The sequence below is a fragment of the Amycolatopsis sp. NPDC043889 genome, from assembly GCF_056435645.1.
Genome location: NZ_JBWKEC010000005.1, coordinates 113626 through 168357, shown reverse-complemented (window position 1 = coordinate 168357; position 54732 = coordinate 113626). Strand labels below are relative to the sequence as shown.

The 54732-nt window shown below is 69.5% G+C and carries 60 protein-coding genes (1 of these 60 only partly in view); 41 read left to right on the top strand and 19 right to left on the bottom strand.

Annotation, left to right across the window (positions count from 1 at the left end):
- The 3 genes in view from AC0685_RS13010 to AC0685_RS13000 are tightly spaced (each overlapping or abutting the next) and all read left to right on the top strand, a layout consistent with a single transcriptional unit that may run on beyond the window.
- Window positions 1-432: the 3' portion of a sugar ABC transporter substrate-binding protein gene (locus AC0685_RS13010; RefSeq protein ID WP_478225858.1), read on the top strand. The gene continues 594 nt to the left of window position 1, outside the view; only the last 432 of its 1026 coding nucleotides appear in the window; its start codon lies off the left edge, out of view; its stop codon occupies window positions 430-432.
- Complete coding sequence (locus AC0685_RS13005) at window positions 429-1949, top strand: sugar ABC transporter ATP-binding protein (protein ID WP_478225689.1); 1521 nt, start codon at window positions 429-431, stop codon at window positions 1947-1949. Before AC0685_RS13010 ends, AC0685_RS13005 begins: the two co-directional genes overlap by 4 nt.
- Window positions 1946-2962: an ABC transporter permease gene (locus tag AC0685_RS13000; RefSeq protein ID WP_016336350.1), complete on the top strand. Its 1017-nt coding sequence runs from the start codon at window positions 1946-1948 to the stop codon at window positions 2960-2962. The genes AC0685_RS13005 and AC0685_RS13000 overlap by 4 nt, the downstream gene beginning before the upstream one ends.
- An 85-nt stretch (window positions 2963-3047) precedes the next feature.
- Here the strand turns inward: AC0685_RS13000 and AC0685_RS12995 are convergent, their stop codons facing one another.
- Window positions 3048-3758: a FadR/GntR family transcriptional regulator gene (locus tag AC0685_RS12995; RefSeq protein ID WP_034321224.1), complete on the bottom strand. Its 711-nt coding sequence runs from the start codon at window positions 3756-3758 to the stop codon at window positions 3048-3050.
- A 106-nt stretch (window positions 3759-3864) separates the two neighbouring features.
- On the opposite strand from AC0685_RS12995, the gene AC0685_RS12990 reads away from it, so the two are divergent.
- The 4 genes from AC0685_RS12990 to AC0685_RS12975 are packed head-to-tail and all read left to right on the top strand — an operon-like array spanning window position 3865 to window position 6129.
- The gene (locus AC0685_RS12990; RefSeq protein ID WP_425342042.1) at window positions 3865-4167 is read left to right on the top strand and encodes an L-rhamnose mutarotase; all 303 of its coding nucleotides are present in this window, start codon (window positions 3865-3867) and stop codon (window positions 4165-4167) included.
- A complete protein-coding gene (locus AC0685_RS12985; RefSeq protein WP_478225688.1) occupies window positions 4164-5135 on the top strand; it encodes an aldo/keto reductase in 972 nt (323 codons plus the stop codon). Before AC0685_RS12990 ends, AC0685_RS12985 begins: the two co-directional genes overlap by 4 nt.
- Entirely contained in the window at window positions 5132-5977 is an 846-nt protein-coding gene (locus AC0685_RS12980; protein WP_478225687.1) for an amidohydrolase family protein, read from the top strand. The genes AC0685_RS12985 and AC0685_RS12980 overlap by 4 nt, the downstream gene beginning before the upstream one ends.
- Complete coding sequence (locus tag AC0685_RS12975) at window positions 5974-6129, top strand: hypothetical protein (protein ID WP_340687244.1); 156 nt, start codon at window positions 5974-5976, stop codon at window positions 6127-6129. Before AC0685_RS12980 ends, AC0685_RS12975 begins: the two co-directional genes overlap by 4 nt.
- 361 nt (window positions 6130-6490) lie before the next feature.
- Here AC0685_RS12975 and shbA read toward each other — a convergent pair whose 3' ends face one another.
- The 4 genes from shbA to AC0685_RS12955 all read right to left on the bottom strand — a co-directional run bounded on the left by shbA (window position 6491) and on the right by AC0685_RS12955 (window position 8513).
- Window positions 6491-7147 carry an RNA polymerase sigma factor ShbA gene (shbA, locus tag AC0685_RS12970; RefSeq protein WP_233621370.1) on the bottom strand — a complete coding sequence of 219 codons (657 nt, stop codon included), beginning with the start codon at window positions 7145-7147 and terminating at the stop codon, window positions 6491-6493.
- Between the two features lie 250 nt (window positions 7148-7397).
- Window positions 7398-7700, bottom strand: a complete 303-nt coding sequence (locus tag AC0685_RS12965; protein ID WP_340687246.1) for a DUF202 domain-containing protein — start codon at window positions 7698-7700, stop codon at window positions 7398-7400.
- Window positions 7697-8047, bottom strand: coding sequence for a YidH family protein (locus AC0685_RS12960; RefSeq protein WP_340687247.1), 351 nt, complete (start codon window positions 8045-8047; stop codon window positions 7697-7699). Before AC0685_RS12960 ends, AC0685_RS12965 begins: the two co-directional genes overlap by 4 nt.
- 10 nt (window positions 8048-8057) lie before the next feature.
- Entirely contained in the window at window positions 8058-8513 is a 456-nt protein-coding gene (locus AC0685_RS12955) for a GtrA family protein (RefSeq protein ID WP_478225686.1), read from the bottom strand.
- 172 nt (window positions 8514-8685) lie between these two features.
- On the opposite strand from AC0685_RS12955, the gene AC0685_RS12950 reads away from it, so the two are divergent.
- Together AC0685_RS12950 and AC0685_RS12945 are read left to right on the top strand one after the other, a co-directional pair.
- Entirely contained in the window at window positions 8686-8901 is a 216-nt protein-coding gene (locus AC0685_RS12950; protein WP_125673288.1) for a hypothetical protein, read from the top strand.
- A gap of 81 nt (window positions 8902-8982) precedes the next feature.
- Window positions 8983-9294 carry a hypothetical protein gene (locus tag AC0685_RS12945; protein ID WP_005153325.1) on the top strand — a complete coding sequence of 104 codons (312 nt, stop codon included), beginning with the start codon at window positions 8983-8985 and terminating at the stop codon, window positions 9292-9294.
- Between the two features lie 12 nt (window positions 9295-9306).
- Here the strand turns inward: AC0685_RS12945 and AC0685_RS12940 are convergent, their stop codons facing one another.
- Entirely contained in the window at window positions 9307-10431 is a 1125-nt protein-coding gene (locus tag AC0685_RS12940; RefSeq protein ID WP_478225685.1) for a glycerate kinase, read from the bottom strand.
- A complete protein-coding gene (locus AC0685_RS12935) occupies window positions 10428-11393 on the bottom strand; it encodes a 2-hydroxyacid dehydrogenase (RefSeq protein WP_478225683.1) in 966 nt (321 codons plus the stop codon). The genes AC0685_RS12940 and AC0685_RS12935 overlap by 4 nt, the downstream gene beginning before the upstream one ends.
- 156 nt (window positions 11394-11549) lie before the next feature.
- Here AC0685_RS12935 and AC0685_RS12930 point away from each other — a divergent pair, with 156 nt between their 5' ends.
- The 12 genes from AC0685_RS12930 to AC0685_RS12875 all read left to right on the top strand — a co-directional run bounded on the left by AC0685_RS12930 (window position 11550) and on the right by AC0685_RS12875 (window position 19817).
- Complete coding sequence (locus AC0685_RS12930) at window positions 11550-11723, top strand: hypothetical protein (protein WP_478225682.1); 174 nt, start codon at window positions 11550-11552, stop codon at window positions 11721-11723.
- Window positions 11720-12073: a hypothetical protein gene (locus AC0685_RS12925; protein ID WP_478225681.1), complete on the top strand. Its 354-nt coding sequence runs from the start codon at window positions 11720-11722 to the stop codon at window positions 12071-12073. The genes AC0685_RS12930 and AC0685_RS12925 overlap by 4 nt, the downstream gene beginning before the upstream one ends.
- A gap of 79 nt (window positions 12074-12152) precedes the next feature.
- Complete coding sequence (locus AC0685_RS12920; RefSeq protein ID WP_478225680.1) at window positions 12153-12962, top strand: CoA transferase subunit A; 810 nt, start codon at window positions 12153-12155, stop codon at window positions 12960-12962.
- Complete coding sequence (locus AC0685_RS12915) at window positions 12959-13714, top strand: CoA-transferase subunit beta (RefSeq protein ID WP_340687253.1); 756 nt, start codon at window positions 12959-12961, stop codon at window positions 13712-13714. The genes AC0685_RS12920 and AC0685_RS12915 overlap by 4 nt, the downstream gene beginning before the upstream one ends.
- Entirely contained in the window at window positions 13711-14889 is a 1179-nt protein-coding gene (locus AC0685_RS12910; RefSeq protein WP_478225679.1) for a thiolase family protein, read from the top strand. The genes AC0685_RS12915 and AC0685_RS12910 overlap by 4 nt, the downstream gene beginning before the upstream one ends.
- A 28-nt stretch (window positions 14890-14917) precedes the next feature.
- Complete coding sequence (gene pcaH, locus AC0685_RS12905; RefSeq protein ID WP_478225678.1) at window positions 14918-15652, top strand: protocatechuate 3,4-dioxygenase subunit beta; 735 nt, start codon at window positions 14918-14920, stop codon at window positions 15650-15652.
- Window positions 15652-16200, top strand: coding sequence for a protocatechuate 3,4-dioxygenase subunit alpha (pcaG, locus tag AC0685_RS12900; RefSeq protein WP_478225677.1), 549 nt, complete (start codon window positions 15652-15654; stop codon window positions 16198-16200). Before pcaH ends, pcaG begins: the two co-directional genes overlap by 1 nt.
- The gene (gene pcaD, locus AC0685_RS12895; RefSeq protein ID WP_478225676.1) at window positions 16193-16972 is read left to right on the top strand and encodes a 3-oxoadipate enol-lactonase; all 780 of its coding nucleotides are present in this window, start codon (window positions 16193-16195) and stop codon (window positions 16970-16972) included. Before pcaG ends, pcaD begins: the two co-directional genes overlap by 8 nt.
- Window positions 16969-17373 (top strand): 4-carboxymuconolactone decarboxylase, encoded by a 405-nt coding sequence (pcaC, locus tag AC0685_RS12890; protein WP_340687258.1) that lies wholly within the window; start codon window positions 16969-16971, stop codon window positions 17371-17373. The genes pcaD and pcaC overlap by 4 nt, the downstream gene beginning before the upstream one ends.
- A 171-nt stretch (window positions 17374-17544) precedes the next feature.
- Window positions 17545-18351 carry an IclR family transcriptional regulator domain-containing protein gene (locus tag AC0685_RS12885; RefSeq protein ID WP_478225675.1) on the top strand — a complete coding sequence of 269 codons (807 nt, stop codon included), beginning with the start codon at window positions 17545-17547 and terminating at the stop codon, window positions 18349-18351.
- Window positions 18344-18913 (top strand): nucleotidyltransferase family protein, encoded by a 570-nt coding sequence (locus tag AC0685_RS12880; RefSeq protein WP_478225674.1) that lies wholly within the window; start codon window positions 18344-18346, stop codon window positions 18911-18913. Before AC0685_RS12885 ends, AC0685_RS12880 begins: the two co-directional genes overlap by 8 nt.
- 31 nt (window positions 18914-18944) lie before the next feature.
- Window positions 18945-19817: an AAA family ATPase gene (locus tag AC0685_RS12875; protein ID WP_478225673.1), complete on the top strand. Its 873-nt coding sequence runs from the start codon at window positions 18945-18947 to the stop codon at window positions 19815-19817.
- A gap of 3 nt (window positions 19818-19820) precedes the next feature.
- On the opposite strand, the gene AC0685_RS12870 is transcribed toward AC0685_RS12875, so the two are convergent.
- Window positions 19821-20840, bottom strand: coding sequence for an aldo/keto reductase (locus AC0685_RS12870; protein WP_478225857.1), 1020 nt, complete (start codon window positions 20838-20840; stop codon window positions 19821-19823).
- Between the two features lie 101 nt (window positions 20841-20941).
- Here AC0685_RS12870 and AC0685_RS12865 point away from each other — a divergent pair, with 101 nt between their 5' ends.
- The 4 genes from AC0685_RS12865 (at window position 20942) to AC0685_RS12850 (ending at window position 25064) form a co-directional block, all read left to right on the top strand.
- Window positions 20942-21508: a TetR/AcrR family transcriptional regulator gene (locus tag AC0685_RS12865; RefSeq protein WP_478225672.1), complete on the top strand. Its 567-nt coding sequence runs from the start codon at window positions 20942-20944 to the stop codon at window positions 21506-21508.
- Between the two features lie 57 nt (window positions 21509-21565).
- Window positions 21566-22777 (top strand): FAD-dependent oxidoreductase, encoded by a 1212-nt coding sequence (locus AC0685_RS12860; protein ID WP_478225671.1) that lies wholly within the window; start codon window positions 21566-21568, stop codon window positions 22775-22777.
- Window positions 22778-22858: 81 nt separating this feature from the next.
- Window positions 22859-23959 carry a vWA domain-containing protein gene (locus tag AC0685_RS12855; RefSeq protein ID WP_478225670.1) on the top strand — a complete coding sequence of 367 codons (1101 nt, stop codon included), beginning with the start codon at window positions 22859-22861 and terminating at the stop codon, window positions 23957-23959.
- Entirely contained in the window at window positions 23952-25064 is a 1113-nt protein-coding gene (locus AC0685_RS12850) for an XdhC family protein (protein WP_478225669.1), read from the top strand. Before AC0685_RS12855 ends, AC0685_RS12850 begins: the two co-directional genes overlap by 8 nt.
- Here AC0685_RS12850 and AC0685_RS12845 read toward each other — a convergent pair.
- Complete coding sequence (locus AC0685_RS12845) at window positions 25042-25521, bottom strand: Lrp/AsnC family transcriptional regulator (RefSeq protein ID WP_478225668.1); 480 nt, start codon at window positions 25519-25521, stop codon at window positions 25042-25044. The genes AC0685_RS12850 and AC0685_RS12845 overlap by 23 nt on opposite strands.
- Window positions 25522-25591: 70 nt before the next feature.
- On the opposite strand from AC0685_RS12845, the gene AC0685_RS12840 reads away from it, so the two are divergent.
- The 6 genes from AC0685_RS12840 (at window position 25592) to AC0685_RS12815 (ending at window position 32358) form a co-directional block, all read left to right on the top strand.
- Window positions 25592-26518, top strand: a complete 927-nt coding sequence (locus tag AC0685_RS12840) for a threonine ammonia-lyase (RefSeq protein WP_478225667.1) — start codon at window positions 25592-25594, stop codon at window positions 26516-26518.
- A 276-nt stretch (window positions 26519-26794) separates the two neighbouring features.
- Window positions 26795-27325 carry a (2Fe-2S)-binding protein gene (locus tag AC0685_RS12835; protein ID WP_478225666.1) on the top strand — a complete coding sequence of 177 codons (531 nt, stop codon included), beginning with the start codon at window positions 26795-26797 and terminating at the stop codon, window positions 27323-27325.
- On the top strand, window positions 27325-29763 hold the full coding sequence (locus tag AC0685_RS12830; protein WP_478225665.1) for a xanthine dehydrogenase family protein molybdopterin-binding subunit: 2439 nt from the start codon (window positions 27325-27327) through the stop codon (window positions 29761-29763). The genes AC0685_RS12835 and AC0685_RS12830 overlap by 1 nt, the downstream gene beginning before the upstream one ends.
- Window positions 29760-30614, top strand: a complete 855-nt coding sequence (locus AC0685_RS12825; RefSeq protein WP_478225664.1) for an FAD binding domain-containing protein — start codon at window positions 29760-29762, stop codon at window positions 30612-30614. The genes AC0685_RS12830 and AC0685_RS12825 overlap by 4 nt, the downstream gene beginning before the upstream one ends.
- Window positions 30615-30636: 22 nt before the next feature.
- A complete protein-coding gene (locus AC0685_RS12820) occupies window positions 30637-31272 on the top strand; it encodes an SRPBCC family protein (protein ID WP_478225663.1) in 636 nt (211 codons plus the stop codon).
- A 27-nt stretch (window positions 31273-31299) separates the two neighbouring features.
- On the top strand, window positions 31300-32358 hold the full coding sequence (locus tag AC0685_RS12815; RefSeq protein WP_478225662.1) for an NAD(P)-binding domain-containing protein: 1059 nt from the start codon (window positions 31300-31302) through the stop codon (window positions 32356-32358).
- On the opposite strand, the gene AC0685_RS12810 is transcribed toward AC0685_RS12815, so the two are convergent.
- Entirely contained in the window at window positions 32327-32977 is a 651-nt protein-coding gene (locus AC0685_RS12810; RefSeq protein WP_478225661.1) for an alpha/beta hydrolase, read from the bottom strand. The genes AC0685_RS12815 and AC0685_RS12810 overlap by 32 nt on opposite strands.
- Here AC0685_RS12810 and AC0685_RS12805 point away from each other — a divergent pair.
- Entirely contained in the window at window positions 32892-33569 is a 678-nt protein-coding gene (locus tag AC0685_RS12805; protein WP_478225660.1) for an NAD(P)-dependent oxidoreductase, read from the top strand. The two genes, AC0685_RS12810 and AC0685_RS12805, sit on opposite strands and share 86 nt — an antisense overlap.
- Window positions 33570-33573: 4 nt before the next feature.
- Here AC0685_RS12805 and iolD read toward each other — a convergent pair whose 3' ends face one another.
- From iolD to AC0685_RS12770, 7 genes are read right to left on the bottom strand one after another with little or no spacing between them, the layout of a single operon-like run.
- Complete coding sequence (gene iolD / locus AC0685_RS12800; protein WP_478225659.1) at window positions 33574-35418, bottom strand: 3D-(3,5/4)-trihydroxycyclohexane-1,2-dione acylhydrolase (decyclizing); 1845 nt, start codon at window positions 35416-35418, stop codon at window positions 33574-33576.
- The gene (iolB, locus tag AC0685_RS12795; protein WP_478225658.1) at window positions 35415-36305 is read right to left on the bottom strand and encodes a 5-deoxy-glucuronate isomerase; all 891 of its coding nucleotides are present in this window, start codon (window positions 36303-36305) and stop codon (window positions 35415-35417) included. The genes iolD and iolB overlap by 4 nt, the downstream gene beginning before the upstream one ends.
- A complete protein-coding gene (gene iolC / locus AC0685_RS12790; protein WP_478225657.1) occupies window positions 36302-37234 on the bottom strand; it encodes a 5-dehydro-2-deoxygluconokinase in 933 nt (310 codons plus the stop codon). Before iolC ends, iolB begins: the two co-directional genes overlap by 4 nt.
- Window positions 37231-38016, bottom strand: a complete 786-nt coding sequence (locus AC0685_RS12785; RefSeq protein WP_478225656.1) for an ATP-binding cassette domain-containing protein — start codon at window positions 38014-38016, stop codon at window positions 37231-37233. The genes iolC and AC0685_RS12785 overlap by 4 nt, the downstream gene beginning before the upstream one ends.
- On the bottom strand, window positions 38013-39047 hold the full coding sequence (locus AC0685_RS12780; RefSeq protein WP_478225655.1) for an ABC transporter permease: 1035 nt from the start codon (window positions 39045-39047) through the stop codon (window positions 38013-38015). Before AC0685_RS12780 ends, AC0685_RS12785 begins: the two co-directional genes overlap by 4 nt.
- Window positions 39044-40033 (bottom strand): sugar ABC transporter substrate-binding protein, encoded by a 990-nt coding sequence (locus AC0685_RS12775; protein ID WP_478225654.1) that lies wholly within the window; start codon window positions 40031-40033, stop codon window positions 39044-39046. The genes AC0685_RS12780 and AC0685_RS12775 overlap by 4 nt, the downstream gene beginning before the upstream one ends.
- A gap of 24 nt (window positions 40034-40057) precedes the next feature.
- Complete coding sequence (locus tag AC0685_RS12770; protein WP_478225653.1) at window positions 40058-40957, bottom strand: sugar phosphate isomerase/epimerase family protein; 900 nt, start codon at window positions 40955-40957, stop codon at window positions 40058-40060.
- A gap of 100 nt (window positions 40958-41057) precedes the next feature.
- On the opposite strand from AC0685_RS12770, the gene AC0685_RS12765 reads away from it, so the two are divergent.
- The 3 genes from AC0685_RS12765 to AC0685_RS12755 all read left to right on the top strand — a co-directional run bounded on the left by AC0685_RS12765 (window position 41058) and on the right by AC0685_RS12755 (window position 43875).
- Window positions 41058-42062 (top strand): LacI family DNA-binding transcriptional regulator, encoded by a 1005-nt coding sequence (locus tag AC0685_RS12765; protein WP_478225652.1) that lies wholly within the window; start codon window positions 41058-41060, stop codon window positions 42060-42062.
- Window positions 42063-42066: 4 nt separating this feature from the next.
- A complete protein-coding gene (locus AC0685_RS12760; protein ID WP_478225651.1) occupies window positions 42067-43068 on the top strand; it encodes a Gfo/Idh/MocA family protein in 1002 nt (333 codons plus the stop codon).
- Window positions 43069-43347: 279 nt separating this feature from the next.
- The gene (locus AC0685_RS12755) at window positions 43348-43875 is read left to right on the top strand and encodes a hypothetical protein (protein ID WP_478225650.1); all 528 of its coding nucleotides are present in this window, start codon (window positions 43348-43350) and stop codon (window positions 43873-43875) included.
- Here AC0685_RS12755 and AC0685_RS12750 read toward each other — a convergent pair.
- The gene (locus tag AC0685_RS12750) at window positions 43872-46844 is read right to left on the bottom strand and encodes an AfsR/SARP family transcriptional regulator (RefSeq protein ID WP_478225649.1); all 2973 of its coding nucleotides are present in this window, start codon (window positions 46842-46844) and stop codon (window positions 43872-43874) included. The two genes, AC0685_RS12755 and AC0685_RS12750, sit on opposite strands and share 4 nt — an antisense overlap.
- A gap of 415 nt (window positions 46845-47259) precedes the next feature.
- On the opposite strand from AC0685_RS12750, the gene AC0685_RS12745 reads away from it, so the two are divergent.
- From AC0685_RS12745 to AC0685_RS12730, 4 genes are all read left to right on the top strand, one after another.
- A complete protein-coding gene (locus AC0685_RS12745) occupies window positions 47260-47655 on the top strand; it encodes a GntR family transcriptional regulator (protein ID WP_478225648.1) in 396 nt (131 codons plus the stop codon).
- Complete coding sequence (locus AC0685_RS12740; RefSeq protein ID WP_478225647.1) at window positions 47652-48515, top strand: ABC transporter ATP-binding protein; 864 nt, start codon at window positions 47652-47654, stop codon at window positions 48513-48515. Before AC0685_RS12745 ends, AC0685_RS12740 begins: the two co-directional genes overlap by 4 nt.
- Before the next feature lie 9 nt (window positions 48516-48524).
- Window positions 48525-49313 (top strand): ABC transporter permease, encoded by a 789-nt coding sequence (locus AC0685_RS12735; RefSeq protein WP_478225646.1) that lies wholly within the window; start codon window positions 48525-48527, stop codon window positions 49311-49313.
- Between the two features lie 405 nt (window positions 49314-49718).
- Window positions 49719-50639, top strand: a complete 921-nt coding sequence (locus AC0685_RS12730; protein WP_478225645.1) for an ABC transporter permease — start codon at window positions 49719-49721, stop codon at window positions 50637-50639.
- Between the two features lie 21 nt (window positions 50640-50660).
- Here AC0685_RS12730 and asnB read toward each other — a convergent pair whose 3' ends face one another.
- Window positions 50661-52493, bottom strand: a complete 1833-nt coding sequence (gene asnB, locus AC0685_RS12725) for an asparagine synthase (glutamine-hydrolyzing) (RefSeq protein ID WP_478225644.1) — start codon at window positions 52491-52493, stop codon at window positions 50661-50663.
- Window positions 52494-52837: 344 nt separating this feature from the next.
- Here asnB and kdpF point away from each other — a divergent pair, with 344 nt between their 5' ends.
- On the top strand, window positions 52838-52939 hold the full coding sequence (gene kdpF, locus AC0685_RS12720; protein WP_020630647.1) for a K(+)-transporting ATPase subunit F: 102 nt from the start codon (window positions 52838-52840) through the stop codon (window positions 52937-52939).
- Window positions 52939-54600, top strand: a complete 1662-nt coding sequence (gene kdpA / locus AC0685_RS12715) for a potassium-transporting ATPase subunit KdpA (protein ID WP_478225643.1) — start codon at window positions 52939-52941, stop codon at window positions 54598-54600. Before kdpF ends, kdpA begins: the two co-directional genes overlap by 1 nt.
- Window positions 54601-54732 lie beyond the last annotated feature (132 nt).

The following is a 54732-nucleotide window of genomic DNA, read 5'->3' as shown; positions in this document are numbered from 1 at the left end:
GCGGACAAGGCTTCGTCCGGTTTGGACAGTCTGCTGACCGCGAACCCGGATATCAAGGCCGTGTACATGCAGGCGGGCGGCGTGTACCTGGCGCCGACGCAGCAGGCGCTCAAGCGCAAGAACCTCTACTTCCCGGTCGGCGACCCGAAGCATGTCGTGCTGGTCAGCAACGACGGCATCCCGCAGGAGCTCGCCGCGATCCGCGCGGGCGAACTCGACGCGACCGTCTCGCAGCCGGCCGACGACTACGCCAAGTACGGCATGTACTGGATCAAGAAGGCCATGGCGGGGGAGACTTTCAAGGCGGGGCCGACCGATCACGGCAGCACCGTCGTCGAGGTCCGGCCCGGCATCCTGGAAGACCAGCTCCCCGCGCCCGTCGTCACCAAGGACAACGTGGACGACAAGGCACTCTGGGGGAACAACCTGTGAGCGCGCTGCCCGCCGGATCCGCCGCCGTGCCGGTGGTCAGCGCACAGGGCGTCGGCAAACGCTACGGCCCGACCGTGGCGCTGTCCGACGTCAGCCTCACCGTGCACCCCGGCGAGTCGCACGCGCTCGTCGGCCGCAACGGTGCCGGGAAATCGACACTCGTCTCCATCCTCACCGGACTGTCCAAAACGGACACCGGGCGCGTCGAGTTCGGCGGCGTCCCCGCACCGCCCTTGTCCAGGCAGGACGACTGGAAACGCGCGGTCGCCTGCGTCTACCAGCACGCGATGGTGGTCCCGCAGCTGACCGTCGCGGAGAACCTGTTCCTCAATCGCCAGTCGGGCAAGGGGTTCGCGATCGGCTGGCAGCGGTTGCGCCGTCAGGCACGGGAACTGCTCGACTCCTGGGACGTGCGGGTCGACGTCGACACCCCGGCGGGCGAGCTTTCGGTGGAGGACCGGCAGTTCGTCGAGATCGCCAGGGCGCTCTCCTACGGTGCCCGGTTCATCGTTCTCGACGAACCGACGGCGCAGCTGGACAGCCAGGCGATCGAACGGCTCTTCGCGCGGATGCGCCAGATGCAGGACAACGGGGTGACGTTTCTGTTCATCTCGCATCACCTCCACGAGGTCTACGAAGTCTGTCAGGCGGTCACCGTGCTGCGCGACGCCAAGCACATCCTGACCGCGCCGGTCTCCGAGGTCGGGCGTGCCGAGCTGATCGACGCGATGACCGGTGAGCAGGGCGGGCTTTCCGTGCGCGACGCCTCCGCCCGCGAGGCGCTGGCTCAGGACGCCGACGAGGTGCTGACCGTCGACGGGCTTTCCGGTGACGGGTTCTCCGACGTGACCCTCCGGATCCATCGCGGCGAGGTGATCGGGCTCGCGGGCAGCAACGCCAGCGGCAAGCATCAGGTCGCCGAAACCGTGTACGGCCTCCGTTCGCCGTCCGGCGGCACGATCGAGGTGGACGGGAAGCCGCTGAAACCGGGCGACATCCCGGCCGCGATCCGCGCCGGGATCGGCTGTGTGCCGAGGGACCGGCACCACGAGGGGCTGGTGCTGGAGCATTCCATCGCGGACAACGCCACACTGTCCATTTTGGACCGTATGGGGAAGGGAGGCCTGGCGTCACCGGGCGCGCGATACGGCCGTGCCGCCCAGGCGTTGAAGGACTACGACATCGTCGCGGCCGACGCGGACCAGCCGGTGTCCGACCTTTCCGGTGGCAATCAGCAGAAAGTCGTCCTGGCCCGCGCGCTGGCCGGGGATCCGCGCCTGGTGGTGCTCATCAATCCGACCGCGGGCGTGGACGTGAAATCGAAGGAAGCGCTGCTCGCGGTCGTCGACCGGGTGCGCGCGGAGGGCAAGGCGGTGCTGATCGTCAGCGACGAGCTGGACGATCTTCGTCTGAGCGACCGGGTGCTGGTGCTGCGCGCCGGTGCCGTGGTCGCCGAACACCGGGCGGGCTGGTCCGACGGCGACCTGGTGGCCGACATCGAAGGAGTCGAACGGTGACCGAGTTGATGACCGATCCGAAGACTTCGACACTCGCGGCACCGCCGAAGCGCCGGAAGTTCCGCTGGCTGCGCGAACTCGCCCTGGTGCCCGCGCTCGTCGTGGTGCTGATCATCGGAGGACTGATCAGTGACACGTTCCTGACCTTCGGCAGCATCGTCGGGATCCTGTCCGCCTCGGCAGCGCTGTCGATGGTGGTGCTGGGCGAATCCCTCGTGCTGCTCACCGGGAAGTTCGACCTGTCGCTGGAATCCACCATGGGCATGGCGCCCGCGCTCGGCGCGATGCTGGTCATCCCAGTGGCGTCCTCGGGCTTCGGCACCGAGATCCCCGGCTTCGCGGGCATCCTCGCCGTACTGGTGGCCGGTGCCGCGGTCGGGTTCGTGAACGGCTTCCTGATCGTCAAGCTGAAGCTGAACGCCTTCATCGTCACGCTGGCGATGCTGACGGTGCTGCGCGGCACGCAGATCGGGTCCACCCAGGGAAAGACGCTCTTCGATCAGCTGGACGTGTTCACCGCGCTGGCCACGACGACGTTCATCGGGCTGCCGATGTCGGTGTGGCTGGCCGCGGCGCTGTTCACCGTGTTCGGGCTGGGACTGCGGTATCACCGGATCGGCCGGTCGCTCTACGCCATCGGCGGCAATCGGGAAGCCGCGCGGGCTGCCGGTATCCGGGTCGACCGGATCTCGTGGGGTGTCTTCGTGGTGGCCGGTGTGCTGGCCGCGCTCGGCGGGCTCGCGTACACCGGCTACGTCGGCGCGCTCGGGGCGGACCAGGGCGACGGATTGATCCTTCAGGTGTTCGCGGCTGCGGTGATCGGCGGTGTCTCACTGGACGGTGGGAAGGGCACTCTGGTCGGGGCGCTCACCGGTGTGCTGCTCCTGCAGACGGTCACCAACCTGCTGCAGGTGGCGCAGGTGCCGCCGGAATGGCTGAAGGCGATCTACGGCGTGATCATCCTGGTCGCGCTGATCATCTCCCGCTATGCCGGCGGGAAGGCCCAAACGTAGTCCGAAAGTCCGTGAAGGCCTCCTTCCCTACCTTGAGAGTAGGGAAGGAGGCCTTCACGGAGCGTCCATGGAGGAGAGTGCGGTGTCAGGAAGCTTCGGCGGCCGTGGTGGGGTCGTCGGCGGTGCCGAGCGCGTTGCGGAGCCACTGCTCCACCCCCGCCACGTGCACGGTCGCCCAGGAACGCGCGAGTTCGGGCTCGCGGGCCGCGATGGCCTCGTAGATCGCCGTGTGCTGCTCGCGGGTCTTCGCGACCGCGCCCTCCTGGGTGAGCCCGCGCCAGATGCGGGCCCGCGCGGTGGGGCCGGACAGGCTGTCCAGCAGGGAGCACAGCACCGGATTGCCGGAGCCGTCGGCGATCTTGCGATGGAACTGCAGGTCGTTCGCGACCAGCGCCTCCACCGTCGGCGAGTCGGCCAGTTCGTCGAGCAGGCGGCCTAGTTCCTCGATGTCCTCGTCGCTCATGTGCATCGCGGCCAGCGCCGTCGCCGCCGGTTCGAGGATCCGGCGCACGGCGAGGAAGTCCAGCACGGTGTCGTCGCGGTGGAAGTCCACCACGAACGTCATCGCGTCGAGGAGGAGATTCGGTTCGAGGCTGGTGACGTACGTTCCGTCGCCCTGGCGGACGTCGAGCACGCGGATCAGGCACAACGCCTTCACCGCTTCGCGCAGCGAACTGCGGGACAGGCCGAGCCGCTGGGCCAGTTCGGCCTCCTTCGGCAGCCTGTCGCCCGGAGCAAGCTCGCCGGAGATGATCATGTCCTTGATCTTGTCGATCGCGACATCGGTGACCGGCATGTTCCACCGCCCTCCCCGAAGACCTCGGATGTTTGAGTGTTAGTTGACAGAGTGCCATGTTTCGAGTCGAGGAGGCGCGGTGACCCACGGTGTCGCACTACAAAGAGTGGCGCTCCACACCCGGTTGAAGCCGGGCAAGGAGGCCGAATACGAGTCGGTCCACGCCGTGATCCCGCCTGAGCTGGACGAAGCCTTGCGCGGTGCGGGCGTGCGTTCGTGGCGGATCTGGCGGGACGGGCTCGACCTGTTCCACGTCGTGGAGGTCGAGGACTACGCGAAGATGCGCGCGATCCTGCGCGATCACCCGGCCAACATCCCGTGGCAGGCACGGATGTCGGAACTGCTCGACGTCGAGGACGACTACTCGGGCGACGATTCGGGGCTCGGCCTCGTTTGGGAGCTTCCGTGAAGATCCCCCTGTCCCCGCTGGGGCTCGGCTGCGCGCAGCTGGGCAACCTGTACCACGCCATCACCGACGAGACGGCCGAAGCGACCGTCCGGCAGGCGTGGGACGAAGGCATCCGTTACTTCGACACCGCCCCGCACTACGGTCTCGGGCTGTCGGAACGGCGGCTGGGCGCGGCGCTTTCGGCGTATCCCCGCGCGGATTTCGTGGTCTCGACGAAGGTCGGCCGCGTGCTGGAACCCGATCCCGGCGGCGCTTCGCGCACCGACTCGCAGGGTTTCGTCGTTCCCGCCGCGTACAAACGCAGATGGGACTTCAGCCGCGACGGGATCCTCCGGTCGCTTGAGGACAGTCTGGAACGGCTGGGGCTCGACCGCGTCGACGTCGTCTACGTGCACGACCCGGACGAACACTTCGAGGACACCGTCAACGGTGCGTTCCCCGCGCTGCTCGAACTACGGGAGCAGGGTGTCGTCGACGCCATCGGGGCAGGGATGAATCAGGCGCCGATGCTCACGGAGTTCGTCCGCCGGTTCGATCTCGACGTGATCCTGCTGGCCGGCCGGTACACCCTGCTCAACCAGCCCGCGCTCGACGACCTTCTTCCGCTGTGCGCGGAACGCGGCGTGGACGTGGTGGCGGGCGGGGCGTTCAACGCCGGGATCCTCGCCACCGCGTCGCCGGGCACGATGTACGACTACGCCGAGGCCCCCGCCGAACTGGTGGAGCGCGCCCAGCGGATCGCCGACGTCTGCGCGCGGCACGGTGTCGAACTCCCGCAGGCCGCGCTGGCGTTGCCCGCCGCGCATCCATCGGTGGTGTCCGTCGTCGTCGGCGCGCACGATCCCGGCCAGGTCCGGCTCAACGCCGAACGGTTCCGGCGTCCGGTGCCACGCGAGGTGTGGACGGACCTGATCCGTGCGGGACTGTTGCGTGAGGACACCGTGCTGCGGCAGGAGGGACGGCCGTGATCGACGCGCACCATCATCTTTGGGATCCCGCGCGGCGGGACTACCCGTGGATGACCGGTACGGCACTGGAACCGATCCGCCGTCCGTACACAGTGGACGGTCTGCGCACGGTGACGAAGGCGGCGGGAGTGAAGGGGACCGTGCTGGTGCAGACGGTCTCGTCGGAAGAGGAGACGCGCGAGTTCCTCGCGGCGGCTCAGGCCGAGCGGCTCATCGTGGGCGTCGTCGGCTGGACCGACCTCACCGCGCCCGGCGTCGCCGAGCGCGTGGCGTCGTTTTCCGGGCCCTTGGTGGGAATCCGGCATCAGGTGGAGGACGAGCCGGACCCGTCGTGGCTGACGCGGCCCGAGGTCCTGCGTGGTCTCGCCGCCCTCGGCGAGGCCGGGCTGGCGTACGACCTGCTGGTGAAGCCACCGCAGCTCCCCGCCGCGCTCGCCGCCGCGAAAGCGTTGCCGGACCAGGTTTTCGTGCTCGACCACGCCGCGAAGCCACCGATCGCCACGGGCGAATGGCAGCCGTGGGCCGATGGTGTCGCGGCCTTGGGGGAGCTGGACAACGTGTACTGCAAGCTTTCGGGGCTGGTGACCGAGGCCGACTGGGCGCGGTGGAAGGTCGGGCATCTGGCGCGCTGGGCCGAACACGTACTGGAGTCCTTCGGGGCTTCGCGGCTGATGTTCGGCTCGGACTGGCCGGTCTGCGAGCTCGCGGCGGCGTACGAAGTCGTCGTGGACACCGCCTTTTCGTTGACGGGCTCGCTGAGCGACGGTGAGCGGCTGGAGTTCTTCGACGGCACCGCGAAGCGCGCTTACCGGCTTCCCGCCGCGGGTACCCGGCCCTCATGACGACAGCACCGTTCGAACCGAACCCCCACACCGGGGAAGTCCGTATCGCGGCCGCGGACGCCGGACCGGGCGCACCGGAGCCCGCCGAAGGCTTCGGCCCCGTCGACAACGAGGACGACACGTCCGTTCCCCCGGACGACGAGGACCAGTGAGCCGGCTGGATGTGCCGAGCCCCACGTGCCGCGCCGGTTTGGCCGATGGCGGGGCGGGTATCGAGTGCTCGTGACTTCCTCTATGGAGAAAGAGCCCGGCGCGGGTTCGCTGCCGATCGCCGGTGACCACGGATGATCGTCGTGGCTCCGGTGTTCGTCGCCCATCGCAGAGCGATGGAGTCGCGCACTCAGGCGTGGCATTCCGGGCGGAACCGGATCCATCGGTGATCGCGAAGTTGCCCCGGGCGGTCGGCGTCGCCGAACTGCGGCGGTGAATCGCTCCGAGCGGAAGAAGTGGGCGGCGCGGGGTCCGGGCGCCTGAGAGCCGCCGATCGACGACCTGCGGCAGGGGGACGAAAGATCAGAACTCGTCCTGCTTGACCATCGTCCGCAGGCGGGCCAGTGCGCGGTGCTGCGTCACGCGCACGTTGCCGGCGGAGATCCCGAGCGCTTCGGCGGTTTCGGCGGCGGACAGGCCGACGGCGATGCGGAGGGCGAGGATCTCCTGCTGCACCCGCGGCAGGGTGGAGAGCAGGCGGCTGAGCCGGGCACCGAGGTCCAGGTGCAGGGCGTGCGTTTCGGGTTCGTTGTCGCCGATGGGCCGTTCCGGCAGTTCCGGGACCGGTTCCGACCGGTCGCGGGAGACCGCGCGGTAGGCGTCCGCGACCTTGTTGGCGGCGATGGCGTGCACGAGGTAGAGGAACGAGCCGCCGCGATCCTGATAGCCGGGCAGCGCCTTCAACACCGCCATGCACACTTCCTGCGCGACGTCGTCCGCCGACAGGTAGGACAGGTCGCGGCCGCCCATTCTGGCGCGGCAGTAGCGGACCACGACGGGGCCGATCATCCGCAGGAGGGACTGGATCGCGGCGGGATTCCCGTCGCCCGCGTCCTTGACGAGGGGGTCGAGGTCCTCCTTCGTCAGCCGTCCGCCCGGTCGAGGCAGGTTCTCCGGAGTCGTGTATCCGGGGACCGCATCGGGGGTGACGGTTCTGGACGCGCTGGAAGTTGCTTGCATGGTCGTCCTCCCCGGCCGACCCTGCGACCTTCGCTGTCGAGGGGTCAACACTCCGTAACGATTGAGGGCGGCAGATGCTCCGTAAGATCAGATTCATCTGCCGCCGTTGCGACGCAGCGTAATCGTAGGCGTCGATCGGACGGCAGTAAAGATTTCAACTAGAGATAGCCCATTCGCCGGAGTCGGCTTAATACAACCGAGACTCTGCGCCGGGAAAACGGGCTCCGAGGTAGCTGGACGTGTGCGCCACTTAGCGCACCGCGATCAGCGCGACCGCTGTCGCTACGACGAGTGCCGATGCCGTGACAGCAACGACTCTGTTAAGAGGTTTCGGGGTTCCCGGGCGGCGGAGTGCTCGTTCACGGATCGCGCCGGTGGCGACCAAGGTGATCACCATGGCGCCCGCGAACGCGACCGGGACGACCGCCGTCCCCCAGCCCCGCCGGGCCGCGGTGTGCAAGAGCAGGAGTGTGCAGGCAGTAGCCGCGAGCGCGGTCCGGCGCCACGCCAGCCCGGTCCGCTCCGCTTGCGCTCCGTGATCGCGCGGGCTCACGAAAAGACCACGAGCGCCGCCGCCGTCAGGGTGATCGCGAGGATCCCGGCGGTCAGCAGGATCAGCATCCCGCTCTTCGGCAGCGGCCGTCCCGCGCGCATCGCGCTCTGCACCTGCCGCCAGCGTGGATACGCGCTCGCCGCGACGACGGCGGCCAGCAGGACGCACAATCCCGCCAGGACGGTGCTCAACGCGCTCGGGTCGGGAACCAGCTGATGGACGGCGACGCCGCCGGCCAGCAGGCCGAGGGCCGTCCGGAGCCAGGCGAGGAAGGTCCGTTCGTTGGCGAGCGTGAATCGGTAATCGGGTTCGGAGCCGCCGTCGTGCGGGCCGTTGATCTCTGCCACTTGAAGGAGACTAGGCGTTCCGGCGCGCGAAGACCCACCAGCGAAGGACCGCGAAGCGCGCGATGCCGCCCACGACGCTGGCCGCGAGCAGGGCGCCTGTCTGTTCCAGCGCGGTCGGCTCGGTGATCACCGCGTCGAGCGACGCGAGCACGATCGAGCCGTACGCGGCGTAGAAGGCGAAGGTCACCAGATCCTGGAAATGCCGTTTGCCCGCGTTGCTCTTCCGGGTGGCGAAGGTGACCCTGCGGTGGAATTCGGTGTTCCCGACGGTCGTGACCGCGAGCGCGACCAGATTGGCGAACTGGGGGCCGAGGATCGGCTGCAGGACAAGGAACACCACCGCCTGCAGGCCGGTGGCGGCGACGCCGGCGACGACGTACCAAGCGGCATGGTTGCCGAGTTCGTGATGCCGCTCCGGCGCGCGCCGGATGATCCGGTGCCCTGGCGCCCACCTGGTGGTGGTCATACCGACGACGCTACTCCTTGTTTCACAAACTCGTGAAGGTAGTGAACCACCTGAGAAACTGTGATCCCCGCGACAGCGCCGCCGTTTGGCCTGCGGAGACGCCGGGTAAGCCACAGGGACCGGGTCGAGTACAGCACGCCCCGGCCAACGTCCGACCAGGAGGGAGCGGCCGATGAGCGACCGGGAGACCGCGGAGCCGGAGACGTTGGATCCCAGCGAGGCACTCGACGAGGACGAACTCCGCGTCGACCCGCTCGAAGAAGGCGTCGAACCGCCCGAGCACTGGAGCGGGGCAGACCGCTTCGGGACAACGCCCGCGGAGATCCACGAAGGGGAGTCGCACGCCATGCGGCTGGCCGAGGAGGAGCCGGACGTCGGCGAGAAGTGATCTTCACTCACACGGCGGGCTGTGCCGACAGCCCCTAGCGTGGTCGGTCAAGTGCAAGACCGCGACGAAGGAAGGGCAGAGATGCTGACAGTCACCGAAGCCGCCGCCGAGGCGATCACCGCACTGACCGGCCAGGAGAACGGCCAGGACGGGGGCGGACTGCGGTTCGCGATGCATTCCCAGCAGGGGGACAGTCCCCAGCTCGCGGTTTCCGTCGCCCCCGAACCGGAAAGCGGCGACAAGGTACTCGGCGCCGACGGCGGTCCGAAGGTGTTCTTGGAGCCGGAAGCCGCCGCGTTGCTCGACGACAAGGTGCTCGACGTTCAGCAGGACGAAACCGGCGAAGTCGCCTTCGCCGTACTCCCGCAGGCTCAGCCCCAGCCTGGCAGCTGAGCCCGGCGGGTCTTAAGTCCGGGCCCAGGCGCGGACCAGCTCGCCGGCCCGCTCGCGCAGGAGTTCCGCCGCGTGCGCACGCGCGTGGTCGAGCGAAGGCGCGTGGTCGATCAGGGCGGCGCTGCCCACGACCCCGAGGCCGGCGAGCTGGCTCTGGTCCAGCTGGATCCGTCCGGCCAGCACCATCAGCGGCACCGCGTGCTCCTGCGCGCGGGCCGCGATGCCCGCCGGGGCCTTGCCGTCGAGGCTCTGCTCGTCCAGCGAGCCCTCGCCGGTGATGACGAGGTCGGCGCGTTCGATGGCGTCGGCGACCCCGGTGAGCCCGGCGATGAGCTGGAAGCCGGATTCGACGCTCGCGCCGAGTCCCGCGATCGCGCCGGCGGCGACCCCGCCGCCCGCGCCCGCCCCGGGAAGATCGGAGACATCGGGGGTCCCGGCGTTCCGCAACGCCTGCGCCCAGCGGGACAGGGACTCGTCCAGTCGCTCGACCTCGCGCGGGCCCGCGCCTTTCTGCGGGCCGAAGATCGCGGCCGCGCCACGGGGCCCGAGCAACGGGTTCGTCACGTCGGTGGCGACGGCGACCTCGACGGAGCCGAGCCGTTCGCGCACCGGGCCGAGTTCGGCCAGGGCGACACGGCCCAGCGTGCCGCCGCCGAGCCCGACCGGCGCGCCGAACGCGTCGAAGACCCCGGCACCCAGCGCCGCCAGCATCCCGGCGCCGCCGTCGGTGCTCGCCGTTCCGCCGACGGTCAGCACCAGGCGTCGCGCGCCGTTGTCGAGCGCGTGCGCGAGGAGTTCGCCGACACCCCAGGTGTGCGCGGCCAGCGCCACTTCCGGGCTCGGCTCCACGAATTCGATGCCGCACGCGCGGGCCGATTCGATGTAGGCGGTTCCGTCGAGCAGCACGTAGCGCGCGTCGACGGTGTCGTCGAGCGGGCCGCGGACCGGGAGTTCCACGAGACGGCCACCTGCCGCGACGAGGACGTCGAGCGTTCCTTCGCCGCCGTCGGCGACCGGACAGGAGGAGACCTCGGCTCCGGGCAGCGCGTCGCGGACGCCGTGGGCGATCGCCTCCGCGGCCTCGACCGCGGTCAAGCTTCCCTTGAACTTGTCGGGCGCGATGACCACGCGAGTCATGGACGAACCTCCGTCAGCGGGTTTCCGCCGGTGAGCACCGACGCGACGTTCTCGGCCGCGAGCACGGCCATGGCGGTACGGGTCTCGACCGTCGCCGATCCCAGATGCGGCGTCAAGACGACGTTTTCACGGTTCAGCAGGCGTGGTTCGACCTCGGGTTCGGCCTCGAACACGTCGAGGCCCGCTCCGGCGATCTCGCCCGCTTCGAGCGCGTCCGCCAGCGCGGTCTCGTGGACGACGGGGCCACGTGTGGTGTTGATCAGGTACGCGCCCGGTTTCATCGACTTCAGCGCGTCCGCGTCGATGAGGTGCCGGGTCTCGGGCGTCAGCGGGCAGTGCAGCGACACGACGTCGGAGCTTCGCACCAGTTCGCCGAAGGACACGTACTCCGCGCCCAGGGTCTTCTCGACTTCTTCGGGGGCCCGCGATCGTCCTGAGTAGACGATCCGCATGCCGAAACCCAGTGCCCGCCGCGCGACCGCCTGCCCGATCTGGCCGAGCCCGACGATCCCGAGTGTCTTGTCCTGCAGTGAAGAGCCGAGCAGGAAGCCCAGATGGAACGACCAGGGGGTGCGCGAGCGGAGCAGCCGTTCGCCCTCGCCGAGCCGTCGCGTGACCGCGAGGATCAGCCCGAACGCCAGATCCGCGGTGGCGTCGGTGAGCACACCGGGGGTGTTGGTGACGGTGATCCCGCGCTCCGACAGCGCCGCGACGTCGACGTTGTCGTAGCCGACGGCCACGTTCGCCACGACCTTCAGCTCCGGGCCCGCCGCGTCGGCGACCTCGCCGTCGAGCCGGTCGTGCAGCATGCCGACGATCGCGGACGCGCCCCGGACGAACTCGAGCAGTTCGTCCCGCGTCAGCGGGCGGTCGGCGCGCGAAAGTTTCACCTCCCCGGCTTCGGCGAGCACTTTCAGCGCTTCGTCGGGAATCCACCGGGTCACCGCGATCTTCGAGGTCACGTCCTCAGCCTAGTGTGCGCCGGTTGGTATCCCAAACATGGAAATCCCCGCTATGAGGGAGACGCTTCCCCTGCGCGGGGGAGTCGTCACCCTCGGGCACCCCGGGATGGTGATGAGCGCGGAAAAGTTCCGCGAGCAGGGGATTCCAGGGGGAACATGAAACGATCACGAGAACTCGCCGCCGTCGGCGTCGCGATGGTCCTCGCCACGGCGCCGTCCGAGCCGAGTCTGGTCGGTAGCGCCAAGATGCTGCGCAAGGACGGCCAGGACGTCCGGTTCGCCTTCGACGCGAAGGTCTCTTCCCGGAAAGCCGGGGGACGTTCCGGGTGAGTCACGTCGGCGGCGGGTTCTCCGCCTGCTTCCGGGGCAGGATCGACTGCCCTGTCGTCGGCGGCCCGGTCGCCGTGGTCACCGGCATCGTCGAGGACGCGGACGTCCCCGGCCTCAAGGACCGCCGGGTCGGGATGACGGTGTACGACAACGGCAGGCGCGACAGGCTCGGCTGCAGCTGGGGTCCTGATCCCGAGCACAAGTCAGTCGTGCCGCCCTGTATGAGCTGTGCTCCGTTCGAGACGGGGGACTACAAGGCCGTCGAACGGTTCCCGCCCGCCCGGCAGTGGGATCAGCTGAGCCGGAGTCCTTTCCGGGCGGTGCCGGGCGGTGATCGTCGCCCAAAGTAAGGAGTGCGCGGGCCTGCCGAACCGTGCTATGTTCATATGCAGAACATGTGTGCGCGATCCGAACAAGCCGGGAGTGGGGATGGCTGAGCTGCTGTCGTTGAAGGAGGCCGTGGCACGGCTGGTGCACGACGGGGACACCGTCGCGCTGGAGGGCTTCACGCACCTCATCCCCGTGGCCGCCGGTCACGAGATCATCCGCCAGCGCCGCACCGGCCTGACGTTGATCCGCATGACCCCGGACATCGTCTACGACCAGCTCATCGGCGCGGCCTGCGCGAGCAAGCTGATCTTCTCGTGGGGTGGCAACCCCGGAGTCGGCTCACTGCACCGGTTCCGTGACGCGGTCCAGCATTCCTGGCCGGTACCACTGGAGATAGAGGAACACAGTCACGCGGGCATGGCGAATCGGTACGTCGCCGGTGCCTCGGGCCTGCCGTTCGCCGTCCTGCGCGGGTACACCGGCACGGATCTCGCCGCGCACACCGACACGATCAAGCCCATCACCTGCCCGTTCACCGGTGAGCGGCTGGCCGCCGTGCCCGCCCTCAACCCGGACGTCACGATCGTCCACGCCCAGCGCGCGGACAGGTCCGGCAACGTCCAGATCTGGGGGATCACCGGCGTGCAGAAGGAGGCGGTGCTCGCGGCGAAGCGGTCACTGGTCACCGTCGAGGAGGTCGTGGACGAGCTGGAGCCCCGGCCGGGCGCGATCGTGCTGCCGTCGTGGGCCGTCACCGCCGTGGCCGAGGTGCCCGGCGGCGCGAGGCCGTCGTACGCGGCGGGCTACTACGAACGGGACAACGACGCCTACCAGTCATGGGACGCGATCGGCCGGGACAGGGAGAGCTTCACCCGCTGGCTCGACGAGCTGACGGGGGTGAAGGCATGACCGAGTACACCTCCGACGAGATGATGAGCGTCGCCGCCGCTCGCGCGCTCGGCGACGGGATGTCCTGTTTCGTGGGGATCGGCCTGCCGAGCACGGCCGCCAACCTGGCCCGACGCGGGCACGCGCCGAACCTGACGCTCATCTACGAATCCGGTTGCCTCGGGGCCAAGCCGAGCAGGCTCCCGTTGTCCATCGGCGACGGTGAACTCGCCGACACCGCGGACGCCGTGGTCAGCGTTCCCGAGGTCTTCAACTACTGGCTCCAGCCGGGCCGGATCGACGTCGGTTTCCTCGGTGCCGCCCAGCTCGACAAATTCGGCAACATCAACACCACCGTCATCGGCCCGGACTACGCCAATCCCAAGGTGCGCCTGCCCGGGGCGGGCGGCGCTCCGGAGATCGCCGCCTCCTGTCGCGAGGTGTTCGTGGTGCTCCGGCAGAGCACCCGCACGTTCGTCGAGAAGGTCGACTTCGTGACCTCGTTCGGCCACGGCACCGGCAAGGGTGATCGCGAGCGCCTCGGTCTCCCCGGCGCCGGGCCGACGCTGGTGGTCACCGACCTCGGCCTGATGCGGCCGGACCCGGAGACCTCCGAGCTCACGCTGACCGAGCTGCACCCCGGGGTCGAGGTCGATCAGGTCGTCGCGGCGACCGGGTGGAAACTGAAGGTGGCAGGCGACCTGGGAACCACCCCGGCGCCGACTGAGGCAGAACTCCGCATCCTCCGAGACCTCACAAGGGCGAGCGCATGACCGACGTCTTCCTGTTCGACGCCATCCGTACCCCGTTCGGCAAGTACGGCGGCGCCCTGTCCGGGGTTCGCCCGGACGACCTCGCCGCCACCGTCCTGCGGGCGCTGGCCGAGCGCAACGACCTCGACCCGGCCACCGTCGACGAGGTGGTGCTCGGTGACGCCAACGGCGCGGGCGAGGACAACCGGAACGTCGCGCGGATGGCGGCTCTGCTCGCGGGCTGGCCGACGTCCGTGCCCGGTGCCACGGTCAACCGCCTGTGCGGATCCGGCCTCGACGCCGTCATGCAGGCCAGCCGGTCGGTCCAGGTCGGCGACGCCTCGCTCGCCGTCGCGGGCGGGGTGGAGTCGATGAGCCGCTCGCCGCTGGTCATGCAGAAACCGGAGAAGGCCTTCCCGGCGGGCAACCAGACCCTGTACTCCACCGCGCTGGGCTGGCGCATGGTCAACCCGGAGATGCCCGAGCAGTGGACGGTCTCGCTCGGTGAGTCCACCGAGCAGCTCGCCGAGCGCTACGGCATCGGCCGCGACGAACAGGACGCGTTCGCCGTCCGCAGCCACGTCAACGCCGCCCGCGCCTGGGACGAGGGGTTCTACGACGACCACGTCGTCCCCGTCGAGGGAGTCGGACTCACTCGCGACGAAGGCATCCGGCCCGATTCCAGCCTGGAAAAGCTCGCGAAGCTGAAGCCGGTCTTCCGTCCACAAGGGACGGTCACGGCCGCGAACGCGTCGCCGTTGAACGACGGCGCCTCCGCGCTGCTGCTCGGTGACGAGGCGGCGGGGAAGCGGCTCGGCAAGGCCCCGCTGGCCCGGATCGCCGGCCGGGGTGCGGCGGGCGTCGACCCGGACGTCTTCGGCATCGGCCCGGTACGCGCGGCGGAGATCGCCCTGGAGCGGGCCGGGATCGGCTGGGAAGACCTGGCCGCCGTCGAACTGAACGAGGCCTTCGCCGCGCAGTCGCTGGCCTGCCTGCGGGACTGGTCGAAGCTCGACCCGGAGCTCGTCAACGTGAACGGCGGCGCGATCGCGATCGGGCATCCGCTGGGCGCCTCCGGCGGCCGGATCCTCGGCACGCTGGCCCACCACCTGCGCCGCACCGGCGGCAGGTGGGGTCTGGCCGCCATCTGCATCGGCGTCGGCCAGGGGCTGGCCGTCGTCCTCGAAGCCCAGTGACCCACTGACCCGCGCTGGAGGGAACAGCATGTCCGCACCCGCAGAACTGAGGCTCCCGCGCTATCGGCGCGATCCGGAGGGCACACATCCGCCGCTCGACTACGCCGGCTATCGGTCGACGGCGCTGCGGCACCCGAAAGAGCCGTTGATCGTGCTCCCGCATCTGCTGACCGAGGTCACCGGCCCCGCGCTGGGGCCGGGCCGGATCGGCGAGTTCGACAACGACCTCACCAAGGGGCACGCGGGGGAGCCGCAGGGCCAGCGGATCATCGTCACCGGACGGCTGCTCGACGGCGGCGGGCGGCCGATCCGCGATTCGCTGGTGGAGATCTGGCAGGCGAACGCGGGGGGCCGGTACCGGCACACCGGTGATCGCTGGCCGTCGCCGCTGGACCCCAACTTCGACGGCGCGGGCCGGACGCTCACCGACTCCGAAGGGCGTTACACCTTCACCACCATCAAACCGGGCGCGTACCCGTGGAAGAACCACGACAACGCCTGGCGGCCGGCGCATATCCACTTCTCCGTGTTCGGCAGCGCGTTCACCCAGCGGCTGGTCACCCAGATGTACTTCCCGGAAGACCCGCTGTTCTCGCAGGACCCGATCTTCAACTCGATCCCGGACGAGAAGGCGCGGCAGCGGATGATCGCGCGCTTCGACCTCGACCGCACGGAAGCCGAGTGGGCGCTGGCCTTCCAGTTCGACATCGTCGTGCGCGGCCGCGAGGCTTCGGTCTTCGAAGACGAGGAGGACGAGCACTGATGCCGGAGACGACGCCTTCCCAGACCGTCGGCCCGTACCTGTCCATCGGCCTGCCCTGGCCGGACGGGCCGGACGTCGTCCCCGCGGACGAGCCTGCCGCGGTCCGGATCCACGGCCGCGTCCTCGACGGCGCGGGAGAACCCGTCCCGGACGCGATGATCGAGACCTGGCAGGCCGACGCCGACGGCCGGTTCGATCACGCCGACGACCCGCGCGGGCCGGTCGCGAGCGGGTTCCGGGGCTTCGGACGCTGCCCCACCGATCCGGGCGGCAACTACGAGATCCGGACGATCATGCCCGGTTCGCTGCCCGGTCCGGCGGGCAGCACGCAGGCGCCGCATATCGACGTCTCGGTGTTCGCGCGCGGACTCCTGCACCGGGTGGTCACCCGGATCTACTTCGAGGACAACGACAACTCCGGGGATCCGGTGCTGGCGTCGGTCCCGGAGGCCCGCCGGGGAACCTTGGTCGCCACCAAGGCCGGCGACGGCTACCGGTTCGACATCCGGTTGCAGGGCGAGGGAGAGACGGTGTTCTTCGATGTCTGAGCCGGTGAAGGTGCACAGCGTCGCGGAAGGGCCCGCGGACGGCCCTGCCGTGGTGTTCAGCGGATCGCTCGGCAGCGATCGCCGCATGTGGGAGCCGCAGGTGAAACCCTTGGTGGAGCAGGGTTTCCGGGTGATCCGATACGACAACCGCGGGCATGGCGCGTCACCCGTGCCGCCCGGTCCGTACACCCTCGCGGAGCTCGGCGGTGACCTGCTCGCACTGCTCGACGAGCACGGTGCCGAGCGGGCTCATGTCGTCGGGCTCTCGCTCGGCGGGATGACCGGGATGTGGCTGGGCGTGAACGCGCCGGACCGGATCGCGAGCCTCGTCCTGTGTTGCACGTCCGCGAAGCTCGGGCCGCCGAGCATGTGGGCGGACAGGGCGAAGACGGTCCGCGAGAAGGGCACCGCCGCGGTCGCCGAGGCCGGGGTCGGCCGCTGGCTGACCGCCGGTTACGCCGCCGCCCACCCCGAGCGGGCCGGGTACCTGCGCGAGATGATCGCGAGCGTCCCCGCCGAGGGCTACGCGTCGTCCTGCCAGGCCATCGAAACGATGGACCTCGTCGGCGACCTGCCCAAGATCGCGGCTCGGACCCTGGTGATCGCCGGGGCCGAGGATCCGGCCACCCCGGTCGAACACGCCGAGGTGATCGCGGGCGGCATCCCGGACGCGCGGCTCGAAGTCGTCGAAGGCGCCGCGCATCTCGGGAGCTTCGAACAGCCCGAGCGGTTCACCGCGTTGATCCTCGAACACCTGGAGGCCGCCCGATGACCGACGACACCTACGAGACCGGCATGAAGGTGCGCCGCGAGGTCCTCGGGGACGCGCACGTCGATCGGGCGGTCGCCCGCACCACCGAGTTCAGCCGCCCGTTCCAGGACTACATCACCCGGGGCGCCTGGGGGTCGGTCTGGTCGAGGGACGGGCTCGACCGCAAGACCCGCAGCTGCGTCACCCTGGCCGCGCTCACCGCGCTGCACGCCCACGACGAGCTCGCGATGCACGTCCGTGCCGCCGTCCACAATGGACTCACCGCGCGGGAGATCTCCGAGGTCCTGCTGCACACCGCCGTCTATACGGGTGCCCCGGCCGCCAACACCGCGTTCGCCGTCGCCCAGCGGGTCCTGGCCGAACTCGGTGAGCCTGCCGCCCAGGAAAAGGGAGGCCGCTAGGACGTGTCCGGTAACTCTGTCCGCGGTCTTCGCGCCCAAGCGGTCCCTGACGGCACGGGCGGTTCAGCCGAGTGCAACCCGGTACGAGGCCGAACCGCCCGCACCGTCAGGAACCACTTGGATCACGAAGCCCATCGAACAGAGTTACCGGACACGTCCTAGGGTTCTCATATGGACGAAGGCGAGGTGACCGAGCGCGGGGCGCATCATGTCCAGTCGCTGGAGCGCGGGCTGGCCGTGATCAAGGCGTTCAACGCGGACGCGGCGGAACTCACCCTGAGCGACGTCGCCCGCTCGACCGGGCTGACCAGGGCGGCCGCCCGCCGGTTCCTGCTCACCCTCGTCGACCTGGGGTACGTGCGTACGGACGGCAAGTACTTCTCGCTCACCGCGCGGGTCCTCGAACTCGGCTACTCGTATCTGTCGAGCCTGTCGCTCCCGGAGGTCGCCCAGCCGCATCTCGAGCGGCTTTCCGCCGAGGTGCACGAGTCGAGTTCGGTCTCGGTGCTCGAAGGCCGGGACATCGTCTACGTCGCGCGCGTGGCCGTATCGCGGATCATGACCGTCAGCATCAACGTCGGCACCCGCTTCCCGGCCCACGCGACGTCGATGGGACATGTCCTACTGGCCGGCCTCGATGACGCCGACCTGCGGGACTACCTTGCCGGAGCGAAGCTCGACAAGCTCACCGTGCGGACCAAGAGCCGGCCGGAGGAACTACTCGCCGAACTGGTCAGGGTCTACGAGCAGGGTTACGCGATGGTCGACCAGGAACTCGAAGAGGGCCTCCGCTCGATCGCCGCGCCGATCCGTGACCGGCAGGGCAAGGTCGTGGCCGCGGTCAACCTCTCCACCCATGCCAGCCGCACCACACGTGAGTCGGTCGAACAGGAATTGCTGCCACCCCTGCTCGCGACGGCACGCGCCATCGAGACCGATCTGGCCTCGGCGCCGCCCACCAAAGCGCGGCATGGCTGAGGTCGCAGGGTTGCTGCTCGCGGCCGGAGCGGGGCGCCGGTTCGGCGGGCCGAAGGCACTGGCCGTCCTCGATGGGGAGCCGTTCGTCGTCCGGGCTCTGCGGGTACTCACCGACGCGGGCTGCGCGCCGGTCCGGGTGGTGCTGGGTGCCTCGGCCGCGGAAGTCCGCGCGCTCCTGCCCGCCCCCGAGGCCACCGTCGTGGCCGAAGACTGGGAGTCCGGCATGGGCGCGTCCTTGCGCGCGGGCCTGAGGGCGCTCGCCGGAACCGATGCCGAAGCCACCGTCGTGCATCTCGTGGATCTGCCCGGGGTCGGTGCCGAAGTGGTCAGCCGGGTCGCCGCCGGGGCCGACGAAGTCACCGTCGCGCGCGCCGCGTACGAAGGTGTTCCCGGCCATCCCGTCGTACTCGGCCGCCGATGGTGGCCGGAGATCTTGGCGGGCGCGTCCGGGGACAAGGGCGCCCGCGACTGGCTCAAGGGACGCCAGGACCTGCGGCTCGTCGAATGCGGCGACCTCGGCACCGGGCACGACGTGGACCGCCGCGAGGATCTTCCGGGCTGATCTCACGCTCGCCGAGGCTTACGATCGGCACGTGACCGTCGAATCGCCCGAGAAACTGGCCGAAGCCCTCGAAACGGTCGGCTACCTCGCCGACGACGGCATCGCCACGGCAGGGTTCCTCGCCGTGGCGCTCGGCCGCCCGCTGTTCTGCGAGGGCGAACCGGGCACCGGCAAGACTTCGCTCGCGCTGGGACTGGCCGAAGCGCTCGGCATACCGCTCATCCGGCTCCAGTGTCACGAAGGGATCGACGCGGCGCAGGCACTGTACGAATGGGACTTCCCCCGCCAGTTGCTGCATTTGCGCGCGCTGGAAGCCGCGGGTGACGGCGGCCTCGACGTCGAGGCCGCCGAACAGTCCCTCTACACCGAACGCTTCCTGCTCTCCCGGCCGCTGCTGAAGGCGTTGCAGACCGCTCCGTGTGTCCTGCTGGTCGACGAGATCGACCGGGCCGACGACGAATTCGAGGCCTTCCTGCTGCAACTCCTCGACGAGAACGCGGTGACGATCCCCGAGTTCGGCGAGGTGCGCGCCGAGCATCCGCCGCTTGTGGTGCTCACCTCCAACCGGACGCGGGAGGTGCACGACGCGCTGAAGCGCCGCTGTCTCTATCACTGGCTCGAACATCCGGACCTCGGCCGCGAGATCGAGATCCTGCGCCGCAAGATCCCGAACCTGGGCGAGGCGCTCGCGGCACAGGTCGCGACGGCGGTGCACCGGCTTCGCGCGATGGAGTTGCTGAAACCGCCCGGGGTGGCGGAATCCCTCGATTGGGCTCAGGCGCTCCTCGCGCTCGGGATGTCCGAATTGGACGCCGCGACCGCCGCCCGGACCCTCGGTTCGGTCCTCAAGTACAGCGAAGACCTGGACAGGGTCCGGGCCAAGCTGGACACACTGCTCGCCTGAGCGTCAGCGGCGCCGCAGTGACGCGTCGAGCAGGGCGGGCGGGGTGTCGTGCTTCTCCTCCGGGGCGAGGTCGGTGCCCGGGGCGACGATCTCGTCGATCGCGTCGAGGACGTCGGCGGAAAGCACGGTGTCCGCGGCGGCGAGTTGCGACTCGAGGTGGTCCAGCGTGCGGGGGCCGATGATCGCGCTCGTCACCCCCGGATGCGCGACGACGAAGCCGAGCGCGAGCTGGATCAGGCTCAGCCCGGCCTGGTCGGCGACCTTGACCAGCCGTTCGACGGCTTCCAGCCGGGCCCGGTTGGCGGGCCGGGCCAGGTCGAAACGCTGGGGCAGGACGGCCGATCGGTTCGTGCTGATCTCCCGGCCTTCCCGGACCGCGCCGGACAGCCAGCCGGACGCCAGCGGGCTCCACGCGAGCACGCCCATCCCGTATTCCTCGGTCACGGGCAGGACCTGCGTTTCGATCCCGCGTTGGAGGATCGAGTAGCTGGGCTGCTCGGTGACGTAGCGGCCAAGGCGGAGTTCGCTGGCGGCCCACTGGGCCTGCACGATGCGATACGCGGGGAACGTCGACGAACCGAAATACCGGATCTTCCCCGCCTGTCGCAGATCCGTCAGCGCGGAAAGGGTTTCTTCGTCGCTGGTCTTCGGGTCCCAGCGGTGGACCTGGTAGAGGTCGACGTGGTCGACCCCGAGGCGGCGCAGGCTGTTGTCCAGTTCGGTGACCAGCCAGCGACGTGAAGCGCCCTGGTGGTTGCGCTCGTCGCCCATCGGCATGCTCGCCTTCGTGGCCAGCACGATGTCCTCGCGGCGGCCCGCGATGGCCTTCCCGACCATTTCCTCCGACTGGCCTGCGCTGTACATGTCCGCGGTGTCGATGAGGTTGATCCCGCCAGCCAGCGCGGCGTCGACGATGGCGGTGGCCTCGTCCTTGGTGGTGCGCCCGATCGCGCCGAAGTTCATCGCGCCGAGCGCGAGGGTGCTGACCTGCACGCCGGTCCTGCCCAAGGTGCGGTACCGCATGACGATGTCCTCCATGGCAAAATGAGCAAGCGGAACGTTGCTCCGCTAACGATACGGAGCAGTGTTCCGTTTGGCAAGTCCGGTGGCAGAGGAGTGGCGTGATGAGTGAAGAGGGCACCAAGTCCAAACGCGCGGACGCCCGCCGCAACGAGAAGACCTTGCTCGACGCCGCCGCCGCGGTCTTCGTCACCTCGGGCGTCGAGGCACCGGTCCGCGACATCGCGGCCAAGGCGGGGGTCGGGATGGGCACGATCTACCGGCACTTCCCGACGAGGGCCGACCTCATCATCGCCGTCTACCGGCATCAGGTCGACGCGTGCGCCGAAGCCGGGCCGGAGCTGCTGGCGTCGAGCGCTTCCCCCTATGAGGCGTTGCGGCGCTGGGTCGACCTCTTCGTCGATTTCCTGGTCACCAAACACGGTCTGGCGGCGGTACTGCAGTCCGACAACGCCGGATTCGAGACTCTGCACGCCTACTTCCTCGACACCCTCCTGCCGGTGTGCGCCCGGTTGCTCGACGCGGCGGCGGAGGCGGGCGAGATCCGCTCCGATCTGGAGGCGCTCGAAGTCATGCGCGGCGTCGGGAACCTCTGTATCGGCGCCGAAAGCGATCCGCGCTACAACGCGCGCAAGATGGTCGGCGTCCTCATCGCGGGCCTTAGGACCTAGGTCCCCTTCGCGGCCGAAGACGTGGCGACGTCCCATTCCACGCGCTACAACTCGACTATGGAACGTACACAGTGCTGTGTGGTGGGGGGCGGTCCGGCGGGGATGGTGCTCGGGCTCCTGTTGGCGCGAGCCGGGGTCGAGGTCACCGTTCTCGAAAAGCACAAGGATTTCTTCCGCGATTTCCGTGGTGACACGGTGCATCCGCCGACGCTGATGCTGCTCGACGAACTCGGGCTCGGCGAGCGCTTCGCGGAATTGCCGTCGCGACGGCTGGAGAAGATGCGGATGCTGATCGGCGACGCGACCATCGTCGCCGCCGATTTCAGCCGCGTTCCGGGGCCGCACAAATACATCGCGATGGTCCCGCAATGGGATTTCCTGAACCTGCTCGCCGAAGCCGCGGCCGAGGAACCCACGTTCACCCTGCGCATGGGGGCCGAGGTGCTCGGCCTGCGCGACGGTGGCGGCGTGCGTTATCGCGATTCCGACGGCGAGGAGCGGGAACTGGCCGCGCCGCTCGTGGTCGGCTGTGACGGCCGGGACTCGCTGATCCGCGCCGAGGCGGGACTCGTGCCGAAGGAGTACGAGGTGCCGATGGACGTCTGGTGGGTCCGGGTGCCGAAACTCGAAGACACCGGCAAGGAAGCGCAGGTGTTCGGCCGGTTCGAGGGCGGGCTCGCCGGCGTGACGATGGACCGTGGCGACTACTTCCAGACCTCGTACCTGATCAGGAAGGGGCAGGACGCCGCGCACCGAGCCGAAGGGATCGAGAAGTTCCGGGAGCGGATCGGCGGCCTGTTCGGCTGGAACGACGAGCAGTTGAGCGAGATCCGCGGCTGGGACGACGTCAAACTGCTGAAGGTGCGGATGTCCAAGCTCCCGCACTGGTACTCCGGCCGGGTGCTCTGCATCGGCGACGCCGCGCACGCGATGTCGCCGGTCGGCGGCATGGGCATCAACATCGCGGTGCAGGACGCGGTCGCGGCCGCGCGGATCCTCGCCGCCCCGCTGCTGCGCGGAACGCTGACCGCACGGGATCTCGCCCGCGTGCAGCGCAGGCGATCGGTGGCCGTTTCGCTCGCCCAGAAGCAGCAGCTGGAGGAGCACAAGATGCTCATCGAGCCCGCTCTCGACGGGACCCTGAACGAGCGGACCGTGCCGCTCCCGCTCCGGATTTCGGACCGGTTTCCGCAGCTGACCGCTCTCGCCGCCTTCATGGGTGGCATCGGCCCCCTGCGCGAGAAAACCCCGGTCTTCGCGCGCCGCTGACCCCGCGTTTCGTCCTCTGGATGCGGTACTTGCACGCGCAAGTACCGCATTCAGAGGACGAAACGCGCGCACAATGGGGGAGTGAGCGATCCACTGGCGGGCTTCGTCGGCTTCGCGGAGGCATTGCGCGAAGCCGGTTTGCCGTGCGACGCGCACCGAATGCGGGCGTACCTCGAAGCCGTCGGCGAGATCGATCTGGCCGATCCGGACCAGCTGTACTGGGCCGGACGGCTGACGCTGTGCGCTGATCCCGACGACGTTCCGCGCTACGACGCCGCGTTCGACGGCTGGTTCGCCGGAAAGGAAACCGGGTCACGGCGGCGCGGCCGGGAAGCGGCCCCGAAGCGCGCCAGGATCGCCACACTCGCGCAGGCGGGCCAAGGCGAGTCCGCCGCGGATCCCGACGAGCTCCGCGTGGCGGCGAGCGAGGAAGAGGTCCTGCGGCACCGCGATCTCGCCGAGCTGAGTGTCGCCGAACGCGCTCACCTGCGGGAACTGCTCGCGAAACTGCGCCCCGCGCTCCCGGTGCGGTCGTCCCCGCGCCGTCGCGCGGCCCGCCGGGGCACGCTCGATCCCTCGCGCACGCTCCGCGCGATGCTGGCCGGGGGCGGCGAGCCCGTGCGCCTGGCGTACCGGCGGAAGGGGGTCAAACCGCGCCGCGTCGTCCTCCTGATCGACGTCTCCGGCTCGATGGGGCCGTACGCCGACTCCCTGTTGCGGTTCGCGCACGTCGTGGCGCGGCGCGCTCCGGGCAGGGTCGAGGTGTTCACCCTGGGCACCCGGCTCACCAGGGTCTCCCGCCAGCTCCGGCTGCGCGATCCCGAGCACGCGATGCTCGCCGCGGCCGCCGCGGTCCCCGATTTCGCGGGCGGGACGAGGCTCGGCGAGACCTTGCGGGCGTTCCTGGACCGGTGGGGACAACGCGGTGTGGCCAGGCGATCCGTGGTCACCGTGTTCTCCGACGGCTGGGAACGGGGCGACCCCGGCCTGCTCGGCGAGCAGCTCGCCAGGCTGCGGCGGCTCGCGCACGTCGTATTCTGGGTGAATCCGCACGCGGGGCGGGCGGGTTACGCTCCCGTGCAGTCCGGCATCGTGGCCGCGCTCCCGTACCTCGATCGGCTGCTCGCCGGGCACAGCTTGGCCACATTGGAACGACTGCTGGTGGAGATCGCCGATGCGTGACGTACTGGACGAACTGCACCGCCGCTGGGCGGCAGGCGAGACGGTGGGGGTCGGCACCGTGGTGGCGACGTTCTCGTCGGCGCCGCGGAGCCCGGGCGCGGCGATGCTCGTCGCCCCGGACGGCACGGTCACCGGCAGCGTTTCCGGCGGCTGCGTCGAAGGCGCCGTCTACGAGCTCGCGCAGCAGGTGGTCGCCGAACGCGCGCCCGTGCTGCAGCGCTACGGCGTGTCCGACGACGACGCGTTCGCCGTCGGGCTGACCTGCGGCGGGATCATCGACATCTACGTCCAGCACATCGACCGCGACTCGATGCCGGAGTTCGGCGACGTCGTCGAATCGGTCCACAGTGGACAGCCGGTCGCCGTGGTCACGGTGATCGAACACGAACGGGACGGCCTGGTCGGCGAGCAGCTGATCGTCTGGCCGGATCGCGTCGCGGGTTCGCTCGGCTCGTCGCGGATGGACGACGCCGTCGTCGACGACGCGCGCGGCATGCTCGCCGGCGGCCGCACGGGCACCCTGCACTACGGGCCGGACGGGCAGCGCCGCGGCGAGGGGATGACGGTCTTCGTCAATTCCTTCGAACCGCCCGCGCGCCTGCTGGTCTTCGGCGCGATCGACTTCGCCGCCGCGATGGCGAAGATGGGCGCGTACCTCGGCTACCAGGTCACGGTCTGCGACGCGCGGCCCGTGTTCGCGACGAAGAGCCGGTTCCCCGACGCGGACGAGGTCGTCGTCGACTGGCCGCATCGCTACCTCAAGGCCGAAGCCGACGCGGGCCGGGTCGACGGCAGGACCGCGATCGCCGTGCTCACCCACGACCCGAAGTTCGACGTGCCGTTGCTGGAGGTCGCGTTGCGCCTCGACGTCGGCTACGTCGGCGCGATGGGCTCGCGCAAGACCCACGACGACCGGTTCGCGCGGCTGCGTGAAGCCGGGATCACCGAGGCGGAACTGGACCGGCTTTCGTCGCCGATCGGCCTCGATCTCGGCGCGCGGACCCCCGAGGAGACCGCGGTGTCGATCGCGGCGGAGATCATCGCGCTGCGGTGGGGCGGTTCGGGGTCGCGGCTCGCCGAACTCAGCGGCCGGATCCACGGCTGACGCCGGGCACCGGGACCGCCTGGCTCGACTTGACCACTTCGAAGGCGGGCAGGGTTTCGAACCGTTTGACGTGCTTGTCGAACAGTTTCCTGGACAGGTACCGGCTTGCCTTGAGATCCGGGGTGAGCAGGACGACGACGTAGTCCCACTGCCCGACGATGCTGTAGCAGTGCTGGACGCGGGGCTCGGCCAGCATCCGCTCGCGGAAGGCCGTGTGGTGCTTTTCGTCGTCGTCGGTCAGCGCGACCAGGATGACCGACGTCATCCCCGCCCCGAGCGTCTCCGGATCGAGCACGGCGACCTCGGCGCGGATCACGCCCGCGGCGCGAAGCCGGGTCAGCCGCCGCTGGACCGCGCTCGGGGAGAGGCCGATGGCGTCGCCCAGATCGTGCAGGGGGCGGGCGGCGTCGGCCTGGACGAGGTCGAGCAGCCGATGGTCGATCTCGTCGAGAGGCACGCAAGAATTTTGCACGCGGGCGGGAAAATTTACAATCGCCGTGATCGGCTCCCCGCCTAGCTTGAACGTCATGACCGACATCGACCTGAAGCTGGACAACGTCGCCGAGGCGGCGAAGGTGATCGATCCCGTTTTCCTGGACTCCCCGCAGTACAGCGACGAACAGCTGAACGAGCGGCTCGGCCGGAACGTGCTGGTGAAGATCGAGACGCTGAATCCCTTGCGCAGCTTCAAGGGCCGGGGCGCGGACTACTTCGCGGCCGGGCTGGAGCCGGGCACCACGATGGTGTGCGGGACCAGCGGCAACTTCGGGCAGGCCGTCGCTTTCGCCGCCAGGAAGCGCGGTTTGCGGGCCGAGGTGTTCGTCCCGGCCGACATCTCCCCGGTCAAACTGCGGCGGATGAAGACCTTGGGGGCGCGGGTGCGCCGGGTGGAGGGCGAGGCGAAGGACGCCGCGGCCGCCTTCGCCGCGGAAGCGCCGGACCGTGTCTTCGTGGTCGACGGCCGTGAGCCCGCGATCTCCGAAGGGGCTGGCACGATCGGGCTGGAACTGGCGGGGGCGGGCGCGATCGACACGGTCGTGCTCCCGGTCGGCGACGGCGCGCTGATCGCCGGCGTCGCGCTCTGGCTCAAGGCGCATACGCCGGACGTCCGGATCGTCGGCGTCGGGACTACGTCGGCTCGGGCGATGGCGACGAGCTGGCGGGCCGGTGAGCCGGTCACCGTCGACCGGGCCAACTGGTTCGCCGGTGGCATTTCGATCCGCACCCCAGAACCCGAATCCGTCCGGCGCCTGCGGTCGCTCGTGGACGACTTCGTGCTGGTCGAGGACGACGATCTGCGCGCGGCCATGCGGCTGGGCGCGGAAACCCTCGGTGTCCTGCCGGAACCCGCGGGAGCCGCCGGCCTGGCTGCGCTGACCGTGCACGAGATCCCCGGCGACCGGGTCGCAACCGTGGTCACCGGCGCGAACGCCGTCTGGCCTCGTGAGTGGTAAGGACGGTTCTAACCGTCCTTACCACTCACGAGTCTGTACCTAAAGGACACTCTCGCTTTCCCCGCATCTGCGTCGTTTTCTCTTCCCTGACACCGCATCTGCGCACCTGTTGGCGAGTCACCCCCTGGTGGGGGTTGCCCTGGCAGGACCTAAGTAGCACGCTCGACTGTGAGTCCGATCACGGTCGCTCCGGGGTCGGTCCGTGACAACCGAATGACCGGCCGCTCCCGAACGACCCCGGACCAGCGCGGGGTTTCTCTTGCTTTTGGAGGCCTGATGCGCATCACCGTCACCGTCGACGGCACCTGCTACACAGACGACGTCGAGCCCCGCACCCTCCTCGTGCACCATCTGCGCGAACGGCTCGGGAAGGTAGGCACCGTGGTCGGCTGCGACACCAGCAACTGCGGTGCCTGCACCGTCCACCTCGACGGGCACAGCGTGAAATCCTGTTCGGTACTCGCGGTCCAGGCCGACGGCTGCGAGGTCACCACGATCGAGGGACTCGCCCGCGACGGCGAACTGCATCCCGTTCAGAAGGCCTTCCACGAGAACCACGCGCTCCAGTGCGGTTTCTGCACCCCCGGCATGATCATGCAGTCGATCGACCTGCTCGCCGACAATCCCGATCCGGACGAGAAGGCGGTCCGTGAAGGCCTCGAAGGCAACCTGTGCCGCTGCACGGGCTACCAGAACATCGTCCGCGCGGTGCGCGACGTCGCCCACGAGATGCGGCCCGGCGCCGGTCCCGAGGCCGAGCGGCTCGCTTCGGACACCGCTTCCCGTGTCGGCGCGGGTGGTGAGTGATGACCTCCACGATCGAACCGGAGGTAGGCAAGTCCCGTCGCCGCAAGGAGGACGAGCGCCTCATCACCGGCAGGACCCGCTGGACCGACAACCTGACCCTGCCCGGCATGCTGCACCTCGCGGTGCTCCGCAGCCCGTTCGCGCACGCCAAGGTCGTCTCGATCGACATCACCGAGGCGAAGTCCGCGCCCGGTGTGGTCGCGGTGTTCACCGGGAAGGACCTCGACCCCGAGGGCGCCATCGGCATGCCTTGCGCGTGGCCGATCACGCCGGACATGAAGTCGCCGAGACGGCCCATCCTCGCCTCGGACACGGTGAACTTCGCCGGTGAGGGGGTCGCGGTGGTCGTCGCCCGCACCTCGGCCGAGGCACACGATGCCCTTGAAATGATCGACGTCGACTACGACGAGCTGCCGGTCGTCCTCGGCCTGGAGAACGCGCTCGCCGAGGGCGCGCCGCTGGTGCACGAGGATCTCGGCACGAACCGGAACGCGTTCTGGGTCTTCGATTCCGCCGACGCGGGAACGGGTTCCAGTGTCGAAGACGCGATCTCGAACTCCGAAGTCGTGCTCAAGCGGCGGTTCCGTCAGCAGCGGTTGGTGCCGGCGTTCATGGAACCGCGGGCGTGCGTCGTGGACCCGACGGGCAATCAGCTGGTCATGTGGTCGGCCACCCAGGTCCCGCATATCCTCAAGACGATGACCGCGGCCACGCTCGGTCTTCCCGAGCACAAGGTGCGGGTGATCGCGCCCGACGTCGGCGGCGGGTTCGGCGGCAAGATCGCCGTGCTGCCCGAAGAGATGATGTCGACGCTCGTCGCGCAGCGGCTCGGCAAACCGGTCAAGTGGACCGAGTCCCGTTCGGAGACGATGGTCGCCGCGCACCACGGCCGCGACCAGATCCAGGACATCACCATCACCGCGAACCGCGACGGCACGGTGACCGGCCTCAAGGTCGAACTGCTCGCCGACATGGGCGCGTACCTCGGCCTCGTCGGCCCCGGCGTGCCGATCCTCGGCGCGTTCATGTTCAACGCGATCTACAAGTTCCCGGCGTACCACTTCGCCTGCACCAACGTGTTCACCAACACCACGCTCACCGACGCGTATCGCGGCGCCGGGCGGCCGGAGGCCACGTTCGGGATCGAGCGGATGATGGACGAACTCGCCGTCGAACTGGGCATGGACCCGATGGAGATCCGCGAGAAGAACTGGATCAAGCACGAGGAGTTCCCGTTCACCACGGTGGCCGGGCTGACCTACGACTCGGGCAACTACGAGGCCGCGACAGCCAAGGCCAAGGAGCTCTTCGACTACGACGGGCTCCGCCGCGAGCAGAAGGAACGGCGGGAATCGGGCGACCCGGTCCAGCTCGGCATCGGCATCTCGACGTTCACCGAGATGTGCGGTCTCGCGCCGTCGCGGGTGCTCGGCTCGCTGGACTACGCGGCGGGCGGCTGGGAGCACGCGGAGATCCGTGTGCTGCCCACCGGCAAGATCGAGGTCATCACCGGCGCCTCCGCGCACGGCCAGGGCCACGAGACGGCGTGGAGCCAGATCGTCGCCGACAAACTCGGCGTCCCGTACGAGGACATCGAGGTCATCCACGGTGACACCCAGTCCTCGCACAAGGGCATGGACACCTACGGCTCCCGGTCGCTGGTGGTCGGCGGGATCGCGGTGGTCAAGGCGGCGGACAAGGTGCTCGCCAAGGCCAAGCCGATCGCGGCGCATCTGATGGAGTGTGCCGAGGACGACCTCGAATTCTCGGCGGGCGAGTTCTCGGTCAAGGGCACGGATTCCTCGACGTCCATCCAGGACATCGCGTGGGCCGTGTTCTCGGCGCACAACCTGCCGGACGGGGTCGAACCGTCGCTGGATTCGTCGGACACGTTCGATCCGGAGAACTTCTCGTTCCCGCACGGCACGCATCTGTGCGCGGCCGAGGTCGACACCGAGACCGGGCGCGTGCGGTTGCGCTCCTATGTCTGCGTCGACGACGTCGGCGTGGCCGTCAACCCGCTGATCGTCGAGGGCCAGGTGCACGGCGGGCTCGCGCAGGGCATCGCGCAGGCGTTGTTCGAGGAGGCCGTCCACGACGAAGGCGGCACGCTGACCACCGGGACCTTCGCCGACTACCTGCTCCCGTCGGCGGCGGATCTGCCCAGTTTCACCACCGACCGCACCGAGACACCGTCGACGACGAACCCGTTGGGCGCCAAGGGAGTCGGAGAGGCGGGAACGATCGCCTCGACCCCGGCGGTGGTCAACGCCGTGGTCGACGCCGTCCGGCACTTCGGGGTGAACGACATCGAAATGCCGTTGACCCCGATGCGGGTCTGGCATGCCATCCAGCACGGGTCGGCCGCCGCGGGCGGGCTGGGCTCCGAAGCGGGTGGCGGTCTCGGTTCGATCGACGCCACCGGAGGTGCCCAGTGATCCCGGCCCCGTTCGACTACGTCGCCCCGTCCACAGTGGACGAAGCGATCAGTGCGCTCGCCGAGGCGGGCGAGGACGCCAAGGTCCTGGCGGGCGGGCAAAGCCTGCTTCCGGTGCTGCGGATGCGGCTCGCCACGCCGACCACGCTGGTGGACCTCGGGAAGATCGCCGAGCTGCGTGGCGTCCGTGAGGACGGCGACGCGCTGGTGATCGGCTCGATGACCACGCATTACGACGTCCAGCGGGACGCGCTGGTCGCCGAGCACGCCGCGTTGCTCAAGGCCGCCACCGACACGGTGGCCGATCCGCAGATCCGCCACCGCGGCACGTTCGGCGGTGCCATCGCGCACGCCGATCCCGCCGGTGACCTGCTGGCTCCCGTGCTCGCGCTCGGCTGCGAACTCGTCGTCGCCGGGCCGGGCGGACGGCGGACGGTCGCCGCGGCGGACTTTTTCCAGGACATGTTCACCACCGCGCTCGCCGCGGACGAACTCCTGGTCGAGGTCCGGGTGCCGAAGCACACCGGCTGGCAGGCCCACTACGAGAAGTTCAACCGGGTCGCGCAGGCGTGGTCGATGGTCGCGGTCGCGGCCTGTGTCCGCACCGAGGCGGGCACCATCGAGGAGGCGCGGGTCGCGCTGACCAACATGGGCTCGACCCCGGTACGGGCGGCCGGGGTCGAGGAGGCCTTGGTCGGCTGCGCGGCCACCGCCGAGGCGATCCGCGGCGCGGCCGAACGCGCGGCCGAGGGCACGAACCCCACGGCCGACGGCAACTCCGACGTCGAATACCGGCAGCACCTCGCGCGGGTGCTGACCGGCCGGGCGGTCCTCGCCGCGGCGGGTTCTTAGATACCAGAGAGGAGGTCGGCCCGTGCGGCTCGACCACGAATTCACCGTTCCCGCCCCGGTCGGCGAGGTCTGGAAGGCCGTCGTCGACCCGGAACGAGTGGCGCCGTGCATGCCGGGCGCCACCGTCACCGAAGTCGACGGGGACGCCTTCAAAGGCACGGTGAAGGTCAAGCTCGGGCCGATCTCCCTGCTCTACAAGGGAACCGGCCACTTCGTCGAGAAGGACGCCGACGCCAAGAAGGTGGTGATCAAGGCAGCGGGCAAGGACGCGCGGGGAGCGGGCACGGCCTCCGCGACGGTGACGCTCACCCTGACCGAGAAGGGCGGCGTCACCCATGGCGCCGTCGCCACGGAGCTGGCGGTCACCGGCAAGCCGGCGCAGTTCGGGCGCGGGATGATCTCCGAGGTCGGCGGCAAGATCCTCGACTCGTTCGCGGACTGCCTGTCCGGCAAGCTCGCCACCACGCCCGAGCCCGAGAAACCCCAGGAACGCCCGCCGTTGCAAGCGGTCAAGCCGGTGACGGAGGGCGAAGCCATCGACCTGATGGAGTACGCGGGCGGATCCGTGGTCAAACGCGTGGCGCCGGTGCTGGTGGCGCTCGCCGGGGTGCTCCTGGTCGTCGCGATCGTGCGGGCTGTGACGCAGCGGACGAAATAGCCGCTTCGCCCAGCCGTTGAACCCGGTATGAAGGCGGATCACGAAGTCGACGTGGCGGTGATCGGGGCGGGCCAGGCGGGTCTGTCGGCGGCGTATCACCTGCGCCGCGCGGGATTCGCCAACGAGGCGGGTTTCGTCGTGCTCGACCACGGCAAACGGCCCGGTGGCGCGTGGCAGTACCGATGGCCTTCGTTGGTGATGGAGAAGGTCCACGGCGTCTACGACCTTCCCGGCATGTCCTTCGGCACCCCGGATCCGAAACAGCCCGCGGCCGAGGCCGTCGCCGAGTACTTCGGCCGGTTCGAGCGCACCTACGACCTTCCGGTCCATCGGCCCGTCGACGTCCTGTCGGTGAGCGCCGAGGACGATCGGCTGGTCGTGGCGAGCGCGGCGGAAACCTGGGCCGCGCGTGCGGTGATCAGCGCGACCGGTACCTGGGACCGCCCGTTCTGGCCGTACTACCCGGGGCAGGAAACCTTCCGCGGCCGCCAGCTGCACACCGCCGACTACACCGGAACCGGCGACTTCCGCGGCAAACGTGCCGTCGTGGTCGGCGGTGGCGCGTCGGCCGTCCAGCTGTTGCTGGAGATCGCGCCCTTCGCGCGCTCGACGCGCTGGGTGACGCGGCGCCCGCCGGTGTGGCGTGACGAGCCGTTCAGCGAGAACTGGGGCCGGGAGGCCGTCGCGAAGGTCGATCGGCGGGTCCGCGAGGGCCTGCCGCCGAAGAGTGTCGTCAGCGTGACCGACCTGGCGGTGACGCCGGAAGTGCGCGCCGGCCTCGACGCGGGGATCCTCGACCGCCGCCCGATGTTCCAGCGGATCACGCCGGACGGCGTGGAATGGGCGGACGGCACCTTCGAGCCCGCCGACGTCATCTTGTGGGCCACCGGGTTCCGTGCCGCGATCGACCACCTCGCGCCGCTGCGCCTGCGCGCGGCCGGCGGGGGCATCCGGATGGACGGCACCCGCGTCGTCGCCGAGCCGCGGCTGCACCTGGTCGGCTACGGCCCGTCCGCCAGTACCGTCGGCGCGAACCGGGCGGGCCGCGCGGCCGTCACCGAGATCCGGCGCCTGCTCGGACGCTGAGGTCGTCGAGGATCCCGGCCGGCTCGGCGGGCCGCCGGAAGAACCCGGCGTGACTGCTCGCGAGGTCGCGGACGCCGAACGGGTTGTCCGGGGCCAGCGCGTCGCCCTCGGCGAGGTAGAGGTCCTGCGCGGCGAGCGGCATCGACCGGTCCTCGGTCAGCCTGACGTACGTGCGCGGGATCCGGCCCCAGGAGTCCTTGTCGGCGCGCTGGTCCCATTCCTGCCCGGTCAGCCAGAACACCTCGTCCGGCTGGCTCGTCACGACGACCTGAAGGAACTGCTCTTCGGTGAGTTCGCCGGAGATGGCCTTCCGCAGCGCGTCGCGCTGGGCGCGGTCGGCACCACGCCAGTTGACCCGGACGAAACCCTGGCGCGACGGGGCACCGACGAGGAGCGGTGCCAGCGCGGGGAAGAGAGCGGACGACGACCACTCGGGCAGCGCCGGGTATTCGCCGGGCGCGCGGTCCGCGGGGCACTGCGCGGCGATGTAGACGACCCGGTCGATCAGCTCGGGGATCGCGTTGGCGGCGGCGGTGACCGGGAGCGACGGCCCGGCGGTACTGGAGGCGATCAGCGCGGCCGCCCCCGCCGCCGGAACGATCTGGGTCCAGCTCAGCACCGTCGGCGACGCGGTCGACGAACTGGTCGCGTACGCCGACGAGCACGGCCTCGTCTTCGTCGACGCACCGGTGCAGGGCACCCGTCAGCCCGCCGAGCTGGGCCAGCTGATCGTGCTGGCGGCGGGCACCACCGAGGCGCGCGAGTCCGTCCAGCCGCTGTTCGACGCCATCGGCAAGCGCACGCTGTGGGTCGGCGAAGACGGCCGCACCGGCGCGGCGAGCAGGCTCAAACTGGTGCTGAACACCTGGGTGATCGCGCTGACCCACGGCGTCGGCGAGGCACTCGCGCTGGCCGAGGGGCTCGGTGTCGAGCCGCGGCATTTCGTCGACGTCGTCACCGGCGGGCCGATGGACAACGGCTACTTCCAGGCGAAGTCCGCCGCGATCCTCAAGAACGACTACACCACCGCCTTCTCGGTCGACAACGCCGAGAAGGACGCCCGGCTGGTGCTGGAAGCCGCGGCCCGCGCGGGTGTCCGGATGGACACCGTCGAGGCCGGGCGAGCCCGGTTCGCCCGCGCGTCCGAGGCCGGACACGGTGCCGAGGACATGGCGGCCGGCTACTTCGCCAGTTTCACCGCTCGCGTTTAGTCCTCTAAAGGCGACTGTTCACGTAGCGCACCTGGCCGGACTTGCCCCGCTCGAACCCCTCCCTTCCCGCGAGGTGTTCCGGAACGCCGACTTCCCACCAGGCACCGGCTTCGGTCCACGAGTCCGGCTGGGTGCGCACCACGACCACCGCCGGCCGGTGCTCGGCCACCGCGGCTTCCCTCGCCCTCGCGTACGCCGCCCGCACCTCGTCCACAGTGGACGCTGTGAACACCGCGCATCCCAGCGATTCCGCATGCCGCGCGAAGTCGACCCGAGGGGGAGTGGTGTGCGCGCTCCGGCAGTCACCGAGGAAGTTGTTGAACGGCTTGCCGCCCTGTCCCTGCTGCAGCCGGGCGATGACCGCGTAACCGTCGTTGTCACAGACCACCGCCACGAAGGGATGTCCGGCGAAGGCGGCCGAGAACAGCTCGGAATTGAGCATCAGGTACGAACCGTCGCCGAGCATCGTGGTGACCAGGCCCTCGGTATGCGCCATCGCCGCACCCCAGGCGCCCGCGAGTTCGTAGCCCATGCACGAGAACCCGTACTCGACGTCCATGCCGATCGAGCCCGATCCGCGCCAGCCGCCGATCAGTTCGCCCGGCATCCCGCCGGACGCGGTCATCACGTAGTCGTGCGGCTCGGAAAGATCGTTGACCGCGCCGACGACCTGGGCGTATGTCGGCAGCTCGCCGGAAGCGGCGCGCAGGGTGTCGATATGCGCGTCCCAGCGGCCGCGTTCCGCCGAGGCGCGCTCTGTCCACTGTGGATCGGCATGCCAGTTCTCCAGCTGGCCTGCCAGATCCACGAGACCCGCGTCTGCGTCGCCCACGACGGCCAGCGCACCGTGCTTGACCGCGTCGAACCGGGCGGCGTTCAGGGTGATCAGCCGGACTCCGGAGGAGAACACCGTCCAGGACGCCGTGGTGAAGTCCTGCAGGCGAGTGCCGATGGCCAGCACCACGTCGGCCTCCGCGGCCAGGACGTTCGCCGACGCCGAGCCGGTGACCCCGAGCGGGCCCGCGTGCAGCGGATGACCGTGCGGGACCAGGGTGCGCCCCGCCGTGGTTTCGGTGACCGGGATGCCGTGCCGTTCGGCGAAGGCCAGCGCGCGCCCGCCCGCGCCGGAATACCGGACGCCGCCGCCGAGCACCAGCAACGGTTTCCGCGCCGCCCGGAGCAGGCCTGCCGCTTCGGTGAGAGCCCGGCGATCGGGCCGCGGGCGGTGCGGACGATGGGTCACCGGCGCGAACAGGGCGTCCGGGAAGTCGTAGGTCTCCGCCTGGACGTCCTGGGGGAGCGCCAGCGTCACCGGCCCCGCGTCCGCCGGATCGGTCAGCACCCTGGTGACCTGCGGCACTGTCGAAAGCAGCTGCTCCGGCCGGACGATACGGTCGAAATACCGGCTCACCGCGCGGAAGGCGTCGTTGACCGTGGCCGTCGGATCGCCGAAATGCTCCACCTGCTGCAACACGGGATCCGGGGCGCGGCTGGTGAAGGTGTCCCCGGGGAGCAGCAGTACCGGCAACCGGTTCGCGTGCGCGACCCCGGCCGCGGTGACCATGTTCAGCGCGCCGGGCCCGATCGACGACGTCACCACGCCGACCTGTCGCCGGTGCGTCGCCTTGGCGTAGCCGACCGCCGCGAGCGCCATGCCCTGCTCGGTCTGCCCACGCCACACGGGGAGTTCGTCACGGTGCTCTTCCAGCGCGGTGCCGAGGCCGAGGACGTTGCCGTGCCCGAAGATCGCGAACACCCCGGGGAACAACGGGACTTCCCGCCCGTCCAGGGTTTCCGACCGCTGCGCCAGCAGCCAGCGCACCAAGGCCTGTGCCGTGGTCAGCTTCATGAGACCCGCCCTTCGTGGCTCGTGACCGGACAGCGCGGATCGAGCTCCTGGTCTTTCCACGTCTCGCGGACCCAGCCGTGCGCCGGGTCGTCGCAGAAGGCCATCGACCGATCGTCGGCGGGCCCTGCCAGGACGTTCAGGTAGTACATCGAATAGCCGGGCGCGGCGACACAAGGCCCGTGGTAGCCGCGCGGGATCAGGAAGACGTCGCCGTCCCGGACCGCGACGTCCTCGTCCAGTTCACCGTCGGAGGTGTACGTCCGGTGCAGGCCGAACCCTTCGCGCGAAGGTGTCACGCCGTCGCGGCCCGCGATGCGGAAGTAGTAGATCTCCTCGTTGACGACCTCGCATTCGGACGCCTCGTCGTGTTTGTGCGGCGGGTACGACGACCAGTTGCCGCCGGGGGTGATCAGCTCGCAGGCGTTCAGCTTGTCCGCGTGCTCCCAGGCACCGGGCACGCCGAAGTTGGTGACCTGCCTGGTCGCCTGTCCGGCCCCGCGCACCTCCACCGGCACGTTTTCGGCCGGTCCGTAGCGCGGTTCGAGACGGCGGGTACAGCGCGCCATCGGCAGTGCGACCTCGATCCCCGCGACTGTCGACAACTCGACTTCGGCGTCCCGTGGCACATAGGCGAAATCCGTGACACGGGTGAACACGGAATCCCGTCCGGCGAGTGCGAAGACCTGTCCGTCGACCTGGACGGTGCAGGAACCCGCCAGGGGCAGGACGAACGCTTCGTATTCGCCTGTGCGCACCAGCCTGGATTCTCCGGCGGCCAACGAGAGAACCCGCAGGCCGCTGTAGTCCCAGCCCGCCGAATCCGGGGTGAGCCGAACCGGGTCCCGCTCGTCCGAAAGCGTCCCGAGTGGACGATGCAGCTTGCTCACAGCAACTCCTCGATCTCGTCGGCGGTGGGCATGGCGTCGGCGCAGGCGAGCCGGGAAGCGACGAGCGCGCCCGCCGCGTTGGCGTAGGTGGCGATCCCCACCGGATCCCAGCCGGACAGCAGACCGTGGATCAGCGCGCCGCCGAAACCGTCCCCGGCGCCGAGCCCGCAGACGACCTCGACACGCTGGGGCGGCACGGTCCAGCGGCCCTCGGCGGTGGCCACCAGCACCCCTTCGGCGCCTTTCTTGATCACGGCCAGCTCGACCCCCCTGGCCAGCATCCGGGACGCGGCCTCGTCGGGGTCCGCCGTGCCGACGGCGACCTCGGCTTCGGTGCGGTTGCCGACGGCGACCGTGACGTGGTCGAGCATCCAGCCGATCTCTTCCTGAGCCGTCTCGGTGTCGGGCCAGAACATCGGCCGGAAGTCGAGGTCCAGCACGGTATGCGACCGGCGCCCGCGCCGCTGGAGCATCTTGCGCTGGGTGCCGCGCGACGGCTCGACGGAGACACCGGTGCCGGTGACCCACAGCAGCGGAACGGATTCCACGACGTCCCAGGGCACGTCGTTCTCCGTGATGGTCAGATCCGGGGCGATGGGGGACCGGTAGAACAGCAGCGGCGGATCCGCGGGCGGGTCGAGCGAGCAGAACACCACCGGCGTCTGCAAGCCGGCCGACGTCCCGACGTGCTCGGGGGACACACCGAACTCCCGCAACGCCTGCCGCACGTACTCGCCGAAGCCGTCCGGGCCCACTTTCGTCAGCACCGACGTCGAGCGGCCGAGCCGCGCGGCGGCGACCGCGACGTTGGTCGCGGTGCCGCCGAGCGACTTGGCGAAGGTGCTGACCCCGGCCAGCGGCACGCCGCTCTGTTCGGGGTAGAGGTCCACCCCGACCCGGCCGACGGTCAGTGCTTCGAGAGCGGTCATGAAGGGGACTCCGAGGCTCGCAATTCGTGTTCGAGGGCTTCCAGTTCCGCGCCGCCCGCCATCTGCCGGGTCAGCTCGGCCAGATCGATCTCGGACTTCTCGTACGCGCCGAGCGACGCGCCCCGTTTGAGCAGCAGGAAGCGATCGGCCACCGGGTACGCGTGATGCGGGTTGTGCGTGATCAGCACGACGCCGAGCCCGCGGTCACGGGCCTGTGCGACGTACTTGAGCACGACACCCGCCTGTTTGACGCCCAGCGCGGCCGTCGGCTCGTCGAGGATCAGCACCTTCGCCCCGAAGTACACCGCGCGTGCGATGGCGACGCACTGCCGTTCACCACCGGACAGCGTGCCGACCGGCTGTTCGACGTCACGCAGGTCGATGCCCATGTCGGACAACGCCTTCTTGGTCGTCTCGCGACCTTTCTTCCGGTCGAGCGCCCGGAACGGGCCGAAACCGACCGTCGGTTCGGAGCCGAGGAAGAAGTTCCGCCACACGCTCATCAGCGGGACGACGGCCAGATCCTGGTACACCGTCGCGATTCCGCGATCGAGCGCCTCACGCGGCGAAGCGAACTTGACCGGCTCTCCCTCGACCAGGAACTCGCCCCGGTCGTGCTGGTGGACCCCGGCGAGGATCTTGATCAGAGTGGATTTGCCCGCGCCGTTGTCGCCGAGCACGCAGGTGACCTCGCCCGCGTCGACCACGGTGGAGACGTCGCGCAGCGCGATCACGCTGCCGTAGGTCTTGCCGACGTCTTTGACCTCGAGAAGATGGCTCATCGCCGCACCCTTTCCGCGCGCCGCCGGAAGGCGTTGTTGACCAGGACCGCGGACAGCAGCATGACCCCGAGGAACAACATGAACCAGTCGCTGTCCCAGCGGGCGAACACGATGCCCTGCCGCGCCATCCCGAAGATCAGCGCGCCGATCGCGGCGCCGATCGCCGAACCGAATCCGCCGGTGAGCAGGCAGCCGCCGATCACGGCCGCGATGATGTACTGGAACTCCAGCCCGATGCCCTGGTTCGCCTGGACGCTCGCGAACCGCAGGATGTTGATCGAGCCGACCAGCCACGCGGCGAGCGCGGTGGTCATGAACAGCAGGATCTTGGTGCGCACCACCGGGACGCCGACCGCGCGCGAACTCTGCGCGGAGCCGCCGACGGCGAAGATCCAGTTGCCGAACCGGGTCCGGACGAGCAGCCAGGCCGCCAGTACCGCGAACCCGATCCACCAGACGATGGAGATCTGGAACGCGGTCCCGCCGATGTCCACTGTGGACGCTAAAACGAAACCGGCGGATTCGTAGCCGTCGGTCGACCGCATCCCGGACACCTGGACGGTGCCGGTGACCAGGCGGGTCACGCCGAGGTTGAGCCCCTGCAGTGCCAGGAACGTGCCCAGGGTGACGATGAAGCTGGGCAGTCCGGTGCGCATCACCAGCCAGCCGTTGAACGCGCCCACCGCGAGGGCGAAGACCAGCGACGCGAACAGCGCGAGCCAGACGTTCCAGCCGGCCTGTGTCGCCAGTGTCGCGGTGACGAGCGCGGTGGACGCCGTCATCACGCCCGCCGAGAGATCGAACTCGCCGCCGATCATCAGCAGGGACACCGCGACCGCCATGATGCCGAGCGTCGAGGCGTCGTCCAGCCAGGTCGCCACGCCGCTGCCGCTGAAGAACTGGTCGGTGACGAGGGTGAAGAACAGGAAGACGACGACGGCGCCGAGCAGCGCGCCGATCTCGGGGCGGACGACCAGCCGGTCGAGCAGCCGGGGTTTCGCGATCCGTTCGTCGAGCATGGTGGTTGTCATCGCGTGCCCCTTTGCACGTACTGGCCGACGGTGTCCACAGTGGATTTGTCGACCAGGTCGGGTCCGGTGAGCACCGGCTTCCCGCCGCCGACGACGTTCGCGTTGTCCCGGTAGAGCTTGAGGAACTGCACCGGGAGATAGCCCTGCTCGTACTGCTGCTGGTCGACCGCGAAGACCACTTCGCCCGCCTTGATCGCGCCGACGACGTCGGTGTTGAGGTCGAAAGTGCCGACCTGGGCCTCCGAGCCCACCGCCTTGATCGCGCTCACCGCCCGAGCCGCGACCTGGGAGTTCAACGTCAGAACGGCGTCGAGGGAGGAGTCGGTCCGCACCGCGCCCCTGATCCGGGATTCGGCGTCGGTGGGGTTGCTGATGTCGACCTGCAAGGTCTGCACGTCACCCGCGAAGCCGGTCTTGGCGCCGTCGCATCGCTGCGCCTGCCCGACGTTGCCCGCTTCGTGGACCACGCAGAGCAGCTTCTTCTTGCCGAGTTCCCGGAACTTCTTCCCGGCTTCCTCGCCGGCGATGGTCTCGTTCTGCCCGACGTGGGTGAGCGCGCCGTAGCCCGCGCTCTTGTCCTCGCCGGAGTTGATGGTGATGACCGGGATCCCGGCGCGGACCGCGTTCTCGATCGAGGTCTTGAGCGCCTCCGGGTTCGCCATCGACACCACCAGCCCGCCGACCCGCTGGGCGACCGCGTTGTCGATCAGCTTGGCCTGGTTGCCGGGGTCTCCGTCGGAGTTGTACTCGACCTGGACGTCGAGCTGCCTGCCCGCCTCCTCGGCGCCGTTCTTGACCACGTTCCAGAACGCGTCACCCGCCGTGCCGTGCGAGATGACCGCGACCCGCAGCGGACCACTCGGCTGCGCCGTCGTCGCCGGGCCCACTCCCGCGGTGGGTTTCTCCTCGGCCTTCGGCCCGGTGCACGCGGACAGGAGCAGCAGCCCCGCCACGGCCACCAAAGCCATTTTCAAGCGATGGGACATCGTCGTCTCTCCTCGCTTCTTCCGTTACCTGGCAGCCGGGAGCCGGCTGACGATTCCGTCGAGACGCGCCAGGCTCCTGGCCACATCCCGCTTCGGCAGATCCTCCGGGCTCCCCTCGCTCAGCGCGGTGTCCTGTTCGAGCACGTACCACCCGTCGTAGCCCGCCTCGTGGACGGACCTGACCATCGTTTCGATGTCGACGTCACCGTCGCCGAGGGGGACATAGAGACCTTTGCCCACGGCCTCGGCGTAGGGAAGCCTGCCGGCGCGGACGTCTTCGGCGAGCTCGCCGCGCACGTCCTTGAGATGCAGATGCCCGACCCGTTCGGGGTACCGCTTCGCCAGCGCGACCGGATCGGTCCCGCCGATCAGGAGATGCCCGGTGTCCAGGCACAGCGGGAGAGCGGAATCCGCGAGGAAACGCTCGACCTCGTCCTCGGTCTCCGCGTGCGTCCCGACGTGCGGGTGCAGCACGGTGCGAAGGCCGTGGCGCGCGGCGATTTCCTCGATCTCGCCGGAGGTTTCGACGAGGGTCGTCCATTCGGTGTCGCTCAGTTTCGGCCGGTCGTCGTAGCCGTCGAGACCGGTGGCGGCGGCGAGCACGAGCACGTCACCGCCACAGGCCGCGAACAGCGCGGCGGACTCCTCGGCCTCGGCCAGCGCGGCTTCGGGGTTCTCGTGCAGTACCACGGCGAGGAAACCGCCGACGAGTTCGAGCTCGTACCCGCCGAGCAGTTCGCGCAGGGCGGCCGGGTCGCGCGGCAGGTATCCGGGTGGGCCCAGTTCGGTGGCGCGCACTCCCAGTTCCGCCATCTCGCCCAGTACGGTGCCCGCGTCGAGCACGCGGCCCCAGCCGGGGACTTCGCAGACACCCCAGGAGATCGGGGCGGCGGCGATGCGGATCCGGGGTGTCGTGGCTGTCATCGGCGGCCTCCGGGAGATCGATTAGAGCGCTCTATTGATTAGAGCGCTCTAATCATGTAGCGTCCGTCACAGTAAAGTCAAGGGCAGGGGGACAGTGGAAATGGCGCGACCGACGATGGAGGACGTCGCCGCGAAGGCGGGGGTGTCCCGTGCGCTTGTGTCGCTGGTGATGCGGAACGCGCCGAACGTCTCCGACGAACGGCGCACGCGCGTGCTGTGCGCGGCGCACGAACTGGGTTACCAACCGCACGCGATGGCCAGGTCGCTGGCGAGCCGGACGTCGACCGTCCTCGGCGTGATGGTCTCCGATCTCCGCAACGCGTTCTTCGCCGACGTCGTCGAGGGGCTGGACGCGGCGGCCGAAGCGGCCGGGTTCCACTTGATCCTCAACACCGGTGGCCGCAGTCCCGCGCGCGAGCGTGCCGCGCTGAAGAGCCTGCTGTCCTTCCGGCCAGCCGGGGTGATCCTCCTGTCGCCGGTGGTCCCCGCGTCGGCGATCGAGGAAGCGGCCGCGCAAGGTCCCGTCGTCCTGGTGTCGCGCACTTCGCGCGCCGCGGGCGTGGACACGGTGAACGACGACGGCGAGGCCGGTTCCGCGCTCGCCGTCGATCACCTGGTTTCCTTGGGGCACCGAAGGATCGCGCATTTGGACGGTGGGCTCGCCGCCGGCGCGGCGGCCCGGCGCCGGGGTTACCAGCGGGCCATGCGGCGGCATCGGCTGCATCCGATCATCGTGCACAGCGAGCACACGGACACCGCCGGGGAGAAGGCCGTGCATGAATTGCTCAGCGACCCTCCGCAGGGAGGGATGCCGACGGCGCTGGTGGCGGGCAACGACTTCAACGCCGTCGGCGCGATCTCCGCGCTCGAAGAGGTGGGCCTGCGCGTGCCGGAGGACGTCTCCGTGGTCGGCTACGACAACACCTCGCTCGCCGCGCTGCGCCATCTCTCACTGACCACTGTGGACCAGCCGCGTACGGAAATGGGCAGGCTGGCCGTCGAAGCACTGCTCGAACGGATCCGGGGCGAACGCGCCGAGCCGGTCCGGCATCTGCTGCACCCGTCGCTGGTGGTCCGTTCGACCACCGCCGCTCCAGAAAGGTAACCACATGAGGTTGGGACTCGCCGGCACCGGCCGGATCGGCACTTCGCACGCCGAGACCTTGAAGAGCTTCGACGAGGTTTCCTCCGTGGTCGTCGCCGACGTCGACACCGCCCGTGCCCAGGCCGCCGCCGCGAAGCTCGGCGTCGAAGCGGCGGCGGACATCCCCTCGCTGTTCGCGTCCTCTTTGGACGGCCTGGTGATCGCCGCGGCGACGGACGCGCATCCGGAACTGATCCTCAAGGCCGTGGACGCGGGCATCCCGGTGTTCTGCGAGAAGCCGGTCGCCGCCGACATCCCGGGGACACTCGCGGTGATCGACAAGATCTCCGGTGCGGACGTGCCGGTGCAGATCGGTTTCCAGCGCAGGTTCGACGCCGGCTACACCGCCGCGCGGGCGGCGGTGGCCTCGGGCGAACTCGGCTGGCTGCACACCTTGCGCGCGACCACGCTCGACCCGGCACCGCCGCCCGCCGAGTACGTCGCGCACTCCGGTGGCCTGTTCCGCGACTGCGGCGTGCACGACTTCGACGTCGTCCGGTTCGTGAGCGGCCGCGAGGTCGTCGAGGTCTACGCGGTCGGTGCCAACAAGGGCGAGCGGTTCTTCGTCGACGCAGGTGACGTCGACACCGCGGCCGCGACGCTGACGCTGGACGACGGAACGCTGGCGGTGGTTTCGCTGACGCGCTACAACGGCGCGGGCTACGACGTCCGGCTGGAAGTCTTCGGCTCGGCGGGCAACGCCGTGGTCGGCCTGGACGACCGCGCGCCGTTGACCTCGGTGGAGCCCGGCGTCCAGCCGTTGCCCGGCCCGGCCTATCCCGGGTTCATGGAACGCTTCCGCCCCGCGTACATCAGTGAACTGAAGGCGTTCCTCGACGTCGCCGCCGGTCGCGCGCCGAGCCCGTGCGGCGCGGCGGACGCACTGGAAGCGTTCTACATCGCCGAGGCGTGCGAGGTCTCGCGCCGCGAACGCCGCCCGGTTCGCGTGGACGAGGTCCGCGTCTGACCACGGGAGTCACGACCGCTGTACCGATGTCGGCGGTTCGCGTGATCGACCCGGCTGGGTGGACGACACGAGCGTGACCGGGTTCCGCCGCGAGTCGTCCGCCCCATCACGCGAGTCGTCCGTCCAGTCACGCGAAATCGCCGCACCCTGGCACGGCGTCACCGCGCCGCGAAGGCAGCTTCCTGCCATAAACAGCCCGCCGCGAGCCACTTCTCGCTACGGTGGCCACGAACCACGACAGGCGGCCGGTTCGTGCCGCCGAACGCGCGAGGAGTGCGGATGCAGCCGAATCCACCGCGGCCCGGCTTTCCGCAGTACGGTCAGCCAACCGCGAGCGGACCCGCGCCGTGGAGCGAGCCGAGGCCGCCCAAGCCGAGGGCCAACGTCGCGGCGGCGATGGTCGCAGGCATCCTGGCGCTGCTCGCCGCCACCATGCTCGTCTGGTTCGCGCTCTACAACGTCATCGTCGCCACGGAGGCGGACGATCGCCCGTCGGGCATCGTGGTGCAGAACATGGTCAGCGGCACCATCTCCGCCGTGGTCCTGGTGATCGCGGCGGTGTTCACGTTCGCCCGCCGGATTCCCGCCGCGTGGACTCTGTTCGGGCTTTGCTTGTTCTACGTGGTCGCGGTCTTCGTGGGGACGCCCCTGGTGTGGGGCACGCCGTTCGGCGCTCAGGTCAAGTGGCTCTTCAGCTTCGACGACGGCGACAGCACCGCCATGGCGGTGACGATCATCCTCGCCGTTCTGACGGCGATCGCGGCGGCGATCGCCGGTAGCGTGAAATCCAACGGCGGGAAGAACTAAAGCTCGTCCAGGATCAGCTTCGCGCGTTCTTCGACGAGCCGGTAGCCGGAGCGCGCGGCGAGCTCCTGTGCCAGTTCGCCGTGCGTCCGGGCCTCCGCGAGCTTTCCCAGTTTCAGCAGGGTTTCCGCGAGTCCGGTGCGTGCGGCGGCTTCGCACCAGAAGAAGCTGGTCGTCCGCGCGATGGACAACGCGAGCCGATAGTGCTCGGCGGCCTCTTCCGGCAGGCTGAGCCGCAGGCAGACCTCGCCGAGCCCGACGAGCGTCCAGGCTTCGGTGCCTCGGTCGCCGATCTTGCGGGTGAGTTCGACGGCTTCGAGCGCGTCCGCACGGTTCTGCTCGCTCGGGTCGCGCCTGCTTTCGAGCACGGCCCTGCCGGAGAGCGCCGTCGCCTCGCCGTAGGTGTAGCCCAGCTCGCGGTTGGCCGCGAGCGCGCGAGTGTAGAAATCGTAGGCGTCGTCGAGGAGGCCGAGGTCGCGGTGCACGTTGCCGAGGTCGACCAGCAGGACCGCGACGCTGAACCGGGCGCCGTCCCGTTCGGAGACCGCGAGCGCGCGCGTGAAGTTGGCGAGCGCCTCGTCGAGCTGCCCCGTCTGCCAGTACGGGAAACCGAGGTTCGCCAGCGCCATCGAGACGGCGGGCATGTTGAGTTCTTCGCACAGCCGCAGGGATTCCAGCCCGCAGCGGATCGCCTCCTGCGGGTCGCCGAGACGCTGGTGCACCGCGCTGAGATTGTTGAGCACGGCCGCGCGGCCGGCGTCCCAGCCGTCGAGGAGATCACCGCGCAAGGCGCTGGTGAGGTGTTCGCGCGCTTCGTCGTAGCGGCCGCTGTTGACGCAGGCCAGCGCGATGCTCAGATGCATCGCGGCCTGGGCTTGCCCGGCGCCGCTGCGGCGCGCGGCCTGGAGCGCGGTCGAGGCCGTGTCGATCCATTCCGCGTGATGCCCGCGTTGGTGGAAAAAGGCGCGGAGCGCGTCGGCAAGATGCCAGGAGAACTCGGGCGGGCCGTGTTCGGCACTGTGCTCGACGGCGGCGGCGAGGTTCGGCCATTCGGCGTCCAGCCAGGCCAGCGCCTCTTCGGTGTCGGCGAAGGGTTTGCCCGCGGGTTCTTCGCGCGGCAGGCGCAGGAAGTGCGGGATGAGGGCACGTCCCGCGGCGTCGGCGGTGCTCAGGTAGCTCTCGAAGAGCCGCCTCTCCGCGGCGTCACGTTCGGCCTTGGAGTCCTCCGACAGCGTGCGGCCCGCCGCGAAACTGCGGAGAAGATCGTGAAACCGGTAGCGCCCCGGGGTGTAGCGCTCGACCAGGTGCGCCGCCGCGAGCGCCTTGAGCTGCTGGTTCGCCTTCGAGTGCGGAACGCCGGTCAGTGCCTGCGCGGCGGGAGCGGTGAACGTCTGGCCCGGAACCAGCGCGAGACGGCGGAACAGCTCGCGGTGCTCCTCGGGAAGCGCCCGGTAGGAGACGCCGAACGCCGTGGTCACGGCGCTTTCCTCGGCGCCGTCGACGGTCAGCTCCGCCAGCGGGTCACCACCGGCGAGCTCGCGGGCGAGTTCGGCGATCTCGGGTTCGCCACTGGCACCGAGGTTGGCCGCCGCGATCCGGAGGGCGAGCGGAAGATGCCCGCACAGCCGCGCCAGTTCCGCGGCCGCGACGGCCTCGGCGGCGACGGTTTCGCTGCCGAGCACGGCTTCCAGCAGGTGCCGCGCGTCTTCGGCGGGCAGCACGGACAGCGGGAGCGCGCGGGCGCCGGTGCGCGCGATGAGGTCGCCGAGCCGCTGGCGGCTGGTGACCAGGACGGTGCCCGAAGGCGGCAGCAGGGGCAGCACCTGGCCGCTGTCGCGCACGTTGTCGAGCACCAGCAGCACCCGGCGGTCGGCGAGGAGGGAGCGGAGCAACGCGGCCCGCGTGTCGGTGTCCGGGGGGATCGCCTTGGGCGCGGTGCCGAGTGCCTGCAGGAGCTGGGTGAGCGCGACGGCCGGGGTGAGTGGTTCGTGGTCGGGATCGAAGCCGCGCAGGTCGAGATAGAGCTGGCCGTCGGGGAACGCGTCGCGGACGCGGTGGGCCCAGCGGACCGCGAGCGCGGTCTTGCCGACCCCGGCGGTCCCGCTGATGACCCAGATGTCGGTGCCGTCGGCCGGGTGCCGGGCGGCCTCGTCGAGCCGTTCCAGTTCGGCCGCGCGTCCGGCGAATCCCCGGACGTCGTGTGGCAACTGGGCCGGGCGGACAGGCCTGGTCGCGGGTTCCAGCGCGGGATCGGCGGCGAGGATGGCGGCTTCCAGGCGTCGCAGCTCGGGAGAGGGATCGAGGCCCAGCTCGGTACCGAGCCGGCCCCGCAGCGCCCGGAACGCCTCGAGAGCGTCGTCGGTACGGCCTTCGCGGTGCAGCGCGAGCATGAGCTGGCCGACGAACCGCTGGCGCAAGGGATGCGCGGCGACCAGCTCGGTCAGCTCCGCGAGGACCTGCCTGCCGCGGCCGAGCCGCAGCTGCGCTTCGGCGCGATCCTCGAGCGCCGTCCAGCGCGCCTCGTTCATGCCGCCGCGAAGCCGCTGGGCGACCTCGCCGCTCACCACATCGGACAACGCCTCGCCGCGCCACAGGCCGAGCGCCTCGTCCAAGAGCTCTACGGCGGTCTCGTCGTCGGCGTCGCGGGCTTGCGCGGTCAGCTCGGTGAAGCGGTGCAGGTCGACCTGACGTGGGTCGACCTTGAGCAGGTACCGGGTCCCCTCGGAGACGATCTCCGGCCCGCCCACGCCGCGGAACACCGCGCGCAGCCTGGACACCAGCGCTTGAACGGTGTTCCGTGCACTGGCGGGGGGTTCTTCGGGCCAGAGCAGGTCGATGATCCGGTCGCGCGGCACCGGCTTGCCCGCCTCCAGCAGCAGAACCGCCAGCACGAGCCGTTGTTTGGGCGAGCCGAGATCGACCGGAACGCCACCGGCCCGCGCCTCGACGGCGCCGAGGACGCGGAACTCCACGCGGCCACCTCCGCTCACCCTCGTCGGAGCCTGCAAGCGTAGTGCAAGCGCCCTGCATCCGGACGGCGTGATCCTTGCCTGTGTCCACCGAGGACCCGTCGCCGGAACCGTGCCCAACCAACCAGACGGGCAGGACCCCCCATTCGGTTCCGGTACGACGGTGGGCACCTTCACTTTCACAGGCACCGCCAATCTGAGGGCGGTGGGGGTTGGGGGTAGTGCCAGCTCGACGTCTTCCCCCGTGTCGTCGAACTGGCGCTTCTTCTTGACTGGGGCTGGGGTTTTCCGTGAAGGCCTCCTTGAGGGAATCAGAGTCCCTCAAGGAGGCCTTCACGGCTTTTCGGCGTGATCACTTGACAGGCGCCGACGTCTGCCTACACCCTTTCACTACTTAATTAGTGAAAGGGTGTTGCCAGTGGTCACCTTCCACTTGGACAAGGGCTCGGGCGTCGCGACGTACGTTCAGCTCGTCCAGCAGGTCAAGAACGCCCTGCGCCTGGGCTTGCTGGAGCCGGGGGACCGGCTGCCGACGGCGAAGGAAGTGGTCGCCGAGCTGGCGATCAATCCCAACACCGTCCTCAAGGCCTATCGCGAGCTGGAACGCGAAGGGCTCGTCGAGGGGAAGCCGGGCCTCGGCACCTTCGTCAAGAAGACGCTCGGAGGCGCTTCGTTCGCGGAGCGCACCCGCTTGCGGAAGAGTCTCGCAGTGTGGGTCCGCGACGCACGCGAATCGGGGCTGGATCAGGAAGACGTCGAGGCGCTGTTCACCTCGGTGGTGGTCGATGGCTTTCGAGGGGAGCGGACGGCATGACCGATGAACCCGTCATCGAGGCGACCGGACTCGGCAAGCGCTACCGCCGCAAGTGGGCGCTGCGCGACTGTTCCCTCGTCGTCCCGAAAGGGCGCGTCGTCGCGCTGGTCGGGCCCAACGGCGCGGGCAAGACGACCTTCCTGCACCTGGCCGTCGGACTGCTCGACGCGACCCTCGGCTCGGTCGCGATCCGGGGCACCGCCGCCTTCCTCGCGCAGGACAAGCCGTTGTACTCGGGCTTCAGCATCGCGGAGATGCTCAAGTTCGGCAGACGCCTGAACCCCGGATGGGACGACGAGTTCGCACTCAAGCGCATCGATTCACTCGGGCTTCCCTTGCGGCACAAGGTCGGCAAGCTCTCGGGCGGCCAGCGCGCGCAGGTGGCGCTCACCCTCGCCCTCGCGAAACGCCCGGACCTCCTGGTGCTCGACGAGCCGCTCGCGAACCTCGACCCGCTGGCCCGGCACGAGGTCATGCGGGGGTTGATGGAGGCGGTCGCCGAGACCGGGATGACCGTCCTGCTCTCGTCCCACGTCGTCTCCGATCTGGAGAACACCTGCGACTGGCTGATCGTCCTCAACGGCGGTCGTGTCCAGGTCAGCGGCGACATCGACGAACTCGTCGCCGGGCACCGGACCTTGGTCGGCCCCGCCGAGGAGGCCGACGCGCTGGCCAGGCGGGTCGCGATCGTGGACGAGGTCAGGGCGGGGAGGCAGGCGACCGTCTTCGCCCGCACCGAACCGGTCCCGCTGGGTCCACAGTGGACCGAACGGCCGGCGAACCTGGAGGAATTGGTGCTCGCCTACCTGCGGCGGCCCGAATCCGCGAGCCTGCCTCGCCCGACACTGGCTTCGGCGTAAGGGGGAACGATGCTCTGGCTCACCTGCCGTCAGCACCGGATGCAGCTGATGATCACCGCCGGTCTGCTCGTCGCCGTCGGAATCATCTTGCTGATCAACGGAAACGCCGCCGCGGACAGTCCGGCCCCGGCGAAGCTCTTCGCGGATCTGTACCAGTACCTCTCCTGGCTCCAGGTCGTCCCGGTCGCGATCGGCGTCTTCTGGGGCGCCCCTCTGGTCGCGGCCGAATTCGAACGCGGCACCACGAAACTCGCCTGGACCCAGTCGATCTCACGGTTCCACTGGCTCGGAGTGAAACTGGCCTTCCTCGCCGTTCTCGCCACCCTCGGCGGGCTCGCGTTCGGCGCGATGATGCAGCGCTGGGTGGAGGTCTTCCCGGCCGATCGCGGCGACACCGCCTTCGCCAGTCGTTTCGACAACCCGGTCCTGTTCACGATGACCGGCGTCGCGCCGGGCGCGTGGTGGCTCTTCGGGTTCGTGCTCGGCACCGCCGCGGGCGCGCTCATCCGCAGGACCCTGCCCGCCATCGCCGTCACCATCGCGGTGTCGGTGGGCCTGATGATCGGCCTGAGCAACGTCCGTGACGGCTACGCGGAACCCCGGCTCGTCGCGCTGGGCGCGGAACCCGCGGGCCGGGTCGTCGAGATGGTCAGGGACGCCGCCGGCGAGATCTCCGCGCTCAAGGTCCTGCCCGCGGACTGGTACTGGCGCTTCCAGTGGACCGAAGCCGCGATCCTGACGGGCGTCTCGCTCCTGCTGGCCGTCGTCGCGACCTTCGCCATCCGCCGCCGCTCTTAGAAAGGGGTAAGTCAAATGTGGCGTGACCGAGCCTCTGCGGTGAAGGACCCCTTCGCTGGGTCAAGACAGAGAGGCGGCCTTCGCGGCGTGGTGCTGGACTGGCCGACAGGAGCCAGCCAGCTGCCCTCTGAGTGTCCACAAGGGACGCTTTCTGGTAGCGAAATGTCTGCTTCAAGGTCATACGCCCGGTTGGTGAGGGTGTCGTGAGTGGCAAGTAGGGTTCTAACCCTCTTTGCCACTCACGACCTCCTCGTCAAACCGCGCAAATCACCCAACTCGGGCACTGACACCTCGGAAAATGTCCCTTATGGACAGTCAGGAAGGTGTCTCGTCGGCGAGTCCCGCTCCTGACGCCAACTCCGGCACGCCACGTTTGCCTTACCCTCTATAGAAAGGCACAGCTTCTTGCTTTGGCTCACCTGGCGGCAGCACCGCACGCAGCTGCTCGTCACCCTCGGATTCCTCGCCGTGCTCGGCGGGATCCTGCTCTTGTCCGGAAAGGTCGCCGTCGACGCCGCGAACGGCAAGACCTCCTTGTACTGTCACGGCGGCGGCGTCCCGTGCCGTGAGTACGACGCGGGGCTGGAGGATCTCTATCAGAAGGTCTACCCGCTGGTCGTGCTGGTGCCGTTCGTTCCCTTGCTGGCAGGCGTCTTCTGGGGCGCGCCGCTGCTCGCCAGGGAGTACGAGCGCAACACCCACCAGCTCGCGTGGACGCAGTCGGTCGGCCGCGGGCACTGGCTGGCCGTCAAGTTCGGTGTTCTGGCCGGATGCGCGATGCTGGCCGGACTCGCTTCGGGGCAGATGTTCGGCGCGTGGCTGGAAATGTTTCCTGGCAGGTCGGAGAGCTTCGCCGAGACGTCCTACTTCGGTGCGCTCGGGATCGCGCCCGCCGCCTGGTGGCTGTTCGCCTTCGCTCTCGGTGCGGCGGCTGGGGCGCTCGTGCGCAAGACCTTGCCCGCCATCGCGATCACGGTCGCGGTGTTCCTCGCGGCTTCGATCGCCTTGCTGTTGCTGAGGCCGCATTACGCCGAGCCGGTGCGCACGATCGGCGCGGATCCGGCCACGAAGGGGGCGCTGATCGTCAAGCTGGGCAGGGTCACGCCGGACGGCCGCGAGATGAGTTCGCTGGACGAAGTGCCCGGCTGCCCGCTGGGGCTGGGGAAGAGCGCGTGCGCTCAGGCGGCGGGATATCAGGACTTCACCGTCTACCAGCCCATCAGCCGGTTCTGGCGGTTCCAGTGGACCGAGGCGGGCATCCTGCTCGCCGCGACCGCGGTGCTCGGGGGCGTCGCGGTAGGGGGCACGGTCCGCCGCCGTCGCTGAGACGGCGGCGGACCGGGGTGCTCAGTCGAGCTGAAGTTCGGGCCGGTACAGGTCGAACCAGTGGTAGAGGTCCAGCGCCCGGTCGATCCCGGAGCGCTGGGCCGACGACATCGTGGCCGGGTCCACTTCGGACACCCGGTGCAGCCAGTCGCGGTCCACCAGCTCGAACACCGGGTTGTTCCGTTCGGTCAAGGCCTCCTTGGCCTGCTGCTGCAACGCGGCCGCGTAACCCGGGTCCTGAGTGGACGGATACGGGCTCTTGACCCGATCACGCACCGACGTCGGGAGCACGTGTTCGGTCGCGTGCCGCAGCAGGCTCTTTTCCCTGCCGTCGAACGTCTTCAGCGACCACGGCGTGTTGTAGACGTACTCGACGAGGCGGTGGTCGCAGAACGGCACCCGCACCTCGAGCCCGACGGCCATCGACGCCCGGTCCTTGCGGTCCAGCAGCATCCGCACGAACCGGCTCAGGTGCAGGTTGCAGACCGTGCGCATCTTGCGGTCCTGCTCGCTCTCGCCGTCGAGGTGCTCGACCTGGGCGACGGCGGTGGCGTACTGGTCGGCGATGTAGCCGGGCAGGTCCAGCTTCTCCTGGACCTCGCCGCGCAGGAGGGCGCCCCGCTCACTGGTGAGTCCCATCCGGAAGGCGAGCCAGGGGAACGTTCCCGAGTTCACCGCGGCCTCGTCGTGGAACCAGCGGTATCCGCCGAAGACCTCGTCGGCGGATTCGCCGGACAACGCCACCGTCGACTCCGCGCGGATCGCCTTGAACAGCAGGTACAGCGAGGTGTCCATGTCCCCGAGCCCGGCCGGGATGTCCCGTGCGGCCAGCACCTTGCGGCGGACTTCGGGGTCGCTGAGCTCGGCCGGGTTCAGCACGACGTCCTTGTGGTCGGAGCCGACCAGCCGCGCGACATCGCGGATGTAGGGCGAGTCCGGGGTGTCCCGCACCTCGTCCGGCTGGAAGTTCTCCTCCTGGCCCTGGAAATCGACGGAGAACGTGCGCAGCCGCTCACCCTGTCCGGCCAGCCGCGCGGCGGCGAGACCGGTGACGGCGCTGGAATCGAGCCCGCCCGACAGCAGGACGCAGCGCGGGACGTCGGCGATCAGCTGGCGGTGCACGATGTCGGTCATCAGCTCGCGGACCCGTTCGACCGTGGTCTCCTGGTCGTCCGTGTGCTGTTTCGCGTCGAGCGTCCAGTACGTCCGCGTGCGGATGCCGGAGCGGTCGACGGTGACGATCGTGCCCGGTCCGACCTCGTGCATGCCCTTCCACAGCGACCAGCCGGGGGTCTTGGTCATGGCCATCAGCTCGCGCAGGCCGTCGGTGTCGACCACCTTGCGCGCCAAGGGATTCGCGAGGATCGCCTTCGGCTCGGAACCGAAGAGGACGCCGTCCGGGGTCGGGTAGTAGTAGAAGGGCTTGATGCCCATGCGGTCGCGGATCATCACGAGCTTCTCGTCGCGCTCGTCCCAGATCGCGAAGGCGTACATGCCGTTGAGGTGATCGACGACCTCGTCGCCCCACTCCAGGTAGCCGTGGAGCACGACCTCGGTGTCGCTGTCGGTCTCGAACCTGTGGCCGCGCTTGAGAAGTTCCTCGCGCAGCTCGGTGAAGTTGTACGCCTCGCCGCTGTAGACCATCGCGGCCAGCCCGGCTTCGGCCATCGGCTGCCTGCCGCCCGGCAGGTCGATGATCGCCAGCCGGCGGTGGCCCAGCGCCACGTTCGGCCGGATCCAGGTGCCCGAATCGTCCGGTCCGCGGCACGCCATGGTCGCGGTCATCGCGTCGACGACCTCACGGCGTTGGAGCAGGTCCGTATCGAAGGAGACCCATCCTGCGATTCCGCACATCGCTACCTCCCGGTGATTAGTTAGCGCATACAACTATCCGTAACACCGGTGTAACACGCTTCGTCGGGCTTGTCTGCCCGAATTGCACGCTCCGTCCGCAGTGCGTCACGGTCTGTGGGGCACGTCACCGGGCATCAAGAAGTCGTAAAGGCACCCGATCGGGGCATCAAGAGGCCGTCAGGCAGGGGCCACGATGGTCTGTACCAGGCGCAGTGTTGCGGGGTCCTGGTCACCGATGGGGTGACCTGTCCTGAGAGGTGCCTAGTGGCCGACTTGCTCTACGCCGTGCTCCTGATCGGCGTATTCGTGGTTCTCGCGCTGACCCTTCGCGGCCTGGAAAAGCTGTGACCGGCACGGGAACCGTGGCCAACGTCGTCGGCGGACTGCTGGCGCTGGGGCTGATCGTCTATTTGTTCATCGCACTGGTCAGGCCGGAGAAATTCTGATGTCAGACACCGCGGCCGGCCTCCTGCAGGCCGGCCTCCTCCTCGTCGCGCTCGCCGTGGTCTACCGGCCACTGGGCGATTACATGGCGCGGGTCTTCTCCACCGAGAAGCACACCAAGGCCGAACGCGGCCTGTACCGCCTGTTCCGGGTGAACCCCGGATCGGAACAGCACTGGAAGACCTACGCGTCCGCCGTGATCGGCTTCTCGTTCGTCTCCGTCGTGCTCCTGTACCTGCTTCAGCGGCTTCAGGCGATCCTGCCGTGGAGCCTGGGCAAGGAACCGGTCTCGCCGGCGGTCGCCTTCAACACCGCCGTCAGCTTCGTGACCAACACGAACTGGCAGTCCTACAGCCCCGAAGCGACCATGGGTCACTTCGTACAGATGGCCGGGCTGACCGTGCAGAACTTCCTGTCCGCGGCCGTCGGGATCGCGGTCGCCGTCGCGGTGGTCCGCGGTTTCGTCCGCTCGAAGACCGACCGCCTCGGCAACTTCTGGGTGGACCTGACGCGCGGCACGATCCGGATCCTGCTGCCGATCGCCTTCGTGGCGGCGATCGTGCTGATCGCGCTCGGCGTCGTGCAGAGCCTCAAGAGCGGCGTCGACGTCCTCAACCCGGACGGCAGCACGAGCAAGATCGCGCTCGCCCCCGCCGCGAGCCAGGAAGCCATCAAGGAACTCGGCACCAACGGCGGCGGCATCTTCAACGCCAACTCCTCGCACCCGTTCGAAAACCCGAACGCCTGGACCAACCTGATCGAGATCTTCCTGATCCTGGTCATCCCGGTCTCGCTCACCCGCACGTTCGGCAAGCTCGTCGGCAACACCAAACAGGGCTACGTCCTGCTGTCGGTGATGGCCGGGCTGTGGACCGCGATGCTCGCGGTGACCTGGCTGGCCGAAGCCAACGCGAGCGGGCCGGCGTCGCTGGCCGCCGGGGCGAACATGGAGGGCAAGGAACAGCGGTTCGGCATCGGCCTGAGTTCGCTGTTCGCCAACAGCACCACGGGCACGTCCACCGGCGCGGTCAACAGCATGCACGACAGCTACAGCGGACTCGGCGGTGGCGGAACCCTGCTCAACATGCTGCTGGGCGAGATCTCGCCGGGCGGGGTGGGCACCGGTCTCTACGGCATCCTCGTGATGGCCGTGATCGCGATGTTCCTCGCTGGGCTGATGGTCGGCAGGACACCGGAATACCTGGGGAAGAAGCTCGGCAAACGCGAGGTCACCTGCGCCGCGGTCTCCATGCTCGCCATGCCGACGGTGGTGCTGCTCGGCGCCGGGATCGCGCTGATGAACCCCGGCAACCTGGCCGCCTTGAACAACCCGGGCGCCCATGGGCTTTCCGAGGTGCTCTACGCCTACGCGTCGGCGGGCAACAACAACGGCAGCGCGTTCGCGGGGATCACCGTCACCAACGACTGGTTCCAGTCCTCGCTCGGCGTCGCCATGCTGCTCGGCCGGTTCATCCCGATCCTCGCCGTGCTGTGCCTGGCCGGATCCCTTGCCTCGCAGAGGAAGGTTCCGGAGACCGCCGGCACGCTACCCACCACCGGACCGCTCTTCGGCACGATGCTCGCGGGCACGATCGTGCTCGTCGCGGCCCTCACCTTCATCCCGGCGCTCGCGCTCGGGCCCATAGCGGAAGCACTGGCATGAGTCACGGCACGCACCGAGACCACCACGCGCGCGTTGGTCGGCAGATCCCGCTATCGGGGCGGCAGGGCGCTATTACATCGGACTCGCGCTTCATCCGGAAACCGCGCTCTGGCGACGCGATCGCGGCCGCGC

Excerpts from the sequence above, each read along its gene's own strand:
- AC0685_RS12870 (WP_478225857.1), bottom strand. The coding sequence starts at position 20,840 with ATGCGGTACCGCACCTTGGGCAGGACCGGCGTGCAGGTCAGCACCCTC.
- AC0685_RS12835 (WP_478225666.1), top strand. The coding sequence starts at position 26,795 with ATGCGCATCACCGTCACCGTCGACGGCACCTGCTACACAGACGACGTC.
- AC0685_RS12815 (WP_478225662.1), top strand. The coding sequence starts at position 31,300 with ATGAAGGCGGATCACGAAGTCGACGTGGCGGTGATCGGGGCGGGCCAG.
- AC0685_RS12885 (WP_478225675.1), top strand. The coding sequence starts at position 17,545 with ATGGACGAAGGCGAGGTGACCGAGCGCGGGGCGCATCATGTCCAGTCG.
- kdpA (WP_478225643.1), top strand. The coding sequence starts at position 52,939 with ATGTCAGACACCGCGGCCGGCCTCCTGCAGGCCGGCCTCCTCCTCGTC.
- AC0685_RS12880 (WP_478225674.1), top strand. The coding sequence starts at position 18,344 with ATGGCTGAGGTCGCAGGGTTGCTGCTCGCGGCCGGAGCGGGGCGCCGG.
- AC0685_RS12940 (WP_478225685.1), bottom strand. The coding sequence starts at position 10,431 with ATGACTCGCGTGGTCATCGCGCCCGACAAGTTCAAGGGAAGCTTGACC.
- AC0685_RS12770 (WP_478225653.1), bottom strand. The coding sequence starts at position 40,957 with ATGACAGCCACGACACCCCGGATCCGCATCGCCGCCGCCCCGATCTCC.
- AC0685_RS12865 (WP_478225672.1), top strand. The coding sequence starts at position 20,942 with ATGAGTGAAGAGGGCACCAAGTCCAAACGCGCGGACGCCCGCCGCAAC.
- AC0685_RS12785 (WP_478225656.1), bottom strand. The coding sequence starts at position 38,016 with ATGAGCCATCTTCTCGAGGTCAAAGACGTCGGCAAGACCTACGGCAGC.
- iolD (WP_478225659.1), bottom strand. The coding sequence starts at position 35,418 with ATGAAGCTGACCACGGCACAGGCCTTGGTGCGCTGGCTGCTGGCGCAG.
- asnB (WP_478225644.1), bottom strand. The coding sequence starts at position 52,493 with ATGTGCGGAATCGCAGGATGGGTCTCCTTCGATACGGACCTGCTCCAA.
- AC0685_RS12920 (WP_478225680.1), top strand. The coding sequence starts at position 12,153 with ATGGCTGAGCTGCTGTCGTTGAAGGAGGCCGTGGCACGGCTGGTGCAC.
- AC0685_RS12950 (WP_125673288.1), top strand. The coding sequence starts at position 8,686 with ATGAGCGACCGGGAGACCGCGGAGCCGGAGACGTTGGATCCCAGCGAG.
- pcaH (WP_478225678.1), top strand. The coding sequence starts at position 14,918 with ATGTCCGCACCCGCAGAACTGAGGCTCCCGCGCTATCGGCGCGATCCG.
- AC0685_RS12830 (WP_478225665.1), top strand. The coding sequence starts at position 27,325 with ATGACCTCCACGATCGAACCGGAGGTAGGCAAGTCCCGTCGCCGCAAG.
- AC0685_RS12765 (WP_478225652.1), top strand. The coding sequence starts at position 41,058 with ATGGCGCGACCGACGATGGAGGACGTCGCCGCGAAGGCGGGGGTGTCC.
- AC0685_RS12850 (WP_478225669.1), top strand. The coding sequence starts at position 23,952 with ATGCGTGACGTACTGGACGAACTGCACCGCCGCTGGGCGGCAGGCGAG.
- AC0685_RS12735 (WP_478225646.1), top strand. The coding sequence starts at position 48,525 with ATGCTCTGGCTCACCTGCCGTCAGCACCGGATGCAGCTGATGATCACC.
- AC0685_RS12945 (WP_005153325.1), top strand. The coding sequence starts at position 8,983 with ATGCTGACAGTCACCGAAGCCGCCGCCGAGGCGATCACCGCACTGACC.
- AC0685_RS12955 (WP_478225686.1), bottom strand. The coding sequence starts at position 8,513 with ATGACCACCACCAGGTGGGCGCCAGGGCACCGGATCATCCGGCGCGCG.
- AC0685_RS12775 (WP_478225654.1), bottom strand. The coding sequence starts at position 40,033 with ATGTCCCATCGCTTGAAAATGGCTTTGGTGGCCGTGGCGGGGCTGCTG.
- pcaC (WP_340687258.1), top strand. The coding sequence starts at position 16,969 with ATGACCGACGACACCTACGAGACCGGCATGAAGGTGCGCCGCGAGGTC.
- pcaG (WP_478225677.1), top strand. The coding sequence starts at position 15,652 with ATGCCGGAGACGACGCCTTCCCAGACCGTCGGCCCGTACCTGTCCATC.
- AC0685_RS12840 (WP_478225667.1), top strand. The coding sequence starts at position 25,592 with ATGACCGACATCGACCTGAAGCTGGACAACGTCGCCGAGGCGGCGAAG.
- AC0685_RS12910 (WP_478225679.1), top strand. The coding sequence starts at position 13,711 with ATGACCGACGTCTTCCTGTTCGACGCCATCCGTACCCCGTTCGGCAAG.
- AC0685_RS12915 (WP_340687253.1), top strand. The coding sequence starts at position 12,959 with ATGACCGAGTACACCTCCGACGAGATGATGAGCGTCGCCGCCGCTCGC.
- AC0685_RS12740 (WP_478225647.1), top strand. The coding sequence starts at position 47,652 with ATGACCGATGAACCCGTCATCGAGGCGACCGGACTCGGCAAGCGCTAC.
- AC0685_RS12995 (WP_034321224.1), bottom strand. The coding sequence starts at position 3,758 with ATGCCGGTCACCGATGTCGCGATCGACAAGATCAAGGACATGATCATC.
- shbA (WP_233621370.1), bottom strand. The coding sequence starts at position 7,147 with ATGCAAGCAACTTCCAGCGCGTCCAGAACCGTCACCCCCGATGCGGTC.
- AC0685_RS12930 (WP_478225682.1), top strand. The coding sequence starts at position 11,550 with ATGAAACGATCACGAGAACTCGCCGCCGTCGGCGTCGCGATGGTCCTC.
- AC0685_RS12975 (WP_340687244.1), top strand. The coding sequence starts at position 5,974 with ATGACGACAGCACCGTTCGAACCGAACCCCCACACCGGGGAAGTCCGT.
- iolC (WP_478225657.1), bottom strand. The coding sequence starts at position 37,234 with ATGACCGCTCTCGAAGCACTGACCGTCGGCCGGGTCGGGGTGGACCTC.
- AC0685_RS12780 (WP_478225655.1), bottom strand. The coding sequence starts at position 39,047 with ATGACAACCACCATGCTCGACGAACGGATCGCGAAACCCCGGCTGCTC.
- pcaD (WP_478225676.1), top strand. The coding sequence starts at position 16,193 with ATGTCTGAGCCGGTGAAGGTGCACAGCGTCGCGGAAGGGCCCGCGGAC.
- AC0685_RS12860 (WP_478225671.1), top strand. The coding sequence starts at position 21,566 with ATGGAACGTACACAGTGCTGTGTGGTGGGGGGCGGTCCGGCGGGGATG.
- AC0685_RS12755 (WP_478225650.1), top strand. The coding sequence starts at position 43,348 with ATGCAGCCGAATCCACCGCGGCCCGGCTTTCCGCAGTACGGTCAGCCA.
- AC0685_RS12760 (WP_478225651.1), top strand. The coding sequence starts at position 42,067 with ATGAGGTTGGGACTCGCCGGCACCGGCCGGATCGGCACTTCGCACGCC.